63 protein-coding genes, 2 tRNA genes and 1 pseudogene (1 of these 66 only partly in view) are annotated in these 56,070 nt (G+C 56.7%); 25 read left to right on the plus strand and 41 right to left on the minus strand.

What is annotated here, in order from left to right:
- Positions 1-190, plus strand: a pseudogene (locus APR53_05010).
- A 703-nt stretch (positions 191-893) separates the two neighbouring features.
- Here the strand turns inward: APR53_05010 and APR53_05015 are convergent.
- The 15 genes from APR53_05015 to APR53_05085 all read right to left on the minus strand — a co-directional run bounded on the left by APR53_05015 (position 894) and on the right by APR53_05085 (position 11,700).
- A tRNA-Leu gene (locus tag APR53_05015) sits at positions 894-980 on the minus strand.
- 164 nt (positions 981-1,144) lie between these two features.
- A tRNA-Met gene (locus APR53_05020) sits at positions 1,145-1,260 on the minus strand.
- A 105-nt stretch (positions 1,261-1,365) separates the two neighbouring features.
- On the minus strand, positions 1,366-2,850 hold the full coding sequence (locus APR53_05025; protein KQC03460.1) for a pyruvate carboxylase subunit A: 1,485 nt from the start codon (positions 2,848-2,850) through the stop codon (positions 1,366-1,368).
- Entirely contained in the window at positions 2,847-4,580 is a 1,734-nt protein-coding gene (locus tag APR53_05030) for a pyruvate carboxylase subunit B (GenBank protein KQC03461.1), read from the minus strand. Before APR53_05030 ends, APR53_05025 begins: the two co-directional genes overlap by 4 nt.
- 64 nt (positions 4,581-4,644) lie before the next feature.
- Entirely contained in the window at positions 4,645-5,286 is a 642-nt protein-coding gene (locus APR53_05035) for a hypothetical protein (GenBank protein KQC03462.1), read from the minus strand.
- Positions 5,268-5,966 carry an ABC transporter gene (locus APR53_05040; GenBank protein KQC03463.1) on the minus strand — a complete coding sequence of 233 codons (699 nt, stop codon included), beginning with the start codon at positions 5,964-5,966 and terminating at the stop codon, positions 5,268-5,270. Before APR53_05040 ends, APR53_05035 begins: the two co-directional genes overlap by 19 nt.
- On the minus strand, positions 5,957-6,634 hold the full coding sequence (locus APR53_05045; protein KQC03464.1) for an ABC transporter: 678 nt from the start codon (positions 6,632-6,634) through the stop codon (positions 5,957-5,959). Before APR53_05045 ends, APR53_05040 begins: the two co-directional genes overlap by 10 nt.
- Positions 6,631-7,140 carry a biotin transporter BioY gene (locus APR53_05050; GenBank protein KQC03465.1) on the minus strand — a complete coding sequence of 170 codons (510 nt, stop codon included), beginning with the start codon at positions 7,138-7,140 and terminating at the stop codon, positions 6,631-6,633. The genes APR53_05045 and APR53_05050 overlap by 4 nt, the downstream gene beginning before the upstream one ends.
- Before the next feature lie 44 nt (positions 7,141-7,184).
- On the minus strand, positions 7,185-8,165 hold the full coding sequence (locus APR53_05055; GenBank protein ID KQC03466.1) for a biotin--acetyl-CoA-carboxylase ligase: 981 nt from the start codon (positions 8,163-8,165) through the stop codon (positions 7,185-7,187).
- A gap of 5 nt (positions 8,166-8,170) precedes the next feature.
- On the minus strand, positions 8,171-8,593 hold the full coding sequence (locus APR53_05060) for a hypothetical protein (GenBank protein KQC03467.1): 423 nt from the start codon (positions 8,591-8,593) through the stop codon (positions 8,171-8,173).
- Positions 8,594-8,625: 32 nt separating this feature from the next.
- Entirely contained in the window at positions 8,626-9,201 is a 576-nt protein-coding gene (locus tag APR53_05065; GenBank protein KQC03468.1) for a hypothetical protein, read from the minus strand.
- A complete protein-coding gene (locus tag APR53_05070; protein ID KQC03469.1) occupies positions 9,198-10,631 on the minus strand; it encodes a tRNA-splicing ligase in 1,434 nt (477 codons plus the stop codon). The genes APR53_05065 and APR53_05070 overlap by 4 nt, the downstream gene beginning before the upstream one ends.
- Positions 10,632-10,640: 9 nt before the next feature.
- On the minus strand, positions 10,641-11,048 hold the full coding sequence (locus APR53_05075; GenBank protein ID KQC03470.1) for a hypothetical protein: 408 nt from the start codon (positions 11,046-11,048) through the stop codon (positions 10,641-10,643).
- A 10-nt stretch (positions 11,049-11,058) separates the two neighbouring features.
- The gene (locus APR53_05080) at positions 11,059-11,328 is read right to left on the minus strand and encodes a hypothetical protein (GenBank protein KQC03471.1); all 270 of its coding nucleotides are present in this window, start codon (positions 11,326-11,328) and stop codon (positions 11,059-11,061) included.
- A gap of 57 nt (positions 11,329-11,385) precedes the next feature.
- Positions 11,386-11,700, minus strand: a complete 315-nt coding sequence (locus APR53_05085) for a hypothetical protein (GenBank protein ID KQC03472.1) — start codon at positions 11,698-11,700, stop codon at positions 11,386-11,388.
- Positions 11,701-11,883: 183 nt separating this feature from the next.
- On the opposite strand from APR53_05085, the gene APR53_05090 reads away from it, so the two are divergent.
- The 6 genes from APR53_05090 (at position 11,884) to APR53_05115 (ending at position 16,339) form a co-directional block, all read left to right on the plus strand.
- Entirely contained in the window at positions 11,884-12,738 is an 855-nt protein-coding gene (locus APR53_05090) for a preprotein translocase subunit SecF (protein ID KQC03473.1), read from the plus strand.
- Positions 12,735-14,195 carry a preprotein translocase subunit SecD gene (locus APR53_05095; GenBank protein KQC03474.1) on the plus strand — a complete coding sequence of 487 codons (1,461 nt, stop codon included), beginning with the start codon at positions 12,735-12,737 and terminating at the stop codon, positions 14,193-14,195. Before APR53_05090 ends, APR53_05095 begins: the two co-directional genes overlap by 4 nt.
- Before the next feature lie 92 nt (positions 14,196-14,287).
- Positions 14,288-14,566, plus strand: coding sequence for a thioredoxin (locus APR53_05100; protein ID KQC03475.1), 279 nt, complete (start codon positions 14,288-14,290; stop codon positions 14,564-14,566).
- Positions 14,567-15,217, plus strand: coding sequence for an NADPH-dependent F420 reductase (locus APR53_05105; protein ID KQC03476.1), 651 nt, complete (start codon positions 14,567-14,569; stop codon positions 15,215-15,217).
- Complete coding sequence (locus tag APR53_05110) at positions 15,195-15,830, plus strand: Fe-S cluster assembly protein HesB (protein KQC03477.1); 636 nt, start codon at positions 15,195-15,197, stop codon at positions 15,828-15,830. Before APR53_05105 ends, APR53_05110 begins: the two co-directional genes overlap by 23 nt.
- Positions 15,803-16,339, plus strand: coding sequence for a fuculose phosphate aldolase (locus APR53_05115; GenBank protein KQC03519.1), 537 nt, complete (start codon positions 15,803-15,805; stop codon positions 16,337-16,339). Before APR53_05110 ends, APR53_05115 begins: the two co-directional genes overlap by 28 nt.
- A gap of 27 nt (positions 16,340-16,366) precedes the next feature.
- On the opposite strand, the gene APR53_05120 is transcribed toward APR53_05115, so the two are convergent.
- Positions 16,367-17,272: a glycosyl transferase gene (locus APR53_05120; protein KQC03478.1), complete on the minus strand. Its 906-nt coding sequence runs from the start codon at positions 17,270-17,272 to the stop codon at positions 16,367-16,369.
- Positions 17,273-17,310: 38 nt separating this feature from the next.
- Here APR53_05120 and APR53_05125 point away from each other — a divergent pair, with 38 nt between their 5' ends.
- Positions 17,311-17,892: a hypothetical protein gene (locus tag APR53_05125; protein KQC03479.1), complete on the plus strand. Its 582-nt coding sequence runs from the start codon at positions 17,311-17,313 to the stop codon at positions 17,890-17,892.
- Here the strand turns inward: APR53_05125 and APR53_05130 are convergent.
- The 12 genes from APR53_05130 to APR53_05185 all read right to left on the minus strand — a co-directional run bounded on the left by APR53_05130 (position 17,882) and on the right by APR53_05185 (position 28,599).
- Positions 17,882-18,250: a hypothetical protein gene (locus tag APR53_05130; protein KQC03480.1), complete on the minus strand. Its 369-nt coding sequence runs from the start codon at positions 18,248-18,250 to the stop codon at positions 17,882-17,884. The genes APR53_05125 and APR53_05130 overlap by 11 nt on opposite strands.
- Before the next feature lie 98 nt (positions 18,251-18,348).
- Positions 18,349-19,281 (minus strand): hypothetical protein, encoded by a 933-nt coding sequence (locus APR53_05135; GenBank protein ID KQC03481.1) that lies wholly within the window; start codon positions 19,279-19,281, stop codon positions 18,349-18,351.
- A 37-nt stretch (positions 19,282-19,318) separates the two neighbouring features.
- Positions 19,319-20,395 carry a hypothetical protein gene (locus APR53_05140; GenBank protein KQC03482.1) on the minus strand — a complete coding sequence of 359 codons (1,077 nt, stop codon included), beginning with the start codon at positions 20,393-20,395 and terminating at the stop codon, positions 19,319-19,321.
- A 191-nt stretch (positions 20,396-20,586) separates the two neighbouring features.
- Positions 20,587-21,111: a hypothetical protein gene (locus tag APR53_05145; protein ID KQC03483.1), complete on the minus strand. Its 525-nt coding sequence runs from the start codon at positions 21,109-21,111 to the stop codon at positions 20,587-20,589.
- A 54-nt stretch (positions 21,112-21,165) separates the two neighbouring features.
- On the minus strand, positions 21,166-21,507 hold the full coding sequence (locus APR53_05150) for an AsnC family transcriptional regulator (GenBank protein KQC03484.1): 342 nt from the start codon (positions 21,505-21,507) through the stop codon (positions 21,166-21,168).
- Between the two features lie 6 nt (positions 21,508-21,513).
- Complete coding sequence (locus APR53_05155; GenBank protein KQC03485.1) at positions 21,514-21,750, minus strand: ribonucleoprotein; 237 nt, start codon at positions 21,748-21,750, stop codon at positions 21,514-21,516.
- 219 nt (positions 21,751-21,969) lie between these two features.
- Positions 21,970-22,866, minus strand: coding sequence for a fructose 1,6-bisphosphatase (locus tag APR53_05160; GenBank protein KQC03486.1), 897 nt, complete (start codon positions 22,864-22,866; stop codon positions 21,970-21,972).
- A 128-nt stretch (positions 22,867-22,994) separates the two neighbouring features.
- Positions 22,995-23,393, minus strand: coding sequence for a hypothetical protein (locus APR53_05165; GenBank protein ID KQC03487.1), 399 nt, complete (start codon positions 23,391-23,393; stop codon positions 22,995-22,997).
- A gap of 22 nt (positions 23,394-23,415) precedes the next feature.
- A complete protein-coding gene (locus APR53_05170) occupies positions 23,416-25,854 on the minus strand; it encodes an AAA family ATPase (protein KQC03488.1) in 2,439 nt (812 codons plus the stop codon).
- Between the two features lie 173 nt (positions 25,855-26,027).
- Complete coding sequence (locus tag APR53_05175) at positions 26,028-26,651, minus strand: 5-formyltetrahydrofolate cyclo-ligase (GenBank protein ID KQC03489.1); 624 nt, start codon at positions 26,649-26,651, stop codon at positions 26,028-26,030.
- Positions 26,648-27,265 (minus strand): hypothetical protein, encoded by a 618-nt coding sequence (locus APR53_05180; protein KQC03520.1) that lies wholly within the window; start codon positions 27,263-27,265, stop codon positions 26,648-26,650. The genes APR53_05175 and APR53_05180 overlap by 4 nt, the downstream gene beginning before the upstream one ends.
- Positions 27,266-27,324: 59 nt before the next feature.
- Positions 27,325-28,599: a thiamine biosynthesis protein ThiC gene (locus APR53_05185; GenBank protein KQC03490.1), complete on the minus strand. Its 1,275-nt coding sequence runs from the start codon at positions 28,597-28,599 to the stop codon at positions 27,325-27,327.
- A 312-nt stretch (positions 28,600-28,911) separates the two neighbouring features.
- Here APR53_05185 and APR53_05190 point away from each other — a divergent pair, with 312 nt between their 5' ends.
- From APR53_05190 to APR53_05230, 9 genes are all read left to right on the plus strand, one after another.
- On the plus strand, positions 28,912-29,673 hold the full coding sequence (locus tag APR53_05190) for an anaerobic ribonucleoside-triphosphate reductase activating protein (protein ID KQC03491.1): 762 nt from the start codon (positions 28,912-28,914) through the stop codon (positions 29,671-29,673).
- Positions 29,670-30,218, plus strand: coding sequence for a hypothetical protein (locus tag APR53_05195; GenBank protein ID KQC03492.1), 549 nt, complete (start codon positions 29,670-29,672; stop codon positions 30,216-30,218). Before APR53_05190 ends, APR53_05195 begins: the two co-directional genes overlap by 4 nt.
- Positions 30,215-30,988: a xylose isomerase gene (locus tag APR53_05200; protein ID KQC03493.1), complete on the plus strand. Its 774-nt coding sequence runs from the start codon at positions 30,215-30,217 to the stop codon at positions 30,986-30,988. Before APR53_05195 ends, APR53_05200 begins: the two co-directional genes overlap by 4 nt.
- A complete protein-coding gene (locus APR53_05205; protein KQC03521.1) occupies positions 30,985-31,911 on the plus strand; it encodes a ribonuclease Z in 927 nt (308 codons plus the stop codon). The genes APR53_05200 and APR53_05205 overlap by 4 nt, the downstream gene beginning before the upstream one ends.
- Positions 31,912-31,928: 17 nt before the next feature.
- Positions 31,929-33,137: a magnesium transporter MgtE gene (locus APR53_05210; protein KQC03494.1), complete on the plus strand. Its 1,209-nt coding sequence runs from the start codon at positions 31,929-31,931 to the stop codon at positions 33,135-33,137.
- 211 nt (positions 33,138-33,348) lie between these two features.
- Positions 33,349-34,527 (plus strand): potassium channel protein, encoded by a 1,179-nt coding sequence (locus tag APR53_05215; protein KQC03495.1) that lies wholly within the window; start codon positions 33,349-33,351, stop codon positions 34,525-34,527.
- A gap of 32 nt (positions 34,528-34,559) precedes the next feature.
- Entirely contained in the window at positions 34,560-36,401 is a 1,842-nt protein-coding gene (locus tag APR53_05220; GenBank protein KQC03496.1) for a phosphoesterase, read from the plus strand.
- Positions 36,402-36,582: 181 nt separating this feature from the next.
- On the plus strand, positions 36,583-36,834 hold the full coding sequence (locus APR53_05225) for a hypothetical protein (GenBank protein ID KQC03497.1): 252 nt from the start codon (positions 36,583-36,585) through the stop codon (positions 36,832-36,834).
- Positions 36,835-36,999: 165 nt separating this feature from the next.
- Complete coding sequence (locus APR53_05230; protein KQC03498.1) at positions 37,000-37,200, plus strand: hypothetical protein; 201 nt, start codon at positions 37,000-37,002, stop codon at positions 37,198-37,200.
- 9 nt (positions 37,201-37,209) lie between these two features.
- Here APR53_05230 and APR53_05235 read toward each other — a convergent pair whose 3' ends face one another.
- Entirely contained in the window at positions 37,210-37,794 is a 585-nt protein-coding gene (locus APR53_05235) for a hypothetical protein (protein ID KQC03499.1), read from the minus strand.
- A 113-nt stretch (positions 37,795-37,907) separates the two neighbouring features.
- On the opposite strand from APR53_05235, the gene APR53_05240 reads away from it, so the two are divergent.
- Positions 37,908-38,144 (plus strand): hypothetical protein, encoded by a 237-nt coding sequence (locus tag APR53_05240; protein KQC03500.1) that lies wholly within the window; start codon positions 37,908-37,910, stop codon positions 38,142-38,144.
- Between the two features lie 31 nt (positions 38,145-38,175).
- Here the strand turns inward: APR53_05240 and APR53_05245 are convergent, their stop codons facing one another.
- From APR53_05245 to APR53_05255, 3 genes are read right to left on the minus strand one after another with little or no spacing between them, the layout of a single operon-like run.
- Complete coding sequence (locus APR53_05245) at positions 38,176-38,970, minus strand: chemotaxis protein CheR (GenBank protein KQC03501.1); 795 nt, start codon at positions 38,968-38,970, stop codon at positions 38,176-38,178.
- Between the two features lie 15 nt (positions 38,971-38,985).
- Positions 38,986-39,459, minus strand: coding sequence for a chemotaxis protein CheW (locus APR53_05250; GenBank protein ID KQC03502.1), 474 nt, complete (start codon positions 39,457-39,459; stop codon positions 38,986-38,988).
- A 9-nt stretch (positions 39,460-39,468) separates the two neighbouring features.
- Positions 39,469-41,931: a hypothetical protein gene (locus tag APR53_05255; GenBank protein ID KQC03503.1), complete on the minus strand. Its 2,463-nt coding sequence runs from the start codon at positions 41,929-41,931 to the stop codon at positions 39,469-39,471.
- A gap of 721 nt (positions 41,932-42,652) precedes the next feature.
- Here APR53_05255 and APR53_05260 point away from each other — a divergent pair.
- The 3 genes from APR53_05260 to APR53_05270 are packed head-to-tail and all read left to right on the plus strand — an operon-like array spanning position 42,653 to position 45,224.
- Positions 42,653-43,162, plus strand: a complete 510-nt coding sequence (locus APR53_05260; GenBank protein KQC03504.1) for a GTP-binding protein — start codon at positions 42,653-42,655, stop codon at positions 43,160-43,162.
- Positions 43,163-43,194: 32 nt separating this feature from the next.
- Positions 43,195-43,551: a hypothetical protein gene (locus tag APR53_05265; GenBank protein KQC03505.1), complete on the plus strand. Its 357-nt coding sequence runs from the start codon at positions 43,195-43,197 to the stop codon at positions 43,549-43,551.
- A complete protein-coding gene (locus APR53_05270) occupies positions 43,548-45,224 on the plus strand; it encodes an adenosine deaminase (GenBank protein KQC03506.1) in 1,677 nt (558 codons plus the stop codon). Before APR53_05265 ends, APR53_05270 begins: the two co-directional genes overlap by 4 nt.
- An 8-nt stretch (positions 45,225-45,232) precedes the next feature.
- On the opposite strand, the gene APR53_05275 is transcribed toward APR53_05270, so the two are convergent.
- Complete coding sequence (locus tag APR53_05275) at positions 45,233-45,514, minus strand: hypothetical protein (protein KQC03507.1); 282 nt, start codon at positions 45,512-45,514, stop codon at positions 45,233-45,235.
- A gap of 53 nt (positions 45,515-45,567) precedes the next feature.
- Complete coding sequence (locus APR53_05280) at positions 45,568-46,356, minus strand: hypothetical protein (GenBank protein ID KQC03508.1); 789 nt, start codon at positions 46,354-46,356, stop codon at positions 45,568-45,570.
- 70 nt (positions 46,357-46,426) lie between these two features.
- Between APR53_05280 and APR53_05285 the strand changes: the two genes are divergently transcribed.
- The gene (locus APR53_05285; GenBank protein ID KQC03509.1) at positions 46,427-47,281 is read left to right on the plus strand and encodes a hypothetical protein; all 855 of its coding nucleotides are present in this window, start codon (positions 46,427-46,429) and stop codon (positions 47,279-47,281) included.
- A gap of 7 nt (positions 47,282-47,288) precedes the next feature.
- Here the strand turns inward: APR53_05285 and APR53_05290 are convergent, their stop codons facing one another.
- From APR53_05290 to APR53_05300, 3 genes are all read right to left on the minus strand, one after another.
- Entirely contained in the window at positions 47,289-47,966 is a 678-nt protein-coding gene (locus tag APR53_05290; GenBank protein ID KQC03510.1) for a hypothetical protein, read from the minus strand.
- 354 nt (positions 47,967-48,320) lie between these two features.
- Positions 48,321-48,698, minus strand: coding sequence for a hypothetical protein (locus tag APR53_05295; GenBank protein ID KQC03511.1), 378 nt, complete (start codon positions 48,696-48,698; stop codon positions 48,321-48,323).
- Between the two features lie 98 nt (positions 48,699-48,796).
- Positions 48,797-49,294: a hypothetical protein gene (locus tag APR53_05300; GenBank protein KQC03512.1), complete on the minus strand. Its 498-nt coding sequence runs from the start codon at positions 49,292-49,294 to the stop codon at positions 48,797-48,799.
- A 171-nt stretch (positions 49,295-49,465) separates the two neighbouring features.
- On the opposite strand from APR53_05300, the gene APR53_05305 reads away from it, so the two are divergent.
- Complete coding sequence (locus tag APR53_05305; protein ID KQC03513.1) at positions 49,466-50,404, plus strand: radical SAM protein; 939 nt, start codon at positions 49,466-49,468, stop codon at positions 50,402-50,404.
- 46 nt (positions 50,405-50,450) lie between these two features.
- Here APR53_05305 and APR53_05310 read toward each other — a convergent pair whose 3' ends face one another.
- Both APR53_05310 and APR53_05315 read right to left on the minus strand, forming a co-directional pair.
- On the minus strand, positions 50,451-51,260 hold the full coding sequence (locus APR53_05310; protein KQC03522.1) for a dihydroorotate dehydrogenase: 810 nt from the start codon (positions 51,258-51,260) through the stop codon (positions 50,451-50,453).
- Positions 51,261-51,411: 151 nt separating this feature from the next.
- A complete protein-coding gene (locus tag APR53_05315) occupies positions 51,412-51,963 on the minus strand; it encodes a DNA protection protein DPS (protein KQC03514.1) in 552 nt (183 codons plus the stop codon).
- Positions 51,964-52,184: 221 nt separating this feature from the next.
- On the opposite strand from APR53_05315, the gene APR53_05320 reads away from it, so the two are divergent.
- A complete protein-coding gene (locus APR53_05320; protein KQC03515.1) occupies positions 52,185-53,060 on the plus strand; it encodes a hypothetical protein in 876 nt (291 codons plus the stop codon).
- A gap of 14 nt (positions 53,061-53,074) precedes the next feature.
- A complete protein-coding gene (locus APR53_05325; GenBank protein KQC03523.1) occupies positions 53,075-53,401 on the plus strand; it encodes a cupin in 327 nt (108 codons plus the stop codon).
- A gap of 28 nt (positions 53,402-53,429) precedes the next feature.
- Here the strand turns inward: APR53_05325 and APR53_05330 are convergent, their stop codons facing one another.
- Positions 53,430-54,296: a peptidase gene (locus tag APR53_05330; protein ID KQC03524.1), complete on the minus strand. Its 867-nt coding sequence runs from the start codon at positions 54,294-54,296 to the stop codon at positions 53,430-53,432.
- 187 nt (positions 54,297-54,483) lie between these two features.
- Positions 54,484-56,070: the 3' portion of an NAD synthetase gene (locus APR53_05335; GenBank protein ID KQC03516.1), read on the minus strand. Its footprint extends 60 nt past the window's final position; only the last 1,587 of its 1,647 coding nucleotides appear in the window; its start codon lies off the right edge, out of view — the gene reads right to left on this strand; its stop codon occupies positions 54,484-54,486.

A 56,070-nucleotide genomic window follows, 5' to 3' on the forward strand; every position in this document is an offset into this window, starting at 1 on the left:
GCGGATCAATAAGGAACTGAAACGACGATCCCGGCCAATAGGAGCGTTTCCAAATGACAATTCACTCCTCCGTCTCGCCGGAGCCATATTGATGGATATCAATGAGGAGTGGATCACAGGGCGGAAGTATTTATCTGGATCAGAGGTGATGGTATGTCAGGATACGAGGGCAGAATTTACAGCAGAATGAGTACACTTCCCTGAATTCAACAATATTAGTGTTAATTATAGCAATAATTGGATTTATTATATATGAAGAGTTTACTCGAGGCCAATATAACGGTATACCTCCTACGTACAATACCAGTATTGAAGTGATATTTCATTAAATCTCAAATGCAATTTTCACAGTAGTTATATTCATTTCTATTTTCTTCATACCTCTTTTTTTTCTAGCTAATTATTTATTGAAAATATCTATTCGTCTTGGTGTTGTTGAATCAAATATGTGGGATTCATTTCTTAAATATTATTCTTTTTTTGTAATGATATCACTATTGATATCGATATCTTATTTCTTGGTTCAATATGCCGGATTTCTTTGTCGGGCTGCCAATAAGTTTGGGATAAAAGTAAAGATTGGAAATGAAAATGAAAATGATTTTTCTAATATAATTTGTGAAACAAAAGATTTCATATTTTTGGAACAAAAAACGATTATACGCGTTGGAAAGCAATTAAAAAAGAAAATATTGAATATTTTGAATATTATTATGATGAGCCGAGATTTGTGGCCTCCTTTTTTGACTTTTTTAAGAAGAAATATGATTTCATTATTGTCTTCACTAGAAAAGATATAATATCGGGATTTGGGTTGGTTGCAATGTGTTTATTGTTTTTAATTATATTGATTTATAATTATTTATTATTTAAGTCTTAATGATGATCATATATGAGAGGTTGTAAAGATTCGAACCGGCGAACTTCTACGAGACTGGGCCCTGAACCCAGCGCCTTTGACCTGGCTTGGCAACCCTCGCCGGTGCTATCTCATGGAAGCATACCGCGCAGACGATCCGAGAAAGAAATCATGGCCGGCGCACGCGGAAAAGGAAATTTACAAAAATTTACCGTGATTGTAAAATTAGCAATCTCAAAGGAAACGGCTCCGTTTCAAAATTGGAATACAAACATCCCGTAAGAGTGCTGCGGGTGGGATCCGAACCCACGATCTCCAGATGTCTCAGATCAGAGACGCCCCGTTCCTTTTGCTCAAAAACCCTATGAGTCTGGCGCCCTAACCTACTAGGCCACCGCAGCGCGGAAAGTGCACACGAATGTGCATTACAAAAAGGGTGGGGGCGGACATAAATGTTCTGATACGCAGGCTGTTGGCTTTCCCTTGGGTACCCGGCCCCGCCGCCTCTATTCGTCTCGTTCCGTGCTTTTCTGCACGTATACGTTGACTGCGGCGGAGATGGCCGCGACGGCCTTGCCGTGGCGGAGGGACGCGGCGAGCGTCTTCATCCGGGTCTCCTCCTCCCTGAGGAAGCGGTTCAGGCTTCTCTGGATGTGCTCTTCCTGCAGGAAATGCGTGTGGGTGTTCCCCGCGATGAAGTGGGAGTTGCTCATGATCGCATGGTGGAGGGGCAGGGTCGTCTTTACGCCGATGATGACGTACTCGTAGATGGCGCGGCGCATCTTCTCGATCGTCTCCATCCTGTCCGCACCGTGGCCGCAGAGCTTCGAGATCATGGAATCGTAATGGGGGGGAATCGAGTAGCCCATGTGAATGCCCGAATCGACGCGGATCCCCGGGCCGCCCGGTGACCGGTACCGGACGATCTTTCCCGGGTCGGCGGTGAAGTTGTTGAGCGGGTCCTCGGCATTGATACGGCACTCGATCGCATGGCCCCGGATGTTCACGTCGTCCTGCGAAAGCGTCAGCTCCTCGCCCGCCGCAATCGCGATCTGCCGCCGCACGATATCGACGCCGGTAATCGCCTCGGTGACCGTGTGCTCCACCTGCAGGCGGGTGTTCATCTCCATGAAGTAGTAGTTGCCGTCCGCGTACAGGAATTCAACCGTGCCCGCGTTCGTATAATCCGAGACCCGGGCGACGGTGAGGGCGGACGCCGCCATCCGCTCCCGGAGATCAGGGGTCATGATCGGACAGGGCGCCTCTTCGACGAGTTTCTGGTGGCGCCGCTGGATCGAGCACTCGCGGTCGAAGAGGTGAATGCGGTTCCCGTATGCATCGGCGAGGACCTGAAACTCGATATGGCGGGGTTTGACGAGGTACTTCTCGATAAAAATGGTGGCATCCCCGAAGGCGGACTCCGCGATGCGCATTCCCTTCGAGATCGCCTCCTCGAGCCCCTCCTCGGACTCGACGATCTGCATTCCGATGCCGCCTCCACCCGAGCTCGCCTTCACGATGACCGGGTATCCGATCTCAGCCGCAATCTTCTTCGCGTCGTCGGCGGACGTGACCCCGTCCGGGGTATAGGGGAGCACCGGCACCCCCGCCTCCTCCATCATGTGCTTGCTTCCGAGCTTGCTCCCCATCGCTTCGATCGTCTTTCCGGAGGGGCCGATGAAGGTGATGCCCTCGCCTTCGCAGAGGTGGGCGAAATGGTGGTTTTCGGCGAGGAAGCCGTACCCCGGGTGGATCGCCTCGGCACCGGATTTTTCCGCGATATCGATGATTCGCTCCATATTGAGGTAGCTCTTCCGGGGGTGCGCTTCCCCCACGTTGAACGCCTCATCCGCATATTTCACGTGGAGCGAGTTCCTGTCGGGGTCTGAATATATCGCCACCGTCTCGATGTCGAGTTCGCGGCATGCCCGCATGACCCTGATGGCGATCTCGCCGCGGTTTGCGATCAAAATCTTTTCGAAATACCTCATTTGATCACCAGCAGGACGTCTCCGTTTTGCACGACATCTCCTGCATCCACAAAGATCTCCTCGACCGTGCCGTCACGCGGGCTCACGACGGGATTCTCCATCTTCATGGCCTCGAGCACAAGGAGCTGCTCGCCCTTCTTCACCTCGGCACCGCGCCTGACCAGCACTTTCAGCACCATGCCCTGCATGTTGCTCTTGACGCCGCCCTCGATGTCCTCGTGAGGAATCGTTGAACCGGCTTTCCCCCCGGTTTGCACGGCGCTCCCTTCAACGGACACGATACGCACCGCAAAGAGCTCCCCGTCCACCTCCACCTCCATGAAGCTGGGAATCTCCGCGGATGAAGTGGTGCGGCTCTCCTTTCTGGGGAGGACCTCGGGGATCCGCTCTCCTTTCAAAAACGACGGGGCGATTGCCGGGTAGAGGATGAGGGTAAGGATATCCTCGTCTTTCCTGACGAGCCCTGCCTTCCGCGCCTCTTCCGCGCTCTTTTCATAGATGGGTTCGAGGAGGTCGGCCGGCCTGCCGGTAAAGGGCTCCTCGTCGCCGATGATCAGCCGACGGATATCCGTGGAAATGGGCCGGGGAGGCCTGCCGTACAGCCCCCGCACGTAGTCCTTGACCTCCTTGGTCACGTTCTTATAACGTTCTCCACCGATAAGCACGTTCAGGACGGCCTGCGTACCGACGATCTGGCTCGTTGGGGTGACGAGCGGGGGATACCCGAGATCCTCGCGCACGTGCGGGATTTCGGTCAGCACGGCCTCCATTTTATCCAGTGCATCCTGTTCTTTAAGCTGTGAGACAAGGTTCGAGATCATCCCGCCCGGAAGCTGGTAGATGAGAACGTCGCTGTCGACCCGTTCTGAGATGGGGTCGATGAGCCCTTCGTACTTCCGGCGCATCTCCAGCACCAGGTTCCGCACCTCCCGCAGAGCCATGAGGTCGATTCCGGTGTCATGCGGTGTCCCGATCAGGCTGGCAACCACGCTCTCCGTCGGGGGCTGGGACGTCCCGAGGGCGAAGGGCGACATGGCGGTATCCAGGATATCCACTCCCGCTTCGATCGCCGCCTGGTAACTCATCGGGGAGATGCCGCTCGTCGAATGGCTGTGGAGGTCGACAAGGATGTCCATCTCCGCCTTGATTCCGGTAATGAGATCGCGGGCCGCGCCGGGCATGATCAGGCCGGCCATATCCTTGATGCAGATCGACTCGCAGTCCATCGCATAGAGATCGCGGGCCATGTCGATGAATGTCTCCACGGAATGGACGGGGCTTGTCGTGTAGCAGATCGTTCCCTGGAGGTGCGACCCGATATCCTTGACGACATCCATCGCCTTTTTCATGTTCCGCGTGTCGTTGAGCGCATCGAACACCCGGAAGATCGATACGCCGTTTCTTGCTGCCGCTTCGACGAATTTTTCGACGACATCGTCGGGGTAATGCCGGTACCCGACGAGGTTCTGCCCCCTGAGAAGCATCTGGATGGGCGTCTTGACAAGCTCACCGTGCAGGGACCTGAGCCGTTCCCAGGGATCGTCGTTTAAGTACCTGATGCAGCTGTCAAAGGTCGCGCCGCCCCATGCCTCTACTGAATAGAATCCGATATTATCGATTGCCCGTGCAATCGGTATCATATCCTCCGTCTTCAGCCGTGTTGCAATAAGCGACTGATGCGCATCCCTCAGCGTTGTATCGGTTATACGGACGGAATGTATTGCATGCATTGAAAACACCTGTGGGGGCTGAAGGAAATTATGCGATAAAGCCTCTAGAAAACTCACTGTATAACTATAAAAATATCACGAACTGTCCAAGTGCGACCAGCAGAACGGAGAATGCACAAAACGCAGCGATTTTATCCTTTAAAGGGGAGGCGAATACGGGGCAGAGCGTTCCTCCGTGCCGGTAGCCGCGCCGGGCGAGAATGAGCGCCTGATCATCGGACCTGTGCAGCTGGGTGATGAGAAGTGTCTGAGCCATCGACAGGGCGGAAGACACGCTCCAGTTCATCCCCTTCAGGCGGAGGGCGGTTTTCATGTGCGCGATATCCTGCTCCATCAGCCTGAGCGCCTGCACGGCAAGCTCGGCGAGAAGCCCCGCCTCGAATCCCGTATGCCTGCCCCCCGCCCAGACTGCGACATCCAGCACGTCCCCCCCGTGCTGCCCGCGGTACGCCCAGCCGGCAATGATGAGAATGGCGGTCATCCGGAGCAGGTACGAAAGGCCGTTTCCTCCGGTCACCTGAATGCCGGCGGCGACAGCGAGAACCATGATCCAGATCGCGCCTCCCGCCCGCCCGGGAACAGAAGTGCGGTGCCGGAGCGCAACGGCGGCCCACCAGAGTATCGCCAGAAGTGCGCCCGCATCAGACGCGAAGGCGGCCAGCGAGAGAGCGAAAACCGAGAACAGTCTCAGCCGCGGATCCTGCATCGTGCCTCCCTGATGTCCGCGGGTCTGATGTTTGCGGGCAGGTGCCCCCTCTCGATCACCGATCGGATCGGTGCCGGGGCATCCTCCCATGACAGGAGCGCCTCCGGTATGGGGCCGAGGCAGCGGAGTGTTCCGCCGTCCATCTCCCAGAGCATATCGGTTTTCGGCAGCCAGAGCGGCTCGTGGGTCAGGATGATGGTAATCCCGTTTTCCGCTGTTTCGAGGCGGCGACAGAGACGCGCCTTCATACGACAGTCGAGTGCACTGAACGGTTCGTCAAGTATCAGCAGATCGTACGGTTTCGACAGCACGCAGGCGAGATGAAGCCGTTTTAGCTCGCCCCGGCTCAGGCGGAGCGGATGGTCGCGTTCACGGCCCGAAAGGGCCGTCTCGGGGAGGATGACGTCCGGGGAGAGGCCCCACGACCGGATTTCGCCTGCAACCGTCGGGGCGGTGACATGGTACTCGGGAAACTGCATCGAGAGCATTGTCCGGCAGATCCCTTCCGCCCTGACAGCCCCCGCATCGGGGTGTTCGAGGCCGGCAAGCACCCGTGAAAGCGACGATTTGCCGCTGCCGACGCGACCGGTAATGAGGTGGATGCCGGGAATAAATACGGCGTCGGCGCTCAGAAGGAACGTTCCCGTCCTCCGCCTCACACCCGAGCAGATCAGGCGCACGGCCCGTTCCTCCAGCACTCCGGGTAGAAGCACGACGATGCAAGGCGGGAAAAGACCTCCTGCGGGGTGCCGGCGTGGACAACCCGTCCCTTCTCCATGTACAGCACGGTGTCTGCACCGATGGCGGTGTCCATGTCCTGCGTGCACTGAAGGATGTGCGGGATCGGGAGGCGTCCGAGCACCTGCTGCACATGCCGTGCCGTGCGCGCGTCACAGTGCGTATCCGGGTCGTCAAGCACCAAGAGGGGCGGCGATGCGATCACGGCGGTTGCGAGGGCGACGAGCGTCTTCTCCCCCCCGGAGATCTCCTGCGTCGATGCCGCGAGGAGATGACCGATACCGATCAACGCCGCCGTTTCCCTGACCCGGGTGTCGATCTCGCCGCAGGGCCGGTGCGCAAACCGCAGGGGCGAGGCGATCTCGTCGAAGACCCGGTCGAACACCACGGTCCGGTCCGTGAATTCCGAGACCCATCCGACGGTGCACCGGCGCGGGTCTGTCCCTGACACGCTGACCGTCCCGCCCGCAGGTACCTGCATGCCGGCGCAGAGCTCCAGCAGAGTGGATTTCCCGGCACCGTTCGGGCCGATGACCATACAGTGCCCTTCCGGTATCGATAGAGCGGGGATGTCGAGAATTTTATGCCTGAGCGCCTGCAGTTCGATCATTCGAGTCGTTCCGCAATCAGGTAGCCTGCTGCCGATTTCACCGCATCGCCGGGCAGAAAAGGGACGGCACCGACCATGAATGCCGTACCGGCGGAAAGCGGCGTCGAACCTGCGAGCCAGAGAACACCGCACCCGAGAATTGCGGCGCTTCCGAGCGCGATGCCCGCTGCACGTATCGCACGCCTGTCAGTTTCGTAGGCAAGGCCGACAATGACGGCGGCAGGGATAAAACCGAGAAGATAGCCACCCGTCGGCCCGAGCAGCACGCCGATCCCGGCAAGCCCGTTGTGAAATACCGGAATGCCGAGTGAGCCGAGCACAAGATAGCAGACGGCAGGCACGGCGGCGTACCGCTTCATCACCACCCCGGCGAGAAGAACAAAGAATGTCTGCAGGGTGAGGGGAACAGGTACGAAAGGAATCGAAATCCACGCCCCGGCGGTGATCAATGCGATGAAGGTGGCGCTCCGTGTCAGGAGAAAGGTCCGCGTCTCGTTGCCGAACATCTCTGTCAACCCGATTATATTTCGCGGTTGACACGAAAAAGATATCAGGTGTGGTTGCAGTCGCCTGCGATGACCCGCTCCACCCTGCCGTTGTCCTTCCTGATGAGGAGCGCCCCGTGGTTATCGATGTCGATTGCCTCTCCCTCCACGCTTTTTCTGAGCGTGCGCACGTGGACGCGGTGGTCGAGGGTGAGTGAGAGGCTCTTCCATTCCCTGAGAAGTGATTCGTACTCCTCGCTTTCGAGAAGAAGGTAGCGTTGTTCGAATTCGCGCAGCACCCGGGCCAGCAGGGCGCGTCGGTCAATCTCGAACCCCGTTTCCGCGGAGATCGAGGTGATGGTGTTTGCGAATTCGTTCGGAAGGTGTGTAGGATCGATGTTTGCGTCGATACCGATTCCGAGCAGGCAGTAATGCACCGTATCCGCCTCTGCGGAAAGTTCAAGCAGCAGGCCCGAGACCTTCTTGTCCCCGATATAGATGTCGTTCGGCCACTTGATGAGCGCCCCGATATCGTATTCCTTCCTGATCGCCCGTGCCACTGCGATGGATCCCGCCATCGTGATCATAAACAGGTGGTCTATCGGGATGTCGGGGGTGAGAATGATGGTGAACCAGATCCCTCCCGAAGGAGAGACCCACGCACGCCCGAGACGGCCGATTCCTCCCGTCTGTTCTTCGGCGACGATGACCGTGCCGTTTAAGGCTGCCGGATCGCCACGGGAGCAGAGATCCTTTGCCACCCATGTCGTGGATGCCGTGCTCCTGTGATACCGGATGTCCCGTCCGATGAAGCGTGTTTTCAGGAGTTTACTGATCTCATGGGGCAGCAGGCGGCTGGTTGCCGCTTCCAGCCGGTACCCTTTCTGACGCGAGGCGTTGATCTCGTATCCCCACTCCCTGAGTTCCCTGATATGTTTCCAGACAGCAGACCTGCTCACACCCAGACGGGTGCTGATCGTCTCACCCGATATCGATCCATCTGCCTCTTCGAGAATGGAGAGGACTTTAAGGGATGTTTCATTCATGGCAACTACCTTTTGGCATCGATTGCTTCGGAAGGGAGCGGGCAGGGATCCGTGCCGCAGACCTGTCTGATGATATCGGACTGGTGCTCCATGAGTGTAGCCAGATCAAAGATACCGGTCATATCGACGACGCCAATCGCCCCGATTGCCTCCCCCGTGCCGTTTCGAAGGGGGGCGACAACGACCGGCACATTCCTGTATGCACCGGCCGACGGTGTGGCTCTGACTATCGAATTATTCCTGATGGCTTCTTCGAGTGCCGGGCCGGAATATGCCTCATCGATCACCCTGCCGTTCTCAATCCGCACACCCGGGTACATGAGAGAACGGGCGGTAACCGGAAGGCGGTTTAAAAGCTCGTGAAGCGCCATGACAACAGGCAGGAAATCATGAGGTCCGGAGCCGGCAGAGATTACAAACTGGTCCATCGGAATATCCTCACATGTCTGTCATTTCTCACCTAAAATAAGGTTTCCGTATCGCCCGTGCAGAAAGACCGGATAAACCCGCGGGACGGGTATTCGTGGATGGCCGTCACGTATACGGTGCCCTTGCCGAGACCGTGCCTGAGCATAAGCGTACGTCCGTTTTCCGCCTCAACCACCCGGCTGCCATGGCATTCGGAAAAATGCCCGTCGCATTCGACGGCACTGCAATCGAAATCCTCGAGTATATGTCCCTCTTTCCCGTTTTCGGGAGTGACAGACGCCCGGAAATACTCATGGTGGTACCGGACGGGGAAGGGGAGCCAGTCGTATGCGTTCTCGTTCGGGCTCATGGCGCCGAAGACGAGCAGATTGCCGCCCCGCTCGACGAACCTTTTTATGCGGCCCTGTGATGCACGCAGGGCGGGAAGAAGGCCTGAAAAGGCGGGATTGCCGAACCCGGTCGGAATTACCAGCGTGACGAAGGATCCGCGGTAAAAAGGCGCCGCAAGCATATGCGGCGTGACCAGTTCGCAGGGTACGCCGCAGTCCTCGATGAAGCGCGTGAAGACAAGATCCGAATCCCATGCAAGGGCAGCCCTGCACTTCATCCTTTAATCACCCCCAGCGGTTCAAGCCGGGCCACCGTAAGCGAGAGGCCGGCTTCGTGCACGACACGCACGACCTCACTGCTCGGTTTGTAGGCCTCGGGCGCTTCCTCGGCGATCACGGCCTGGCTCGTCGCCCTGACAATGATGCCCTGTTTTGCGAGTATTTTCTGGACCTCAGCACCGCGCGTGCTCTTTTTTGCCTGCGTCCTGCTCATGAGGCGCCCGGCCCCGTGGCAGGTGCTTCCGAATGTCTTTTCCATGGCGGTTGCCGTTCCTTTCAGGAGGTACGAGGACGACCCCATGCTGCCGGGGATAATGACCGGCTGTCCTTCTTCCGAATAGGCGCGGGGAATATCCCGCGATCCCGGGCCGAACGCGCGGGTGGCACCCTTCCGGTGGACACAAAGCCGCATGGATCGACCGTCAACCCGGTGATCCTCGATTTTCGCCACATTATGGGCCACATCGTACACGAGCGGCATATCCTCGTGTTCCAGCCCGAAGAATGAGGCGAATACGCCGCGTGCGTTATGGGTGATCATCTGGCGGTTTGCCCACGCGTAGTTTGCCGCCGCCGCCATCGCGCCGAGATATGCCTTCCCCTCCGGACTCGAGACCGGTGCGCATGCGAGCTGGCGGTCGGGGACCTGTATGTTGTAGTTACCGGTGGCCTTTTCGAGCACTTTCAGGTGATCCGTGCAGACCTGATGGCCGAGCCCGCGGGAGCCACAGTGTATCATGCAGCAAATCTGCCCCTTTTCGATCCCGAATGCACGAGCGGCCCGTTCATCGGTTACCTCGGCAACGACCTGCAGCTCGAGGAAATGATTGCCCGACCCGAGCGTACCGCATTGCGGCATGCCGCGCTGGCGTGCCTTCTGGCTCACGTCTGCGCTGGATGCATCCTTCATAGAACCGTTCTCTTCGCAGTGTTCGAGATCGTTTTCATGTCCGTAGCCGTTCCTGACCGCCCACGACGCCCCCTCGTCCATCATATCCAGAAGATCCCGGGCGGAGAGTTTCAGCGTGCTCTTTGCTCCGACACCCGTCGGTATGGTCCTGAACAGCGCTTCGATCAGTTCGCGTTTCCGTGTGATGTCCTTTTCCGTGGGCGGGGTGGCGATAAGCCGTACACCGCAGTTGATGTCAAAGCCCACGCCGCCCGGTGAGATGACGCCGTGCTCCATATCAAACGCCGCCACTCCCCCGATAGGAAAACCGTATCCCCAGTGGATGTCGGGCATTGCGAGCGAGTATTTCACAATTCCGGGAAGGGTGGCCACATTTGCAAGCTGCCTGACGGCCCCCTCCTCAACAGAGCCTGCGAGATCGTCGGAGAGGTAGAACCGACCCGGCACCCGCATGCCCGGCACGTACCCCACGGGAACCTCCCACTCCATGTTTCCCACCTTCCGTATTCCTGTGTGCATACCCTCACCTCACACGTCAAAGATTATGTCTACCTGATATCCTTCATCGGTGTTAATGATTCGCAGCCCCGAATAGGAGATGCCCTTAATCTCCGTTCCCCCACGGTGGCGCTCGGGAGAAAAGGTCTCTCCCCGCGCGGTGCAGTACACAACGGCTCCCTCCACGCGTGCCTTGATGTCGGAAAACACGATTCCTTCCACTTCGGAGAGAAACAGGAGTTCCGAGAGGAGGTCGTGAAGCAGCGCTTCCGGATCGTCGGCAGTAAGGGAAAATGTTCTCTCGATCCCCCCGTCCCGTCGGTCCTCGAACATCACCGCGGCCATGGCGGCGGCGGCATCGGAGAAGAGCTCGTCGAGGGTTCGTCCCCACACCCGGATCAGGATATCTGCCGTGTGGTCCAGTTCTGTATGTGGCATGGCGGCATCATCATTCGTACCCAAAGAACCGGGGGATCATCCCCATGTGAATGTGATCGATGTACCGCGCCTGAAAGACCGAGACGTAGATGATCTGATCGTCCACATAGATCTCCATATCCGACGATTTCGGCGGTTTCACGGTCGTGGGGAGCAGAATCGGACCGCCGCATGAGGTACAGATACGAAAATCGCACTTTCGCTCCCTGACGAAAGAACGAACCTCGTCAGTCAGTGTAATTTCATGAACAGGATGAGAATCCCCGATATCGGTATGCATTCTTCTGTAAATGTATGAAGAAAGAGGAGAAAACAGTTGTGCCCCGGAATATCCGGGTCAGCACGACACGATCAGCCGGACGACCAGATCGCGGTACTGGTCCCGGAGTTCGTACGTCGTATTTGTATTGTCTTTCGTCCTGATGACGCGAAGGATGCCGATTTTGGATGCAATAATCCCGACCATCGATGCGACGGACTGGTAGGTGATCTCGAACCGCTGCTGAAGGATGTCATGAACGTCTGCAATGGTCAGGGATTTGATTTTTAAGAAAATATTGAGGATTTCATGGCGTATGCCGGTTTTATCCCGTGACAGGTAGCTCCGCAGACGGCTCTCGATCTCCTTTCTAAGATCAGCCGGGGATCTCATATTCTGGTGTATTTCCGAATTTTATTTATAAGTTTTTATTTCAATTCCGTCACAGGCATCATTTTTTATCTCTCCGGAAAGGGACGGGGCGCGGGAATGCCGGCGCCCGTGCAGGCGGCTGCCTGTCGCTTTGGATAGCGCAGAATACCAACAATTTAAGCATCCGGGCACAAATCATTAGACATGGGATTTATCACCTATGATATAGGTTCATATGCACCAAAGACAATGGTTGCCCTTCCCATCGCCATTCTTATTCTATCGTGTGCCTTTCTCGCCTTTAATACCGTTTCGACGGGAATGCCGGTCAATCCCGGCATCGATTTTGCGGGCGGCGTGGCGCTGACGGTGTTTACGGATGACAGCAGAGAAGAGATCGCCCTTTATTTCGCCGATTATCCCTTAGTCTCCATCGGTGAGAGCGTAAACAACGGGCGCTACATCACCTTCGAATATATGGATGACGACACCTTCAGGGCTCTTACCGGGGTGGTCCAGTCGCGGTATCCTGATGCGAAGATCGACCAGATAGGGGAAACGTTCGGAAAAACCCTGCAGGGACAGGCGCTTGTTGCCCTGCTCTTCTCTTTCGTCGGGATGTCGGTTGTGGTCTTTATCGCGTTCCGGACATTCATCCCGTCATTTGCGGTCGTCCTCTCCGCATTTTCCGACATCGTGATTTCGGCGGCATTCATGGACGCATTCGGCATCAGCCTGTCGCTTGGTACTACTGCCGCCCTCCTGATGCTGATCGGGTACTCGGTGGACAGCGACATCCTCCTCACCACACGCCTCCTGAAACGAAAGGGAAAGATAAAGGAGAAACTGGAGGGAGCGTTCCGCACCGGGTTTATCATGACCACCACGACGCTGACGGCCGTGGCGGCGATGTTTGTCGTCTCCGCCTTTGCGCAGATCATCATTATCCGTGAAATTTCCACGGTGCTCCTCTTCGGCCTCGTCGTTGATCTGATGAACACCTGGCTCTTGAATGCGGGTCTCCTGAAGTGGTACGTGACACGCGGGGGTGCGAAATGAATACGGACGCTTTCCGCCAGATCCTCTCCGACTGGCGTGTTATCGTCATGGTGGTGCTCGTATTCGCATCGGTTGCGGGCATCTACCTCCTTCCCTTCAACCCGGATGCCGGACTGACCGGCAACCTGCAGCTCGGGCTTGATCTTGAAGGAGGGGCATGGCTGCAGCTTGCCTTCAGGGCTGAAGTCGTCGGATTCTCGAGCGATGTGCCTGTCGAAGAATTCATTCCCGATCTCAGGAACCGCCTCGATGCCGAAGTGTACCTGGTGGATGACGATCGAATCGAAATCCGGAAATTCTTTACCCGGGAGGAACTCGAACCGGTCTTTGCCGAAGCGGGAGGGACGATCACCTCCTACGCGCAGGGTGTTTCCGGGGCAACCGCCGATGATGTGAAACTGATCCTCGAGGAAAAGGTCAATACGCTCGGGACCCGCGATGCCCGCATCAATACCCTCACCGCCCTCGAAGGGGTGACACGCTACATCCGTATAGAGCTCGCGGGAGAGGACATCACAACGGCTCAGGACATTGTTGGAAAACAGGGTAAATTCGAGATTCGGATACAGACCACAGGAAACGCAACCGAGCACGTGCTGTTCGGGGAGATGATAACGAGCGTATCGACGCCGAGCCAGTCCCCGCCCGGGAGCGGCCAGTGGGGGGTCGGGTTTACCCTGAGCGAATCGGGAGCGGATGCCTTCCGTGAGGCGGCGATCACCTACGGAGCGGTGCGGGATCCCGACAGCCACGAACTGATTATGCTGCTGGACGACGTCATCGTTTACAGCGCGCCTCTCTCCCCGGATCTGGCGTCTAACCTACAGAATTATCCCGTCCGGCAGCTGAGCGCCTCCACGGGAGGCGGTGCGGCAGCCCTTGAACAGGCGAAGGCGCTCGAGATCCACCTTCGCGCCGGCGCACTGCCGGTGGATGTCGAAGTGGCGGGTTCGGGCTCGGTTCCCGCCAATCTCGGGGAGTACTTCAAGATAATGTCGGTCGTCGCCGGACTCCTTGCCCTGCTTGCCGTCGGGGTAACGGTGTACTTCCGGTACCGTGAGCCGTCGATCGTGCTGCCGATGATCGGGACGAATGTTGTCGAGATCATCATCCTGCTCGGTATTGCGCGGTATATCCAGCAGCTGGATCTTGCCAGTATCGCGGGGCTGATCGCGGTTCTCGGTACAGGCATCGATCAGCTTGTGGTGATTACCGACGAGGTTCTTTTCGAAGGGCGTGTCCCGTCGCCGAACCTCTATCTCAAGCGCCTCGCCCGGGCTCTCGGCATTATCATCGTAGCCGCTTCAACGACCTTTATCGCGATGCTTCCGCTCGCGCTGATGGATCTGAGTACGTTGAAGGGATTTGCAATTATCACCATTCTCGGTGTGCTCATCGGCGTCCTTATCACGCGGCCCGCGTACGGCAAGATCATCATGGGAATCCTTTCCCGGTAATCCTTTTTTTAGAGCGCCGCCTTTTTGATCGGCGATTGTGAAAACAGTATATTTATCAGGTTTTTCCACGATATCAGGTGAGAGGAACAGCGATGTCGAAACCGGTACTGTTGGACTTTTCCGCAACTTGGTGCGGACCATGCAAAAGGCAGGGGCCGATTCTTGAAGAAGTCAGAGCCCGTATGGGTGACCTTGTCGAGATTCGCGAGCTTGATGTCGATGAGGCGAAGAACCGGGAAATAACGATCCGGTGCCAGATCCGTGTGGTGCCGACACTCATCATTCTCAAAAATGGCGAAGTAAAGCAGCGGCTCGAGGGAGTAACCGGGGCCGACGAACTCGAGGCATATCTGCGCCCGCTGGTGAATTAAGTGAAGATAGGCATTGTTGGCGGCACCGGAGAGATCGGTGAGGGCATGGCGATGCGTCTCTCCGTGCACCATGATGTGGCAATCGGTTCGCGTGACGAGGAAAAAGCCTGCATATCCAGCGAGTGCACGGTTTCAATGCTTCAAAAACGCGGCCTGTGCGCAAGGTGCTGCGGCGTGTGCAACCAGGAAGCCGTGGATCATGCGGAGGTGGTTATTCTCGCAATCCCGTTCAGGCACGTGATTCCTACGCTCACGTCGCTCACGGGGTTTGAAGGGAAGATCGTCGTAAGCCCGGTCAATCCGATCGCAAAAGCGGCACATTTTTACTATGACCCTCCTGCCGAGGGATCCGCAGCGCTCCTGATTAAAAGCCTCCTCCCTGAGAGCGCACGTGTCGTGACGGCGTTCAATAACATTGCCGCAAACCGGTGGCAGGCGTTTGATGAAGAGCTTGACTATTCCGTGGCTGTCTGTGGTGATGACGAGGAGGCAAAGGAAGAGGTGATGGCACTGGTGAACGGGGTGTCTCAGCTCCGTGCTTTTGATGCGGGACCGCTGGCGGTCTCTTCAATCGTCGAAAGCATTACTCCGCTGCTTCTGAATATCGCCCGGTACAACAAGATGAAGGATGTCGGCATCCGGTTCCTGTAAATGCGAGGCTCTCATCGGGGCATTATCCGCTCTCTTCGGTGACCTGGCCTGGTGGCCGGGAACACCCGAAGAGGTCATGATCGGTGCGGTGCTCACGCAGCAGACACGCTGGGAAAATGTCACTGCAGCGCTTGATGCGCTCAGGCGGAAGGGAATCTGCAGTATCGCGGGCATCCACGCTGCCCCTTCCTCCGTTATCGAGGAGGCGGTGCGGTGCACGGGTTTTTTCCGGGTCAAGACCCGGCGCCTCACAGCACTTGCGGAATGGATCACGCATCGGTACGGCAGTGTGGACGCAATGAGGAAGCGGCCGACGGAGGAACTCCGGGCGGGTCTTCTCTCCGTCAACGGGATCGGCGCCGAGACGGCCGACAGCATCCTGTGTTATGCACTGGACAGGCCGGTCTTTGTCATCGATGCCTATACGGAGCGCATCTGCGGGTGCGTGGGGATCCCGGAACGAGGGGCCGCACTCAAGCGCATGTTCGAGGCGGTCCTTCCCCCCGACACTGCGGTCCACCGGCGGTGCCATGCATACTTTGTGGAATATGCCAAGCAATTCTGTGGAAAAAAACGGTGTGAAACATGTATACTGAAGAATGCATTCGAATAGGGCGGCGGCTCACGACCGAAGGACTGGTCTCCGGCAACTTCGGGAACATGAGCGTGCGGGCGGAGGGCGGTTTTTACGTCACCGGCAACGGGGCGTTTCTCGATGAACCCGGACGGCTCGTCTTCGTTCCGGACGAAGGAGAAGTTCCGGCGGCTGCATCGAGCGAGTATCGTGTCCACCGGGAAATCTATGGACGAACCCGGCACGGCGCAGTCGTGCACGGGCATCCTCCCCACGCGATCGCGCTCTCCTATGCCGCGTCCTCTCTCCTACCGGAGGACAGCGAGGGAATCCTCTTCTGCCCGGAAATCCCCGTTGTCGAGGGAGATCCCGGGACAGAGGAGCTTGCATGGCGTGTCGCGGATGGGGTGGCACACGCGTCTGCGGTCATTGCACGCGGCCATGGCACGTTTGCCGCCGCAGAGACACTCGTGCAGGCATACCTGCTCACGTCCGTAATCGAGCATGCATGCCGGATAATCTGGCTCCGACGTGAGTACAGGGCCTGAAAAAAGGATTCGAGCGGTTTATCAGAACTACCGGTTCCGGTGCAGCTCCCGCATGACCTCCCGGTGGAAGGTGAGCAGCATATCGGCGATCACGCCGAACATAAAGATATTGAATCCCACCGTGATGAGGAGAAGAGTGAGGATCGTCATCGGGATGCGCTCTATTCCGTTGATCCATTCGAAGACCACGTAGACACCGGTCAGCCCGCCGCCGATGAGGATAAGGATCCCGATCAGCCCGAAATAGAAGAGAGGATTGTTGATCTTTGCGAGCCGGTACATGGTCCGTGCGATCTTGAACCCGTCCTTGATGGGATGGAGTTTTGTCTCCGTGCCCGGCCGTTTGCCGTATCGCACCGGAACAATGTCGATCTTCTGCTGGTTTCTGACGGCTTCGACGGCAATCTCGGTCTCTATCTCAAAGCCACGCTCCGAGAGCTGCATTTCCGAGATGGCTTTCTTTGAAAAAGCCCGGTACCCGGAAAGAATATCATAAAGGTACTGGCCGTGGGAGACCTTGAAGAGGTAGTTGATCAGTTCATTGCCGAAATGGTTCAGTGCGGTGAGCGCGCCTTTTTCGGGATGAGCGAGGCGGTTGCCGATAACATGGTCGGCGCCGTTTTGCAGGGGCCTCAGCATCTCATCCGCATCCTCGGGATCGTATGTTCCGTCCCCGTCGAGCATCAGGATGTAGGGCAAATCGATCAGATCGAAGGCCTCGATGATGGCCGCGCCCTTTCCTTTTCCCTGCTGGATCGCGACGCGGGCACCTTCGGCCTCTGCAATCCGGACTGTCTCATCGGAACTGCCTCCGTCCATGACAAAAATATGTGAATATCCCTTTTTCTTAAAAGAACGGATGAGGGAGCCGATTGTCGGCGCTTCATTCAGCGTCGGGATGAAGATGCAGACTTCATCTCTGGTGATGTCCATCGGTACAATATATAAAATCCATCGTCATAAGTGCTTGCATGCACATCGCTAAAAAGGGATTGCGCGTCCTCGGCGTCGCGGAAAGTTACTCCGGGCGTCGTTCGTCGATCCTTGCCGGCGTGGTGATGCGCAAGGATCTCGTGATCGACGGCGTCGCCTGCACCGGTGTGACGGTGGGCGGCATGGACGCGACCGATGCCGTTATCCGGCTTGTCCGTATCCTGGGACGCAGCGACATCAACTGCCTGATGATCAGCGGCTGTGTGATTGCATGGTACAATATTCTGTCACCCGATCGGATCGCGGAAGAGACTGGCCTTCCCGTGATTGCGGTTACGTATGAGGCGTCGCAGGGACTCGAAGATGATATTGGATTTCATTTTCCCGGTGATGATGAGCGGATGGATGCGTACCGACGCCTCGGGGAGCGTTTGGAGTATCAGCTCAGAACAGGGTATGCCGTCTACTTGAGGACCGCGTGCTGCGAACCTGCCGAGGCGGAAAAAATAACCGATGCCTTCACGAGGGAGGGGAAAGTGCCCGAACCGCTGCGTGTTGCCCGGCTGGTTGCCCGGGCGGTCATGCGAACCGCCGGGGATCCCGGTGCCCCTAATGGTTGATGCCGCGCTTTTTCAGATCTTCGGATTTCCGGATCGAACATTTTTCACACCTGAACTGCGGTGCGTGGTCGCCGGATCGGTCGTAATTTTCCGTCCGCACGAGGCGATAGCCACGGGCGAGAGCTCCGCAGTCGACACAGCGGATCTTATCCCTCACTTCCCACTGTGCGGCAAGCGACTGCGACGTGAAGATGAACCGATCGACCCAGAAGAAGATCAGTCCGCCGATAAGGTTCGCTATGACGGTGGCGGTGAGCGCATCCATTGCGGCGAGAATATAGAGCACCCCGGCGAGAATGGGTGTGGAAAGCTGCCAGCGGATGAGATACAGCCCGTATCGTTTTATGTTGACCTGCATGGTTCCCGGGTACTGAATGAGGATGGTGATTCAAATATTTTGGCAACGCGGCAGAAATGAATCCATCGTTTCGCAAGTCACGTGTCCTTCGGGGGTGTTCAGGCGGATTTTTCTGGAGATGTAATGATTTTAATTGCTATCCCTGAATTCCGGTAATGTTTGATAATAGGATCATCCCATGATGTGACAAGAGCCGTGAGCGCCCCGTCGATAAGCACGATCAGGTGTTCTTTCTCCAGGTTTGATAGCAGGAACCAGCGGCGTGTCTGATTTTCGAGCTTCATGGTGGCTCGCCATTTTCGCTTATGAAGGGCGACACCATCCGACAAGAACGGCCTGCTCAGCCCTAAATCAATGGAACGCGCCCCGGTTTCTTTTGCTCGCAAAATCCCGAAATAATATGCTGCAGAGAGTGCTCCTTTTTTCCGGTATTGTTCGTCGGTGATCGCGGTAGACAGCCACCGGTATATATCGCCTTCCTGCACCCCAATCGCTCCCCCGATGCGTTGTCCTGACTCTGTGACGAACAGCACTTCCGCTTCGGGCAAGAGAAACCTGATTCTCTCAATTTCGAGGATAACTGCCTGTTCCGCGAACCTTTCACGGATGAATGGAATATACATGGTCTCATAATAAAAACGTAAATCTTGAGGATCTTGAGATATTTCACAACCATACTGCGAAATTTTTTTTCTTTCCCTGATGTGCTTCATAATAGTATTTATGGGAATGTTGAGATCCAGCACCTGCTGAATCCAGGGAAATGTAAACACAGCATCCGGAAAAAGAAATGAAAAAAACATGTCCATATCCACGATGATATTCCGGCGGTTCCTCACAAAAGCCGGTACATTCCATATATAGATCCTGCCTGTGTTTTCAAGGTGGGCTCCGGGGAAAAAAACACTCATAATATACGGATCGATAGCGTTGGATGTGCAGTACCACTTCTCATGATTACCTGCGATACGGTAGACATCAAAGCAGCACTCCCGTTTTATACGGTATAAGGCAAAGACGGGAAAGAGCAAGCGCTGTATCAACAACCGTTGACGGAGGGGTATTGCCTTATACCTTCTTACAATACTCTGGATCATCCCATATCTCCCGCAAGCAATGTTTATTACCAAGCCGCATCCCCCAGCATCCGTTGCGGCAGGGGCGCACGTACGGGCATTCTCTGCAGGAGGCATCAAAGGATGGATTTCTGAATCGGGAAAAGCCTTCCTCCCAAATTTCACGGAATGGTGTTGTACGGATATTCCCTTCGGAAAACGAAGAGTCATAAGCAATCTGGCACCCAAGCACTTCGCCGTCCGGCATGATTGCGCAGCTTTTTAAACCGGCACCACAGAAAAACGGCATCGGCCGCACCCGATCAGCAAGACAGCCGAGATAGCCAGCATCCTCAGTGATTTCAACATTCATTTCCCTGCGGGCGGCAGCAATAAAGGATAAAAGAATCCGTATCTGGTTGTTGTTTAAGGACATGGCATCGTTCTCCTTAGCTCTTCCCACTGGAATCGGGAGTGCGATGCTCCAGAGCGTTGCAGCGGATTGCTGCAGGACGTTTTTCATTTCAGGCAGTGTTTCTATCGTCGCGGGGAGCGCAACGGTATTGACAATGCGGAGCGGCACATCGATGGAACGAAAAAATTCAAGAGCTGCCATGCAGTTGCGGAAAGCTCCGGGCATTCCGCGTATCCGGTCATTTGCCTCGGAAAGGCCGTCTATGCTTGTGAAATAGAGTTCCGGCGGATATTTCCTGAAATCGTCATGATAGCGGGAGACAAGATAGCCGTTGGTCGCGATGCCGTACTGCATCCCGGTTTCCCTTATATGGCGAATGATATCGAAGATGTCATGCCGGAGCAGTGGTTCTCCACCGCTAATTAACAGGTGTTTCACTCGCATCGCAGCGAGTTCATCGACCAATTTAATAACCTCTTCAGTCGTCAGTTCGCGGACTTTTGTTGTTCCGGCACTCGCTTCGCAGTGAATACAGGAAAAATTACAGTTAAATGTTGCAAGCCACTGTACGTTGACGGGGTAGAGCATATGCAGGCGATTTTTTAGCATATAGTGGTGGAATTTGTATGATGCATAATGCTTGAAATATAACTTTTTAAGCTGCGGACAGGTCATTATTAGATGATGTGCGGCTATAAGGGGTGCTCGTGTTATAGTTCTGAACACCAATCCGGAATTTTTTCCCTGGGGAGTTTCTGTCCGCATTGATACCATTCCTCTATGTGAAGGATTGATAACCGGGGATAAAAAAATACCGCGAAAATCACGGTCATAATCCTGCGTACAGGGGCGATCACCTCCCCTGATCACGCAGTGCAGGTATCCCGCGATACAACGAGCCCGGTCGTCGTATCGAGAATATCCACTCTGAGAATATCGCCGGGACGGAAGGAACCGTCCGCCAGATCGACACCCGTCTTCTCCCCGGGACGCCACCACAGGTCGCTGCATCCCGATCCCCACATCCGCTGCACGCCGTAATGATGTGTACTGATGAAGTCGTACCCGTTCATCGTTTCGATCCGGCACGGGAGAAGAACATCGTTCGCGTAAATCTCTGCGGAAAGTAGCCCGTTTTCGATGTCCGTCGTTCCGCGGTGTTCTAGTACAATCCGGCTGTCATAATTCAGGATGGTGGGGTGGGTTTCGTCGTAATGCCCGATAAAACAGACCGCGAATACCGCGGGGGGTGCTGGCGATCCCCATGAAAGAGCGGGAAGCTCGAAAAAAAGCAGTACGAGCAGGGCAAGGATGATCGTCAGGCCGACGAGAAGGATCGTGGCAGTAACCTGCGACGATGCTCTCTCGCCGGCGGCAGTGTCGGGCGGCAATCGTGCATAGGTACGAGCCTCCCTGTCTTAACTATTGTGAAAAAAGAATTCGCCCTATTCCTTTATCTCTTCGATTGCGAGCTGGTACAACCAGTCGGTGAGCTGGGGGCACTCTTCCATCACGCAATCGTGGTCACAGGCAATACAGGGAATGAGATCCCCCCCTGCAAGGAGGAGGGACGGATTGACCGCCCGCTTCCGTGCACGGAGGAGGTAGGTATTAATCCCGTCCTTCTTATACTCGATACGCTCTATCAGCTCTTCATCAAGCAGCTTTTTCACGACGCGGGAGCATTTTCTGCTGTCGATATCCAGTATTTTCCAGAGTTCGCTCTGGAGCACTCCCCCGGAACGGGAATGAATAACCCGAAACGCCTGGTCCTCGATATCAGCCATATGCAATCAGATTACCGGAGCGATGGTCAGTATATTGCTTCCCCGGATTACGACGGTGCCGAGAGTCCGTCCCCGCTGTTCATGGATATACTCGATCGTCTGATCCATGTGAATGTTAAGGTGTTCGTCGACGGCAACGAGCCTTCCCTGCAGTGTGCGTTCTTCATCCTTTATTTCGACGACTATTTTTGAATCAACAAGTGCAAAAACCTTCTTTATGGGCAATACAATGCTATTAACCATCTTCCGTTATGTGGTGGCGGAATCTAATTAAAGTTTGCCCCCCCTCATGCCTCCGAATCATTGGTCAACGTTGTGAAAATCACGCTTCAAGGCGTTTATTTACTATTTTACCGCTCGAAAATGTATCGTGTGGCCGGGTGGTTCGCGTATCCCGTCGCCGGACCACGCGGAGCGGGAGCGGAAAGGCGCGGTACCGCCGCCGGATACACGGGTCCTGCTTCACCCTGCAAGGAATTCCTCCATTCTCCGGATAAGCCCTTTGCTGCCGACATACAGGGGCGTCCGCTGGTGGACGGAGGAGGGCTGTATGGCGAGGAGATTTGTGTTCCCGGTACTGATGGCCCCTCCTGCCTGTGCGGCAATGAATCCGATGGGAATGGCTTCGAAGAGCAGGCGCAGTTTTCCGTTCTCCTTCTCTTTCAGGGCGGGGTAACAGTAAACACCCCCATATTTCAGGATCTGGTGAAAATCGGCAACAAAAGACCCGGAATACCGCAGTTTGGCGCCTTCCTGTTCGATCCTGTCGATACAGAACGCATGGGCGTCGGTCCACTCCGTCTTCAGGCCCCCGCTCCCGTACAGGTTGCCTTCCGGCATCTCTACGAGCCCCGAGAGCAGGATATACTCGTTCTCCCCGTTCAGGGCGAAGATATAGACGCCTTCTCCGACGGTGAGGGTCAGCACGGTCATCGGCCCGTAGAGCATGTACATGGCCGCTCTGAGATTCTCTCCCTTCTGCAGCACACCGCCGCCCTCGAAAATGCCGACAATCGTCCCCACCGCGAGATTCACCTGTATAAGGGACGAACCGTCGAGCGGGTCCATGACAACCGCATACTCCGCCCGGGCCCCGGGAAACCGTATGATATCGGGCTGTTCCTCCGAGGCGAGCTCCGCCACGAGGCCCGAGGCTTCGAGCACCTTCGTGATATGGCGGTCCGACCAGGCATCAAGGGCGGCCTGCTGTTCCCCTGAAGCATTGATCGACGTTGCATACGACTGGTTTTGCAGAAATGCATCTCGAATCGGCACCGCCTGGCGGGCGATGAGGACGATCAGGTCCTTTAACTGCTCCCCGGCTCCGGTTTTGTCAAGATACTCCCGAAGTGTGATCATTTTTCATCCACCTCCCGATGGCGAAATATCTCAGGCATGCCTAATAACACTGTCTGTACCATGCAGGCGACGGCGGGAGTCCGGGTCTCCTGAAGGGAGTTGTCCGATCAGGAAAGAGCGGTCACATCTTATAAATCGGCCTTTTTTAAGACGATTTCAAGCACACCGTGCCGGAAGGTGTGCGTCACGCTGCCGCCCCGGACGGGGGGCAGGTCGACGACCGACCGGTAGAGCCGGTCACCCGCCGGTGCGGCTATGACGAGCCTCTGTCCCCTGACGGCGAAGCGGATGTCCCCGGCATCGGCACCGGGGATGTCGGCAGTGATCCTGACGTCATCGCCGTCGCACTGGACCTCACGATGCGGTTCTATGATGTCGGGAGGTGATCCGTCCCCTCTTCTTCCCTCGCCGGGGTCATCTCCGCCATGCACAGTCATTGTGAACCGGTATCCGGCAGGCGATTGTTCGAGCAGCCGGCTGATAAGATCGCTCAAAATACGATACGGGTCATCGGTATCGTGTGTCATGGTCCCTCCGGGGTGTGGTTTATTAGTGCGCAAGTTTTGGAAGAAGCTCCTCCGTGAGCTTCTTAATTCCCGGAAAATCCTTGTGCCGGGCATAGGTCAGTTTCCGGAGTTCGTCTGCCTGTGCCTTGTGTTCTTCTCCTTCATCACCGAATTCTGCCCGCCTGAGCGTTTCCACGGCTTTTTCGAGGATGGCACGCTGGTCCTGCCCGTAGATGATCTCCCACGCCTTCTGCTCGTGCTCCTCGAGGGCGTCCCGGTCGAGGGTTCCTTTCACGCGGAGGAGGGCGTCCTCGATGTGCTTCCGGGTGACCCGGATGTTCGGCAACGCGTTCCTTCGCTCGTCTTCGCTTTTCCCTCCCATTGTGGAGACGAAATCGCGCATCGCTCCGAGTTTCGCCTCGCGCACAAGCGCCTCGATATCGGCCCCGACATAGCCTTCGGTCCGTTCCACGAGCTCGTCGATACTGATGTCCCCGGTGAGGATTGCTGCCGCGTTCCTGAGGTAGACGTCGAAGATCTTCTTCCTGCTCTCTGCATCGGGGGGCGGGACATAGATAATGCGGTCAAGCCGCCCCGGGCGCATCAGTGCGTCGTCAAGCATGTCGGGCCGGTTTGTCGCCCCGAGCACGATGACGTTCGCGAGCTCTTCGAGGCCGTCCATCTCGGTGAGGATCTGGGACACCACGCTTTCGGTGACATGCGACGAGCCCATGAAGGTGCCGCGTTTCGGAAGGAGCGCGTCGATTTCGTCGAAGAAGATGATCGATGGCGCCGCCTGCCGTGCTTTCCTGAAGATGTCCCGCACGCCCTTTTCGGATTCTCCCACCCACTTGGAGAGCAGTTCGGGCCCTTTCACGGAGATGAAGTTGCATTCGCTCTTATTCGCGACGGCCTTCGCAAGGAGCGTCTTGCCGGTGCCGGGCGGCCCGAAGAGGAGGATCCCGCTCGGCGGCCGTGTTTCGAGCGTTTCAAAAATTTCGGGGTAGAGAAGCGGCCATTCCACTGCCTCCACGAGCTCCGTCTTGACCTCTTCGAGGCCGCCCACGTCGTCCCAGGTGACGTCGGGAATTTCCACGAGCACTTCCCGCATCGCGCTCGGTTCGACGTGCCTGAGCGCCTCCTCGAAATCGTCACGGGTGACCCGGATCTTTTCAAGAACTTCGATCGGGATCTCCTCGTCCATATTGATTCCCTCGAGGTGTTTCCTGAGAGCGTGCATGGCCGCTTCCTTGACGAGGAGTGCGATGTCGGCACCGACAAACCCGTGCGTGCGTTCGGCGAAGGGTTCGAGGAATCCCTTTCGCCGGACTTCCTCATCCTGTCCGGCGCCTGCCTCTTCACCTTCCCGTTCAAGGTCAAGCGGGACGCCGCGGGTGTGAACCTGAAAGATCTCGAGCCTCCCTTTTTTATCGGGGATACCGATCTCGATCTCCCTGTCGAAGCGCCCGCCCCGGCGCAGCGCCGGGTCGAGTGCGTCGGGGATGTTCGTTGCCGCGATGACGATCACTTCGCCGCGCCCTTTCAACCCGTCCATGAGGGAGAGCAGCTGCGCAACGACCCTTCGCTCCACCTCGCCCTTGGTGTCTTCACGTTTCGGCGCGATCGAGTCGATTTCGTCGATGAAGATGATCGTCGGTGCATGCTCCTGCGCCTCGTCGAACACTTCCCGGAGTTTTCCCTCGCTCTCCCCGTAGTACTTGCTCATGATCTCGGGGCCCGAGAGCGTGATGAAGTGGGCGTCGACTTCGTTTGCAACGGCCTTGGCAATCAGGGTTTTGCCCGTTCCCGGCGGCCCGTAGAGCAGCACGCCCTTGGGCGGTTCGATGCCGAGGCGCTCGAAGAGCTCGGGATGCCGGAGCGGTAGTTCGATCATTTCGCGAACCATGTCAAGTTCGCGCCCGAGCCCGCCGATATCCTCGTAGTGCACATCGGAGACGGGTTTTTCCCCTTCTTCGGGCTCGTACGGCGTTTCCTTGAACTCCACCCAGGTATTCTGGCTGACGATCGCGATGCCTTTCGGCTTGACCTTTGCAATGACGAACGTAATGGGATTTCCGAGGAGGTTGACCCTGATGCTCTGCCCTTCGGCAATGAGCCTGCCCTGAAGCAGCCTGCTGAGATACTCCTCGCCGCCCATCAGCCGGATTGGCTGGGTCGGCTGAACCACAACCTTTTCGGCATAGCCGACCTCTACCCTGCTGATCCTGACCTTCTCGTCGATACCGGTCTGGGCATTGCTTCGCACCGTGCCGTCAATCCGGAGGATGTTTCTCCCCGTATCCTGTGCAAAACCTGGCCTTACCAGCGCTGCGGCCTTCTTCCGGCCCTGTATCCCGATAACGTCTCCGCTCACGAGGCCCATCGCCTTCATCAGGTCGATGGAAAGGCGGGCGATGCCGCGCCCCGCATCCTCATGGGCTGCTTCCTTGACGGTAACTTCAAAATCCTGTGAATGTGTCATATAGTACGCCTCAGTGTAATATTTACCAATAGTAAGGGTACTATAATATATAAATATTTCTGTGATGCTTAAATACTTTGTGTTCAGGGCCGGTGAACCGGACATCCGCCCGGATACGGCAGTGCCGCGTTTCGATGCGCATCCTGCCTTCTGTCCGGACCGGCAATCCGGGATTATGATTCCCGGGAAGCCGTGCCCGAACAGCGGATGATCCCTTCCTCGGTGATGATATAATCCATCCTGATATCGAAGATCTCGCAGGGGATGCGGTCCGCCTTCTGGCAGGCAAATCCGATACCGATCCTGAGAACGTCCGGGTGGGAAGATAAAAAACGGTCGTAGTATCCCGCACCGTACCCGAGACGGTTGCCCCGGCTGTCAAATCCGACGAGCGGGATGACAGCGGCATCGATGTCCCCGGGCCGGGCCGCAATTTCGTTTCCAATGGGTTCGGGGACATTGAAGGTGCTCACCCTCAGATGTGCCCGGTTTTTCAGGTACGAGAGGCGGAGACTGGTCGTTTCACGCTCGATAACAGGGACGACAACGGCGATTCGCCGTTCGAGGAGCCGGTCGATGAGCACATGAGTGTCCGCTTCGCCCTCCTTTGATACATAGACCATTACCGTCCGGTGGCCGTTTAAGAGCGCCAGAAGGTGCTCCGTGATACGCATGCTGCACCGCATGGCATCGGCGGCAGGCAGCTGCGCCCGCTTCTCTTTCAGCCGGATTCTGAGTCTTTCTTTCTCGGGAATGCCCCCGAAAGGCGAGGGCGATGAAGTCCGGTCATCAGTCATTCAAGGGCACCCAGCAGTTCCTTCATACGACGGACGGGGTACTGGCCGGGGGCGGCCGGCACTCCCGTGTGGCAGTACACCAGTTCCGATCCGTAGAGGGGAAGAAATACTCTCGCATGGCGGTACGTCTCCCCCAGCACCCCGGTGCAGATCGGCTTCTCCTCCTCAAGGGTGAAGCGGAGCAGGGCGAGCACGTCTTTTCGTGATGACGGCGTGACGACGATCTTCGGGATATCCCCGTACTCGCGGAGCCGTCGGGTTCGGGCGGCCAGCTCTTCATTATCGGGCATTCGGGGCAGATGGACCGAGGCGATGACGGCAGAGCCCCGCTCACGGATTGCCGGGGCATACCGGGAAAAACGCTCCTCGATATCGATAAACGCCGCAACGCCTGCCCAGGGTTCGGTGATTGCGTACCAGTCCGCACTATCGCCGGTAAATGCCCCTCCCTCCTCACGGCTCCGGAGCGTCGCCACTACCGGTACGGGCAGCCGTGCGGCTTTCCCGGGAATGGCCCCGGCTGCCGCGTCGAGGCGGATCTCGATGAGATCGGGACCTGATGCCACGGCGTCGTCAAGCGTGTCTAAGGACATGACCGATGCAACAATCTTCACGATGATCATGTTCTGGTGTGCGGGGATGATAAAAAAGAGTGATGATTGAGACCCCGGTGCTAAAAGGTGAAGTGGCGGTTGACCATTTTAAGGGCGCAGTAGTCGCCGCACATGGTGCATGCATCCGTGTCGGCGGGGGACCGCTCGTCGCGGATCTGCCGCGCCCGTGCAGGATTTATTGCGACCGCGAACTGCCGCTCCCAGTCGAGATCCCTGCGTGCATGTCCCATTTCAAGATCATCATCCCGCTTGCCGAGTTTTATCATGTCACCGACATGTGCGGCTATCCGGGAGCTGATGACACCCTCGAAGACCTCCTCGGGCGTGGGAAGAGCGAGGTGCTCGGCGGGAGTCACGTAGCAGATGAAGTCGGCCCCGTACCCCGAGGAGAGTGCCGCACCGATTGCTGCCACCCGGTCATCGTAGCCGGGGGCGATGTCCGTCACAAGGGGCCCCAGCATATAGAACGGCTTGTTGTTCGTGACGCGTTTCTGGACCTTCACATTTGCCTCAATCTCATCGACCGGGATATGTCCGGGCCCCTCGATGATCGTGGTGACCCCGTTTTCGAGCGCACGGTCGGCGAGTTCCGCATTGATGATCAGTTCCTGCAGCCCGGCACGGTCGGTCGCGTCATGGCAGGCTCCTGCCCGCATGCCGTTTCCGAAGGAGAGGGTTACATCGTTTTCCTTCATGATCTCGAGGAGGTATTCATACTCTGAATAAAGGGGATTTTCCTGTTCGTTGTGGAGCATCCATGCGGTCATGAACGCTCCGCCCCGTGAAACGAGGCCTCCGTGCCGTCCCTGATTTTTGAGCCGCTTCATGGTTTCCAGGTTGATACCCGTGTGAATTGCCATGAAATTCGTGCCGAGTTTTGCCTGCTCGTCCGTGATCCGGAAGAGGTCGTCCGGCTCCATGAAGACAACACCGCCTTTTTTCTGGGCGGCTTCGATAAATGCCTGGTAGAGGGGGACGCTGCCGACGGAGAGCGTCGTATTCGCAATAACCCTCCGGCGGATATCCTGAAAATCTCCGCCTGTCGAGAGTTCCATGAGCGTGTCGGCGCCCGCGAGTTCCGCCATTCTCGCCTTTTCGATCTCCTGATCGATATCGATGATATCGGTCGACGTACCGATCGAGGCATTTACCTTGGTGCGAAGCCCTGATCCTATACCGCAGATCCGCACATCACGGTAGGGTGAGACGGGGATGGCGATATGCCCGTTCATTACACCCCGGCGAACAAAGTCTTCGGTCACGCCCTCCGCCTGCGCCACTAGTTTCATCTCTTCGGTGATGATACCCTTTCTGGCATCCTCGATGAGTGTCATGGAAACAAGGTACGTGAGAAATAGGTAATAAATCCTTTTTTTCACATTTATTGACTAAATTTCGCTTGTTTAGATAACAAGTAAATTTGCTTTCGTCAACCCAACTTTACTTGAATAGATTGAATGCTCGTCGGATACGGAAATAATTCCCAATTCACCACTTTTTGTGATCGTCGTCCGGAAGGTCGTTGTACCGGATGGCACGGTCCCCCCGACGCGACGGCGGATTCCGCCCCGCGTGAATTTCATCCGTTCCGCAATTGAAACCTTCATGTGGTGCTCCACCCACCTAATATATTGACTGGTGGTTTTTTGAAGGTGAATTTCGGGGGCTTTGTTCCGCTCAGTACGGTTGACTGGCGGGGGCGGGCGGTTTGTACGGTCTTTCTCCGCGGATGTTCGGTACGGTGCCATTACTGCCATAATGCGGCAATCCAGACCGGCGAAGACCGGAGGGAGATCGAGGATGTCATCGCGCTGATACGCTCAACCCGTATGGTCGTGAGCGGTGTCGTCTTCTCCGGCGGCGAACCCACCATGCAGAAAGAGGCACTTGTCGCACTTGCGGAAGAGTCCCGTGCCATGGGACTTCTCGTGGGGCTGCACACAAACGGCGTGTATCCCGGAACCCTTCAGGCGCTGCTCTCCCGGAGACTTGTGGATCGTATCTCCCTCGACATCAAAGCGCGGTGGGAGCATTATCCGAATCTCCTGAAAGTGAAGCCTGAAATCACCGATCGGGTCAGGGAATCGCTTGCTCTCTGCAGAGATGCGCACCGGGACGGGCTCCTCCCCGAATTTGAGGTGGTTACCACCCTGTTCCGGGGAAAAGAGGACGATCTTCCCTTTATTGCGAGAGCGGCGGAGGGCGTTGATTTCGTGATCCAGCAGGGTGTCGAGGGGAGCATCCCGCCGCTCACGTTTGACGAAATCCGGCAGGCTGCAGATCGTCTGAACCGGCGTGTGAAGATACGGACGCGGGAGGACGGCGAGGTTGTGTATGACAAGAACAGGATCATCATCGCCGAATCCATCATTCTGTCGGATATCACGCAGGCACGGAGAAAAGCATGAAAGTGATCGCAGTCGTCGGCCTCCCGGCCGGTGGAAAAGGTGAATTTTCCCAAATTGCCGGTGAAATGGGCATTCCTGTAGTCGTGATGGGTGATGTGGTCCGGCAGGCGGTGCTGGATGCGGGGCTTGTGCCGGACGATCATTCGATGGGCGAGATGTCCCGGCGGCTTCGGGAACGCCATGGCCGGGATGCGATTGCCCGCCTTACCATCGACGCGATCGAGGCGCTGAATAAACCGCTTGTGATCGTCGACGGCATCAGGAGCGATGCCGAAGTGGCACTGTACCGGGATCATTTCGAGCGTTTCGTACTTGTCGGCATCACATCGCCGTTTGCGGTTCGTCTTGCACGCCTGCAGCTGCGCGGGCGCGCCGATGATGCCGTCGGCGAAGAGGGACTGCTGGCACGCGATGCCCGTGAACTCGGGTGGGGACTTGGCGAGGCTCTTCGTATGGCGGATTACACCCTGGAAAACGACGGCACGATCGAGTCGTTCCGGGCGGATGTACGCGCACTGCTTGACACGCTGGAGGCGGATCCATGACACTGGAAGCATATTTCTCGTCCTCGTCCTCGGTCTGGGATTCGATTGACTGGGTGTTCGGTATCGAGGACTGCGGGTATGCGGGGTGGGAGATATCGGCCGACGGAAATTACCGTCTCGACCGGCCCGACAATATGGCACGGATACGCGATGTGCTTGAATCGACAGGACTTGGCGTGACCGTTCACGCACCCTATGCCGACCTGAACCTGGCCTCTCTGAATTACCCGATCTACCGGGAGTCGATTCGCCAGATATGCCAGTGCGTCACTCATGCCGCCGACCTGACAGACCGCGTGACCATCCATCCCGGGTACCTGTCGCCCGCCGGAAAACTGGTTCCCGAAACGGTATGGCGCTACCAGAAGGAAGCACTTGCAGAAATAGGAGCATGTGCAGCGGATACGGGTGTTCTGGTCTGCCTCGAAAACATGATAGCAGTCAGGGAGTTTCTCTGCCGCGAACCCGGGGAGCTCTTCGGCATGACAGAAGGCCTCGAAGGAATCGGGGTGACCCTCGACATCGGGCATGCGAATACCGTCGGGGCCGTGGACGCGTTTCTGCAGTCTCTCTCCCGTGTCGATCACATGCACCTTCACGACAATCACGGCATACATGACGAACACCTCCCCCTCGGAGACGGCACCATCGACTGGCCGGATGTCGGCAGGCGCGTGAAAGATGAGTACAGCGGGATTTGTGTTGTCGAAGGACGAAACCTGGCGGAAGGCGAACGCAGCCTTGCAGCGTTTCGGAGGTGGTTTGTATAGCCGGAGAAACGCTTCAGGTGTATTTTCTGGGCACTGCGGGAGCCCTCCCCACGACCCAGAAGAACCCGCCATGCTACATGATCCGGCGCGGGTCGGACACGATACTCTTTGACTGCGGTGAGGGAGCCCAGCAGCAGATGATGCGGGCGCGGACAGGGTTTACCGTCGATGCAATCTTTATCACGCACTGGCATGCCGACCATTTTCTCGGTGTTCCCGGGCTTGTCCAGACACTGTCGTTCATGGAGCGCACCGAACCGCTTGTAATCTACGGCCCGCCGGGGGTCTACGATTTCGTCGATGCCATCAAGATGCTCTCCAAAAATCCGTTACGGTTCTCCCTCGTCCCGATCGAGCTCAGGCACGGTTCGGTCGTGCCGTTTACCGGGTACCGTGTCACCGCAGTGGCCGTCCAGCACGGGATGGCATGTCTCGGCTATGTTCTCCGGGAGGATGAACGCCCGGGGCGCTTCGACCGGGACAGGGCGATTGCACTGGGAGTGCCTCCCGGCCCCCTTTTCGGGCGCCTCCAGCGCGGTGAGACCGTCCGCGTTGGCGAGGGGGAGGTGACTCCCCGGGACGTGATGGGGCCTCCCCGTGGTGGCAGGTGCGTGGTGTACACCGGGGATACGCGGCCGAATGCAGAGGACTGGTATGAGTTCGGGATGGATCCGGATCTCCTGATTCACGATGCCACGTTTGACGATGCCGCTTCCGGAAGAGCCCGGGAGGTCTTTCATTCGACAGCAGGCGAAGCCGCCATGGTCGCAGGTGAGATCCGCGCCCGGATTCTTGCGCTTGTGCACATCAGCTCACGGTACAAGAGTACAGCAAACCATATACGCGATGCCACGCAATTCTTTGAGGGTGACGTGATCGCGCCTGACGATCTCTTCATGGCAGAAATTCCGTTTCGGGAGTGAGGGCAGACGTATGGGAGATGGTGACGCTGACTCTGGTGGCAGTTGCGAGCCGATCCCGGCTCGTAATGACGGGCCTTGTCGCCCTCCTGCTCAGCGCGCTCGCAGCCAGCGTTGCCGGGATGTACCTCGGGTCTGTCCGTGACGTACTTGATCTCATACCCGGACTGATGGTGCTGCTCCCGCCGTCCATAAACATGCGCGGCAGCATCTCGGGTGTTCTCGCGTCCCGCCTCTCCTCTTCGATGCATCTCGGGGAATTTGAAGTCGATTTTGGAAAGCTGAGCGTTCTCGGCGGAAATATCCGTGCATCGTTCGTCACCACGATCCTGATCGCATTCGTGCTGGGATTCTTTGCCTGGGCGGTCACGAGCCTCATCGGGGAGACCGGCATCGATCTCATCGATTTTGTGCTCATATCGGTCGTAAGCGGTATCCTCTCCGGTATCATCGTCATCGTTATCACCATTCTCGTTGCGGTTGCCAGCCACCGCTACGGTGTGGATCTCGATATGATCGGTGCGCCGACGGTGACCACCTCCGGCGATGTCGTCACGCTTCCAATCCTGGTCCTGACAAGCGTGGTGCTCATAACGCTCGATCCGGTCGTACGTACGGTGCTCTTTCTCGCTGTGCTGGGTGTGGTTGCCGCAAGCATCGTTTCGACACGGTACCTCCCGGAGCAGGTGCGGGGCATCGTCAGGGAAATTGTCCCGCTGTTAATCCCGCTCTCGCTTCTCGGGACGTTCGCCGGCATGACCTATGCACTCGATCTCGACCGGCTGGTCAGCTTTGCCGCCCTTCTCATTCTCATCCCCCCCTTCATGGGGGGGTGCGGCTCCATCGGCGGGATTCTCTGTTCCCGTCTGGCAACCGGCATGCATACGGGCGTGTTCGCCCCGCATATCATGCCTGAGCGGGACGTATACCCGCATTTCGCGACGACGTACCTGTACGCCGTCGTGCTGCTTCCCCTCATGGCGGCGGTCGCTCATGGCGCTTCGCTCGTGATGGGACTCTCCTCGCCGGGATTGCTCGAGATGGGCATCATCGCGACGGGCGCCGGGATGATCGTCCTCTCGTTCGTCAATGTCGTCTCGTACGCCACCGCGAGCATGTCGTTTCGGTACGGACTGGATCCCGATAATTTCGGCATTCCCGTCATTACGAGCGTGATCGACCTGATGGGTGCCGCCGTGCTGATCGGCGTGATTAATCTGGTTCTTTAAGCCCCGTGCAGTATCGGGGTATCCGGACAATTGTCACCGCTATCTGGTCGGTACCAGTGGAGGGTTTATCTTTTTGCGAATCCAAGAATACACGAGGTTCGTAAAAATATGGCTCCCCTCTACACATGTCCGCTCAGGTGTCTCCTGTGCGGCGGGACTGCGGGGGAATCGAGAACCATATAAACGATAAATTGAAATGGGTTTTCTATCTATGACGGAACTTGAATATCAGCCGACCAGTTTCAAGGATGTTCTCATCGAAATGAAGGACATTTCCGAACTGATGGTTGATCTCTCTTACTCCGCGATATTATTCGAAAGCCGGGACATCGCCCAGGAAGTCACCAACCTCGAGGAGCGCATGAACCTGCTTGTCTACCAGGCACGCATCCAGAGCATTCTCGGTGCACGGCGGATCGAGGAGGCAGAATCCATGAGCGGTCTCCTGCAGGTGGCGGAAGCCGCCGAGACAATCTCGAACTCCGCCTCCGAGATGGCGACGATAATCCTGAAAGGAGTAAAATTTCCCGCACGTGTCATGCAGGCGCTGCCCGATGCGGAAGAAGTGACGGTGCGCCTCGTCATCAGGGAGAACAGTCCGCTCGACGGTGTGACGCTCGGGGATGTGAAGCTGCAGAGCACGACGGGAATGCGCGTCATCGCCATCCGCCGCGGCGTAAGCTGGCTGTATGACCCCGACCGCGATACGCTTCTCAACGACGGCGACATCCTGATTGCCAAAGGATTTGAAGGAGGAGCGGATCCGCTCTTTACGATGGCGGGAGGGGAGCGCCTTCCGCCGGCGGAAACGAAGGAGGAGGCGGTCGTGGATGACCTCGACAGGGCGGTCCGGCTCATCGTCAGGATGAAGGACATGAGCGAACTCGCGGTGGGCCTTGCCTACACCGCACTCCTGTTCCAGCACAAGGAAGTGGCCGACGAAGTCGCGTCCCTCGACCTGAAAATGGACGATATGCGGTACGAACTCGACCTATGGGTTCTGGAAGCAGCGAAACGCATCAATAACGTCGAATATCTCCGGGGGCTTCTCTACATGTCCACATTTGCCGAAGCAATCAGCAACGCGGCCTATTCGATTGTCGATGTCATTCTCCGTGATATCGAGATACCCCCGGTCTTTCGTAAGATTGTCCGGGAATCCGACGAAATCATTACCCGCGTCCAGGTCGGCCCGTCCTCCGCCCTCGGTGGAAAAACACTGAAGGAAGCGTCGCTCGGGACGGTTACGGGCATGGTTGTGCTTGCAATCAAGCACGAGAAGAAGTGGCGATACCGGCCACGGAAAAACGACCGGCTTTATACCGGTGATATTATTATAGCAAAGGGGCGGAGGGACGGCGAAGAACGGCTATCCGATCTCTGTGCATGACGGCAGAAACATGAAAATAACGGGTGAAATCAATGGATAACACAACAGATGCTATCGTATACCGCCTCGGTGCAATGTGCGGAATAGAGGATGTCGAGGAAGGAAAGGACTATGAGGCGCGGGTACAGGGATTTGCAAATTTCGGCACCTTTGTACTGTTAAACGACCGCGTGAAGGGACTTGTTCATAAAAGCAACGTGAAGCTGGATCACCGGGAACGCGATCCGATTGTCGTGAGGGTACTCTCCATCCGGCGAAACGGCAATATCGATCTTGAGGAAGTGACTCCCGGCATTTACAGGACGCAGACGGTCACGACAAAGACTCCGCCGGTTCGGCTGACCGATCTCGGGCAGAAGATCGGGAGGAGCGTGATGGTGGAAGGGGAGATCGCACAGATCAAGCAGACGTCCGGCCCGACGATCTTTACCATCGTTGATGAAACCGGAACGGAAAATGCCGCCGCCTTTGTGGAGGCGGGTGTCCGGGCCTATCCCGACGTTCTTGTCGGGGACATCGTGAGCATTCTGGGGGAGGTGATGAAGCGCAACAACCAGCTCCAGATTGAGGTTGCTTCGCTTACCGTCCTCGGAGAGGATGACGCGGCACGCGTTCGCGTACGAATCGACGATGCCCTTGACAAACGGGCGGAGCCGGACGACATCCCGTTCCTCGTCGAGAGTGCCGTGCTCGAGCGACTCCGTCCCGAAATGCGAAAAATCGCGAAAATCATCAGGAAAGCAGTCTTTACCGCCCAGCCCATCGTCCTGCGCCATCATGCAGACGCGGACGGCATTTCGGCTGCGGTCGCGGTGGAGGCTGCGGTTTCCGGACTGATGCGGGAGAGCGGGGCCGACTTTGATGCCGAGAATTATCTCTTCAAACGGGCTCCCTCGAAGGCGCCGTTCTACGAGATTGAGGATGTGACCCGCGATCTTGACTATGCCACGAAGGACAGCGTCAGGTTCGGGCAGAAAATGCCGCTGATCCTGATGATGGACAATGGTTCGACGGAGGAGGACGAACCCTCGTACCGCATGGCACGGGTGTACGACCTGCCGATCGTGGTCGTCGATCACCACCATCCCGACGAATCCGTTGACCGGTTCTTAAAAGCGCATGTCAATCCCTATCATGCGGGCGGCGATTTCGGGATAACCGCAGGAATGCTTGGTACTGAGATCGCCCGTTTCATCCATCCGCCCGTCGAAGACCGTATCCGGCATATCCCTGCGGTGGCGGGTGTCGGGGACCGGAGCGAGGCGCCGGAGCGGGAGAAATACCTCGCACTGGTTAAAGACATGTATCCCGAGGAGCACTGCAAAGAGATAGCCCTTGCCCTCGATTATGAACAGTTCTGGCTCAGGTTCAACGACGGCCGGGAGATTGTGAAGGATATCCTCAATCTCAATAATAACTATGAACGCCACCGGAACCTTGTCGCCCTGCTCGTGCAGGAGGCGAATACCGCCATCGACGAGCAGTTAAGGGCGTCCATGCCCCATGTGATCGAACAGCATCTCGTAAGCGGCGCACGGCTCTTTGCCCTTGACGTTGAGATATATGCCCACCGGTTCACATTTCCGCCGCCTGGAAAAACATCAGGGGAGGTGCATGACCGTCTCTGCCGGAAGCACGCCGGCGATGCGGTTGTGACACTCGGGATCGGCCCCGATTTTGCGGTCATCAGGTCACGGGGCGTCCTCATGAATATACCACGGATGGTCCGGGAGCTCCGCGAGGAGATTGACGGGGGCGGTGTGAACGGGGGCGGTCACCTCGTCGTCGGCAGCATCAAGTTCGTTGAGGGGATGCGGGATGTCGTCATTGCCCGCCTGATTGAAAAGATCGGGGAGTATCCGCTGGAGCTCTGACGGCATTAGCGATTATCATTATGGTTTATCGGTCTGGGCGGGACCCGCCCTCCCGATTTCCGTATTAAGTGGGTTTGGGTGATAATGAGGCTCTCCAATCTGCTGGATTCGATAGAACTCAAACCGCATTCTTTAAATAATGGATAGTATATAACACATACTTACCCTATGGAGGATCACGATGTCCCATACTAACCGCATCAGGGATACGTACTCGGAATCTCAGCGGAAAATACTATATTATCTTAAAAGAGGGCTTGATAAAGGTAAACACTATTTCAAGTCAAAATATATCGCCAAGGAACTGGGGCTTTCGCCCAAGGAAGTAGGCACAAATCTTGCCATTCTCGCGGAAATCTGCGAGGAACTGGATATCAGCCGGTGGAGCTATTCAAACAGCACCACATGGCGTGTCCTTCCCCGTGGTGTTTGAAAACCTCTTTTTAATGTTCCCTGATGTTCAGTCGTCCGATAGTGCGAGGCCTGCCTCTTCCCGGCTGTCGGGTCGGTGCCGGAACCGTGTGGCGACCCGGTCCGGTGGGATGCCTCCTTTTTTTCCATCCAAATGATTATGAAACGTGGCGAGAGACCAGTATATATGGAAAAAACAGTCGTCGAATTCACATCGCACATAGAGTTCATTGCATCCATCGATTCCACAAAGGACTGCCTGATGAATCAGGGTCCCGAGGATCGGGCGGAGGGGGCGGAGACGGAACTCTGGTTTAACATCGATGTCCCCAAAGGTCACGGCCTGAAAAAGGGTGACAGGATTCGGATTATCGTCGAACGCGCCTGATTGCCTTTTTTAAAATACTTTTACCGGCCGTTCGAAGGAGAGTGTATACCTGTCCGCGTCACGGACCCGTACGATGAGGTACATCCGGGTAGTGGATACCTGAATATTTTTCCGGACGACTTCACGATGGCGGACTTCTCCTCCGTCGATGATTCCTCCGGTTTCCGCGTTTACCAGCACCCATTCGAGCAGTCCTGATTGCGGATGGTTCTGTGCCTCAAGTGTTGAATTGATCCGCCATAACGGGTAGGGTACACTGAAATACTGGGTGATGCCGCCCTGCGACTCCCGGAGAAAGCCGAACGTTTCAATCTTGGTGCTATGCCATTCCGGATCCGAGGCTCCGAACGTGGACATATTGTCGGGCAGGAATATCAGGGGATATTGGCCGGGATTCGGGGTATAAAAGATGCGGTACGGTCCTGTTTCAGTCGGTTCCGGTGTCGGCGTTGCAGGAACCTGCGGAGGTGCGGGTGTCGGTTCGGGGTCGCTTCCGAAAACACCCTCTCCGTTGAGAGCGGGCTGCACCACAAGGGCGAGTAAAGCGACGATTGCACAGGCGGCAACAACCGTGATCAGATCCCGGATATCCACATATAGCGTTACATGGCGAATGACATAAATCCGGCGGATTGCAGGGGAGATAGAAAAGCGATTTAATCCGGGTATATATTTATCAGGTACCACAAGCAATTTTCAACGGGATTATGGACCTTGCCGCCCTTCGTACCTGGACAATATTCTATCTTATTTCTTTCGTCGTCCTCCTATGGGCGCTGTTTCTTACCACACAGGGCGTACTTCTCGGTTTCGGGCTGACCCTCGTCCTCGTCGTCGTCGGTCTCAATTTCTTTTTCGTATCGCTGGAAGTGAAAAGAATTGCCGAAAGAAGGGAGCTTATGGCAGCGCTTTCCGAATCGGATGCCGGGGATCGAGGCCGGTAAAAAAAGTGTCCCTCCCTGTCCCGGCGGGCGCTCAATCCTGCTTCAGATAAATCTTCTGCAGTGAATTAAACGGACGATACAGGTGCTCCACTTCGCGGCCGAGGAACTCGGTCTTTCCGAGTACGTAATATCCCCTGCTCAGGAGGGCGGGATGGAAGATCTCAGCGAGTGCGTTTTTCTGTTTCTCGGTAAAGTAGATGGTGACATTACGGCACAGGATGATATCAAGAGATTTCACAGCTGGCTGACCGCTCATCAGATCGTGCTGCTGGAACCGGATCATTTCCCTGATATGCGGTTTGATCTCGAACCTGCCGTCACTCAGTATCCTGAAATGCCTGCGAATCTGACTCTCAGAAAGGTTTTCGAGCGACCTTTTGTCATAGATTCCGTTTCGGGCGGTTTTCAGTGCCTCGGGATCGATATCTGTGGCGGTAATCATCACCCTGACGTTCGGGCGGAGGCGTGTCATATCATATGCCATCAGTGCGAGCGTGTAGGGTTCCTCGCCCGTTGCACACCCGGCACTCCAGATCCGAATCCGCTCCTTCCGTTTCATCAGTTCGGGGAGGACTTCCTTCTGAAGTACATCGAATACCTCCTTGTCCCGCCAGAATTTTGTTACATTGATAGTCAGGGCATTTCGAAGAGATTCCTGTTCTTTTTCATCGGATGCAAAGAACGTATGGTATGCTTCAAAGTTCTGCATGCCGCAAAGACGCATGCGTGACTGAATTCGCCGTTTAATATATTCTTCCTTGTAATTGGAGCATTTTATGGAGAGGATTTCCTCGATGCTCCCCTGAAGCAGCCGAAAATGGTCCATGGGGGGGTGGCCTTCCTATTGTGTCCGGTTTTCCAGATCCTTCAGAAGGCGGAGCATATCTACCCAGATGACCAGTCCCTGTTTCTTCTCCGCATCATCACCGCCTACCTTGATGATGCCTTTTACAAAACTGCTGATGTCCGATGATATTCCTTCACCTACGTGTTCGACATTCTCCTCGGATACCTGGATGACACTATGCACATCATCGACAATAATGCCGACATTTGATCCGCCGGCCGTTTCAGTTGTCAGCACAATGATTTTGCGGTTTTCCAGCTCCTCGTTCGGAGGGAGACTGAGGAGATGGTTGAGACTGATGATACTCGTGATCTCACCCCTGAGGTTGATAATCCCCGAAATATACGGGGGAGCCCGGGGGATGGGAGTGATGGGCATCATCTCTACGATCTCCCTGGCCAGATAGATGTCGAGGGCATACCGCTCGCCGCTCAACTCAAATTCGACCAGATCGAAATGTGTACTCATGGTCCACCCTTAGTTGAGTTTGAACTTTTTCATCATCGTCATGAGGTGTCCGGCCATGTCGGTCATTTCATGGGCGGCACTGCCGACTTCCTCGACAGATGCACTCACTTCCTGTGCGAGGGCTGCCATATCCTCGATGCGCTCCATGTTCTCCTTCGTGAGGGCCGTGGAGTCTTCCATGCTCTGCATCACGCGGTTTGTGGCATGCGCCTGGTCTTCGGCCGCTTTCGTAATCTCGGTAATACCGTGGGCGGCTTTCTCGACGTCGGTGACGATCTGGTTCAGTGCTTCGATTGTGGAATTCACGGCATTGACACCCTGCTGGATCTCGGTGTGCGAGGTCTTCATCGAGGCAGCAGTCTTCGCGCTCTTTGTCTGGATCGACATGATCAGATCCTCGATATGCTGGCTTGCATCTTTCGACTCGCCTGCAAGGTTTCGGATTTCTCCGGCCACGACGGCGAAACCGCGCCCGTGCTCTCCCGCCCGTGCCGCCTCGATGGCTGCGTTGAGGGCAAGCAGGTTCGTCTGTGCGGCGATTCCGGCGATGAGTTTTACGATATTGGAGATTTCACGCATCTCGTCATTTAACTGGGTAATTTCAGCGACGCTCTCCTCGGAGATGGTTCCCACGAGCTGCATCTTGGCATGCGTGTCCCTGCCGATCTCGGCCGCTTTGCTTCCTTCCGCGGCTGCTTTCTGTGCCCGGGACATGACTTCCTGTGTTGTGGAGGCGATCTCCTCGATCGATGCCGAGAGATCCGAGATTTCCCGGTTGATGTCCTCGATCTGGGCGAGGAGGTTCCTGGTAAACTCGGACGACTCCTGGGTTGCCACGGCGACCTGCTCGGTCGCACGGCCAATTTCATCCGAGCTTTTACTCACTTCCTGCGACGTTCCCTCAACCTGATGTGCGTCCTGGCCTACCTCTTCGATCAGCTGCTTCATGGCGGTGATCGATTTGTTATAGTCCTGTTTGAGGGTCTGGAGCGGATCATCGTCCTCGAGGGCGACAAACGCGGTGAGATCCCCGTCCGCCATCTTTGTCATGGCCTCTGCAAGGACACCGGCGCTTTCATTGAGCTTCGCTGCCTCGGCCTGAGCGGTCTCCATGAGCTTTTGCACTTCCTGGCCCTTACGGTGGTCCTCGGTCACATCCTGGTAGATGTAATAATTAACGTCGATCTCGCCCTTGTCGTTGAGAATCGGGACCTGATAGAGGATCAGGTAGGATTTTTCGCCGTTCGGCCATGCGACCTCCATGTTCGTGATCGCCTTCTTCTTCGTCTCGTAGGAAGCGTAGAAGTCGTCTCCGCCGGTGATGGTAATGTCGAAATCGTAGAGCTTCTTTGCCATCAGTTCGTCGTAGGATCCGCGCCATACGCGCTGGTATTCCACGTTGAGGTCGAGCCGGTGCTTATCGTCCGCAAGGATGGTGATCGCCTGCGGGTTCTCCTTGATGAATGCCTCGGCACGCCTCTTGAGAATATTGACCTCCTCCATTTCGCGGCGTTCCACGGTAACGTCGTTGTAGACGATGAGGATGTTTGTGAGATCCCCGTTTGCGTTCGTAATCGGGATGCCGTGCTGTTCGAGAATGTGGGTACCGCTCGGAAGGTCGACGGTGACTTCTCCGAAACTGCGCTTGCTCTCCTTGATGACCTTTCCAAGGCCTTCGCCCTTCTGGTCGAGGATCGTGAAGTCCCGTGCATTCATTGCGAGGATTTCTTCCCGGGTGTACCCGCTCATCCTGACATATGCCTCGTTCGTGACAACGATTTTGAAGTCCTTTGTGACGAGCAGAATCGGCATCGGGTTTTCCTGAACAATCGTCTCGGCGCGACGCTGGAGTGCCTCGTTTATCTTCAGCTGCTTTTCGATCTGTTCGGCTTCCCGGCGCTCCGTGGTAATGTCGTTGTACACGAAGTACGCATGTGCGGTCAATCCGGCTCCGTCATCGACGGGAATGCCGTACTGTTCGATGATCTTGGATCGTCCGTCCTTGAAGGTGATCTGGAGTTCGCACTTCGTGTGGACGCCCTTGAATGTTTTATCCGTGGTGTCGCCCTTGAGGTGTTTAATCTTGTAATCGGTCTTTTCCATGGAGAGGAGTTTGTCCCGCGGCTGTTCCATGAGGTCTTCGTACGATTCGTTGAGATCAACGACGTCGAATGAGCGGTTTAAGAGGACCATCGGAAGGGGATTCTCACGAAAAAGTGTTTCAGTCTGCCTTTTAATTACTTCTTCCGCCGCGATTTTCTTAAAAATCTCGTTCACGGCATCGGCGAGCGGCCGGAGAGGTTTGGCAAGCGTTGCCGGGTCGATCTGCACGTCGGTTTCGCCTGCCTTTGCATCCTCAATGGCGGATATAAATAATTCAATGAATTCATAATCCATATTCTGCTGCGATTCAGGTGCCGGCATTCCCGTCCGGGTTCCGGTTACCGTGCTTTTCTTCTTTGCTACTGCCATAAGTCATTTCTCCCTTATCATGTCGCATTGAATTTCGATCGACAGCCCCTGATCCGGGGCTCCGTTCCATACCGTGCCCCGGGGCGCTTCTGTGCAGTGCGCATCGTTCCCGTCCCATGCCCGGACGATCCGCTGCGCCTGCATGCCCCTCTGGGATACGGCACTTCGCTTGATAGCATACGCATCCCACCTGGTACAACCGGTGGGAAATTTTTCAGTTCTGACGCCGGGCCGTATGAATTACAGAAGGATGGCCTCGCACCGCCGTGATCCGGTGATGACGGGACAGGGCCGGTTCCTGCTGGTGCCAGATTGATGGTAGCCTTCATTACGACCTCGTTTAGCCTCTAAAAATGCTCATTAACGCCATACCTGTTCTTCGGCTGATCGGCCGGATCGATGTCCCGTCATTCTGATGGCGGGAGGGTCGCTTTCTGTGTTCCACCCTCTTTTTCCTGACTGGTGCAGGAATCCGGCGATATCGGGGCGTGAGGTTGCCGTGCGGGAACCTCTCCCGTGGTGTGCGTATGCTGTGATCGAAATTGTGTGACACCTCGCCTGATGGTTCGGTATACAGTGAGTATAATACTCAGCACTTATAATTATTTCTAATACTACTTATAAATCTTTCTTTTTATATCCAATCCATATTAGTGGTTAAAAAAACAAAATATACAATATATGTGGGGTAATACTAATGGTTAATTGGTGGGGATAATCAATGCCGATATTGAATGGAGATAAACTGAAAATCGTTGTATTCGGTGCATTCAATGCCGGGAAGTCATCTTTTATCCGGGCGGTGGATCCGGCGTCCCGGCATGTCGAGGCACGGACAGACGGTGGAACGACCACCGTTGCACTTGACTTCGGAAGAGTGACTTTCGGAAGCACGAAAGTCTTTATTTTTGGAACACCCGGTCAGGAACGCTTTGAATTTGTCCGCCGGATCCTTTCGCGCGGAATGGACGGCGCCATCGTGATGGTGGATGCAACGCGCAGTATCGATGCGATGACCTGTGATTTCTGCGAATGGCTTCATGAAACAGGGATTCCTTTTGTCGTTATGCTCAACAAATGCGACCTCCCCGGCGCGTCGCCCGGAATGTTTGCCGATCTCGTGGGCGACGGGTACGTCCACTGCATTTCCGCCCTCACCGGCGATCAGGTGCATGACGCCCTCGGGCTCTTTGTTGAGCGCCTCATCCGTCTGCGCCGGAAAAACACATAGTATTAAGTCCAATCGATTTTTACATTGAGATAATGTCCATCGGAAGAATCATCTGCCTTCTTGTACTGGTGTGCGTATCGGCGGCACTCACGGCCGGGTGCACCTCCTACACGTTCGGGGACGTGGCATATGCGGACGACACGCTCCATGTGATGGTGAATAGTGGTGACGAACCGCGGCAGGTCACCGTCCAGGTCACCATCTTCGACACGACCGGATTTGCTCAGGCGGAAGTGTACCGGAAGGCTGAGTATCTGGATCTCGTCACGGGTGGGAACGAGTATCTCGTCCCCATCAGCCTCCGGCCCGGAACGTACAAAATATACCTCTATATTATGGTGGACGGCGCGAGGACCACGAGCGTGATCCGGGATATTACAGTCCCATGACGGCGGATGCCCTGATTTCCGTGGCTCTCGGGGAACGACCGGCAGATCTGGTCTGTCATGACGTATCCCTCTTCAATCCGTTTTCCTGTGAGTGGGAAGAGACGTCCTTTGCCGTTGCCGGTGGACGGGTGGCGGGCATCGGTGCATACGAGGGAATCCGCGAGATCCGCTTCGGGGGAGCGCAGTGCGTCCCCGGACTGATCGACGCCCATGTTCACATCGAGAGCTCGCTCCTGACCCCCGTGGAGTACGGGAGGCTTGTACTCGGGCATGGCACGACCACGGTCGTTGCCGACCCCCACGAGATCGCAAATGTGGCAGGGACCGACGGGCTCGACTATATGCTTGCAGAGCGGAAAAAAACGCCGCTCGACATCCTCCTCATGCTCCCGAGCTGCGTACCGGCGACTCCGATGGATCGCGGAGGCGCCACCCTCACGGCGGAGGATCTCTCGGCATACACGGACCGCGAGGGTATCCTCGGCCTCGGGGAGATGATGAACGTGCCGGGGGTGCTCTCCGGGGACCCCGGCGTCGCGGCGAAGATGTCGCTCTGCCGGATTATCGACGGTCATGCACCGCTCCTCTCCGGGCATGCACTGAACGCATATATCGGGGCGGGGGCGCAGAGCGACCACGAATGCACGAATCTTACCGAGGCGCGGGAAAAACTGCGCCGCGGCATGTACATCATGATCCGCGAGGGATCAACAGAGCGAAACCTCCGGGACCTCATCCCTCTGATAACCCCCGCTACCCTGTCACGCCTCTGCTTCGCGACCGACGACCGGCACGCGGACATGCTTGTTGCCGAGGGCCATATCGATGACTGCATCCGGAAAGCCGTCGGATACGGATGCGAACCCGAACATGCCCTTCGCATGGCCACGCTCTCCGCCGCCGAGCGTTTCGGTCTCGCTGATCGCGGTGCGGTTGCACCGGGCAGGATTGCCGATTTCTGCATACTGGAAGACGGAAAGGAATTCCGGGTTGCCCGGACATTCCGTGCGGGCGTCGAATTCCGCGATCCCGGCTATACCCGCCCTGCCTCCATTTCTCGTCCGTTTTCCTGTACGCTTCCCGTTCCCGCCGATCTCACGATCACGAAAGGAGGAAACGCCCGCGTCATCCGCCTCCTCGAACACCAGATCCTGACCGGAGCGGAGGAGATCGGAATTGCGCCGGGGTCGATCCCCGATACGGAGCGGGATATCCTTCCTGCGGTCGTATGCGACCGGTACCGTGCCTCCGGGTTCGGTATCGGTCTCGTACAGGGACTGCACCTTAAATCGGGCGCTATTGCCTCCAGTGTATCCCATGATTCGCACAATATTGTCGCGGCGGGTGCCGATACCGCGGACATCCTGAAGGCGGTCGGAGAGGTTATCGATCACAAAGGGGGCATGGCGGCGGTCAACGGTGATTCGATCGCAGTCCTTCCGCTCCCCTGTGCAGGGCTCATGTCGGATCTTCCCTATGAGGAGGTCGCCCGCCGGATCGGTGCACTGGAGCAGGCGGTGGCGGGGATGGGCGGCATCGCCCATCCGTTCATGTACCTCTCCTTCCTCGCCCTCACCGTCATACCGCACCGCAGGCTGACAGAACGCGGAGTCTTCGATGCCGACCGTTTCGAAGACATTTCCCTTTTTTCCGGAGAGGATCCCCCTCCCTGATCAGCGGATCAGGGAAGGTTGTGGTCGACCTGCCACGGCTCGCGCCGCCTGTCGATGACAGAGCCTGCGGCGGCATGCCAGCCGTAGAGATCATTTTCAGACTGGAGCGCCCATTTCATGTCCTGCGGCGGATATATCACTTCTGCGCGGATCTCTTCCAGCAGTACGCGCCCGAGCGGGCCGGCCGACTGTGTCTCGACCCGCATCGGATACGTGGGATCGGGGCCGTATCCGGTAATGGTAACGGAATTTTTCCTGTCAAGTACGATTCTGATATGCCACTGGTCCATTGTTTTCGCCTTCTGTATCGGTCTGTGATCCTATCAATCTTCGCGGGCGGATGTCAGACCGCAACCTGCATGCCGGTGAGATATCCTGCGATGAGCAGACCCGCGATGAGCAGGGGCTGATGGACAAGATAAATCGCAAGCGAGTGGCGCCCGAGAAAGGCAAACGGTGAAGCCGCCGCCGGCATGTCGCCCGCAAAGGGCATCCGGCGCAGGCCGCCGGGGTACAGCGTGGCGCCGGCGTACATGCCGATGAGGACGACCCCGAACCAGGGAATCAGGGGCTCGTAATCAAGAGATACGAACGATGCGGGGTGGATGCCGATCCATGCAAGCCAGAGCGGCCCTTCGATTCCCCGGATAGCGTACGAAGCGGCAAAGAGGGCCGCGCCGGCAAGAAGATTGAGTCTCCGGAACCCGAAAAAAAGGGGTGCGATGGCTATGGAAACGCCGATGAGGTGGAGAATCCCGAACAGCACGTATCCCTCTCCGGGGTAGACGAGCGTCACGGCGGTGATCCCCATGCCCAGCAGGAAGATACCGCCGCCGCGGAGGGCATATTTCCGGTACGGTGCGGGATTCCGGTTCGTATCGCGGCGGGCATTGCTGATGGTAAGCGAGAGGCCCACGAGAAACACGAACGAACCTGCCGTTGCATAGGCGAAATACCGCCAGAATCCGGTATGGACGGTGATATCCGCAATATGAAAGAACGAGAGATCAAAGAGGAAGTGGTAGGTAATCATCATGAGAATCGCACATCCCCGGAGGGCATCGATCTCCCAGTACCTCCGGTGGGAATGCCGCTCTCCTGTTCCCGCCTCATCACCCGTAGCATGCTCCATTGCTATTTCCTGCTCTCCCGACAGTTTCTCTGCATAGTGATTTCTGCTCATCACACCAAATACTTTCCAGATGGCGGCCCACGAACATATTATCGAGGCAATCGGGCGGACCCGCGTCGTCGTGAGGGACGGCCGCGTTGTGGAAGTCGGTGATCCGATCATCAGTGATTGTCCGCTGGCACAACGGTTTGGCCACCCTGTCCGTGAGATGACGAAGGAGGAGATTCAGGCAAATATCGAGGAGCGGATACGGTCGTTCGGCATGTGCACGGCTGATCGTGACATTGGAACAACCCGGGACTTTGTCGTATTCGGGGCATCCGAACTGCTCGGTTCCGCCATGGCGGGGGGGCTGATCGATGCCGCTGTCATCGCCTGCGAGGGTGCGGGGACGGTCATCGCCCTCCGGCCCGATCTGGTGCAGGGCATCGGGGGCCGGATGTCCGGGCTTCAGAGCACGACACCGATTCCATCTCTCATCAGGCGTATCGAAGATGCCGGCGGCATCGTCCCGTTTCCCGGCACGGCCGCACTCGACCAGTACGGCGGTGTCGCCCGGGCCCGGGAGGCGGGGTATGCCCGCGTGGCGGTCACCGTGGCGGAGGCGTCCGATGCGGTTCGGATACGGGAGGATTTCCCGTCTTCGGTCATTGTCGGAGTACATACGACGGGCATCTCCCGCGGGGATGCGGAGCAGATGGCGGCGGCCTGTGATATCCTTTCCGCATGTGCGTCCGCCTCGGTGCGTGAGGCGGTGACAGGGCGCGTACGGATCCAGGGAGGCATGTCCGTTCCCGTATACGCTCTTACGCCGGCGGGAAAGGCGATCATCCTTGAAAAAATCAGGGTGACCGAACGGCCCATGCTCATACACGGAGCCTCACTGCCGCTCTCCGGGGAGAAAGGACCCGCTCCGCTTCTCTGATGATTTTTCAGAGTCCCATCAGGCCAAAGAGATCCGGGAATCTTTTCAGCACGAAATCAGGAACGATAGAAGGATAAGGGGTTTTCATCCAGTCGCCGTATTCGGCATACACCGTGGTCATTCCCAGGCGGTTTCCCGGTTCAATCTCACGCCGGAGGCTGTCGCCAACCACCCATACCTCATCGGGTCTGCAGTCCAGAGTGCGGAGTGCGTACAGGAATGAATCATGCCCGGGTTTTCGCGTGCCTGAAACCTCCGGGGTCACAACACAGTCAAAGTAGCAGGCAATTCCGGTGTGTTCCAGCCTTTCCGCCGCATGTCCGCTTTCCGCATCCGTCACAACAGCCATTCCGATCCCCTTCTCCCGGAGGAGGGTGAGTGTGTCGGCAACCCCGTCGAAGAGCCGGATAGACTGCAGCTTCACCTCATCGTAGCGGCGGCACGCCGCCGTGAAAGTCTCACCCGTCCAGGCATCACGGTCGCGCATGAAATCCTCAATGTTTGCATGGTCTTCGAAGCCGTGGACATTCCGAAGAAAATAGCGGAAGAGCTCTATTCCTTCGCCGCACCCGATGCACTCCACGGCACTCGTGCAGGCGGCAATTTTTGCGTCAACGAAATTGTAGAGCGTGTTGTCCATATCAAAAAGACATGCACGGGGCTTTTTTTCGGGATAGACGACCATAGTGCATCAGAAGTGTATGCGGACCATGCAAATTAAACTTGGGGACGGGTACCCTGCTACCTGCGAAGGACGAGCCAGAGGAAAAAAATCATCAGGAACCCGAAAATAAGGAGACAAAACGCGTAAAATGAGAAGACATATCCCGTAAGAACATAACCGCCGTCAGAAGCAAGTAATGCTGTGGCTGGCATGACGAAGGGTACCTCATTTTCCACACTGATATACGTGTGCACGGCTGTATCTCTCCGGTGTTATCGCCCCGCGGATACCGGCCATATGCTTTCCCCGATGGATATCCGCCGCGTGTCCGGATCTGTCATCGCCGGAGCAGCCGAAACGACTCCGTACCGGCTGTCACGTACATTTTTGCGTTTGCAGTGCTAAAAGCCCCTCCGCGGCATGAGCGCGAACGACCGGGTCGGGATCAGCCTGCAGTTTTTCCAGGGCATGCCGCGCACCCGCTTCAACCACAACGCCGGGTTCCCCTTTCCGCACAAGGATGCCGATCAGCTGCGCTGCGGCGCTCCGCACCGGAGCGGCAGCATCGGAAAGACATGCGATCAGCGGCACCACGCCACCCGCATCGATGAGGTGGCGGGGTGTCCAGGCCGGATCCCAGGTACTCATCAGGAGCGCTTCTATCGCGGTAAGCCTCAGGTCGTCGTCCGGCCCCGAAAGATATCCGACGAGAGATTCGATCAGCCGTTTCCTGATTTCTTCATTGTCTGCCATTTCCCCTTCTCCCCCCTGTCTCTGTCGCGCATATGATCCCACCGCTCCTCAGGAGCATCTTCGTGAACCGTTTCGGTGCGCCCGGATTTACCCGATCATCAGATGGGATTCTGGAGCATTATCGATGCGTTGAGCACCGCGGCGAAGCAGACCCAGAGGATGTAGGGGACAAGAAGCCATGCGGCATCCCGCCGGACGGCTGAGAACCTGACGGTGGTGGCGATCAGGACGAGAAGAAGGAGCAGGATTTCGGCAAGAGCGAGGGCGGGGTTCTGCAGGCCGAAGAAGATGAGCGACCAGAGCATGTTCAGGATGAGCTGTGCTGCGAAGAGGGCGAGGGCGCCGCGGACTGCGGGTTTGTCCGTCCCCTCCATCCAGACCCGGTACAGAGCGATGCCCATGAGGATGTACAGCACGGTCCACACCGGTGCAAAGACAAACGGCGGAGGAAAAAAATCGGGTTTTACCAGCGTTTCGTACCATGTTCCGGGCCCGGTATTCGTGACGAGTGAACCCGGGATGCCTGCTGCGATACTGACCGCAATCGCAAGTGCCAGTCGGACGGGATTCCTGACAAGCCCCGGCATGTGTTCCATACACCGCGGTATCTTCCCCTGCGATAATAAACGTAACGGAAATCCGGTTCGTCCGGAGAGGGGCTGAGCAGCACACATGCCGGACCCGGCCCCCTCCTTCGGCATCGCCCTGTGCGGTATGGTCAGGTGCGCACTTTTTTGCCTCCCGACACACAAGGATGATGCGAGACCATGGGATTTCAGTACCTCTTCGGTCCGGTCCCGTCGCGCAGGCTCGGTGTTTCGCTCGGCATTGATCTGGTACCCTTCAAAACCTGCAGTTTCAACTGTATCTTCTGCGAATGCGGACCGACGACGGACCTTACGACGGAACGGAAGGAATATGTCCCGACGGATGATGTCATACGGGAACTCGACACGTTTCTCGCCTCGCACCCGCATCTTGATTTCATTACCTTTTCCGGTTCGGGAGAACCGACGCTCCATACGGGAATCGGGGCAATTGCTCGACATGTAAAGGAACGTTTCCCCGGGTACCGGCTGGCACTCCTTACAAATTCGAGCCTGCTTTCCGATGCGAAGGTCAGGAACGACATACTCGATATCGATGTCGTCATCCCCTCCCTCAATGCGGTTTCGGAACGAGTCTTCCGAAAGATAAACCGGTCGCACCCGTCTCTCTCACCGGACCAGATTACCGATGGCCTGATCGCATTCAGAAGCGAATATTCCGGTGCAATCTGGCTTGAAATCTTCATCATCCCGGGCCTCAACGACACTCCCGGAGAACTGGATCTGCTGAAGGCCGCCCTACGGAAGATACGGCCCGATAAGGTTCAGCTCAATACCCTTGACCGTCCCGGCGTCGTCGACTGGGTCAACCCGTCACCGGCGTCCGACATGGAGCGGATTGCACGGCATCTCGATTACCCCGGTGTCGAGATCATCACGGGTGCGGAGTCACGCTCGGAGATTCCCTGTTTTTCAGCCGACGTCCTTGAGACGATTCTCCGGACGATCAGGAGACGGCCCTGTACGATGCAGGATCTGGCCCGGATCACCGGCCTTCATCCCGATGAAATCACGAAATACACCGGTATCCTGCGGGAAAGAAATCTTATTCTGGAAAAAAGGGAAGAAAGAGGTATATTTTATACCTGTGCCCCATGAGACGGGAAATCCGGATTCCACGGTGGAATCCGCCCGATTCTCCCTCCTATCCGAGTGCAACATCCAGTATCATCATCACGACGAATCCGATCATCGCTCCCATCGTGGCAAGATCGGAATTCCCGTGCAGCTGCGACTCGGGGACCACCTCCTCAACCACCACGAAGATCATCGCACCCGCGGCGAATGCGAGGGCGTAGGGAAGCACCGGCATGACGAAATACACGAGTGCCGCTCCGATGAGGGCGGCAACCGGCTCCACCTGTGCGGAGAGCTGCCCGTACCAGAAACTTTTCCGGATAGAAAAACCCTCCCTCCTGAGCGGGACGGATACGGCAACGCCCTCGGGAATATTCTGGATGCCGATCCCGATGGCCAGTGCAACCGCACCTCCCAGCGTTGCCGAGGGCAGACCGGATGCGAGGGCACCGAACGCCACACCGACGGCAAGCCCTTCGGGAATGTTATGCAGCGTAATGGCCAGAACCAGCAGGGTTGCTTTCTGAAGCGATGATGCGGGCCCTTCGGCCTCGCTCACCGGAAAGCCAAGGTGGAGATGGGGGAGAATTTTGTCGATGATGCCGAGAAATATCCCGCCCAGGACAAATCCGACGGCAGCAGGAAGCCATTCAGGCAGCCCCGTCTCGGCTGCCAGCTCGATTGCGGGAACAAGCAGAGACCAGAAACTCGCCGCTATCATCACCCCGGCGGCAAACCCGAGCATAAGGTCCAGAATACGCCGGTCGACTTCCTTCATGAGTACAACCGTTGCCGCACCCAGTGCTGTAAGAGCCCACGTAAAGAGGCCCGCGAGAAATGCCTGCGTGATGGGATTCTGCTGTGCAAAGAGTTCAATCATAGGGTAGTCTGCCGTACATCCACCGCATCATCGATTCCCGTGCCGATATGCGCGGTCTCGCGCGATGGCCTGCCGGGATAACAGAGGTTCATCTAATAATCGGCGCCGGTGATGGCCCCCGCCACCACCGTTACGAAAGGGTTTGCGATCACCGCAGGAACTTGGATACAAAGGGCGACGTCTCTCCCCGTCTGAGGAAATGGCCCGATGGTCCTTCTCCGAGGAATTCTGAAAACCACGATTCGTGCTCGATCTCCTCGTTCAGGATGGAGAGAGCGAGGTCATAGGTCCGGTGGTCCTTTCCTGCCGTCATCGTGCAGATATGCGTATATGCTCTGACGGCACACCGCTCGGCCTCAACGAGAACGGTGAGTATCGCCAGGACATCGGTCGGATCGGCGGGAAGGGAAGCCGGCGGGCACCCCGAGATGTTATGGAAGTCCACCATGCTGTCCGGAAGCTTTCCTCCCAACTCATAGATGCGCGGAACAAGCGCTTCAAAGTGATTTCTGTCCTCGATACGGGCGGTTTCGGCGATCTCTTTGATGCCTTCGCCCTCGAGGCCGATCAGGTTGAACCGAAGAATCGTGTAGTAGTAGTACGTCGTCAGTTCTGCCGCTGCGTTCTTTACCAGGAGTTCAAGGAGGCGATCGACATCGACACCCGCATCCTCCACCATTTTTCGTGCTACTTTGGCCATGATTCCACCTCTGGAATGCGGGAGGATACTTTTTCTTCAGCGATAAATGTTATCCCCGACCCCTCCCGAACAGCGGAGTTCCCCGTCCCGGGAAACCCTCCGGTTCCTGATGCCCGCAGCTGATGTTTATGAAAATTCCCGGATATCCGAATCCCGCGGCAGATCTGGCCGTCTGCCGGTATCAGGATACCAAGTGAAAACGATATTACTCATGGTGTTTTATGATGCTGGTACCGGAGTACCGCATGCCTATCGACACAGATATTCTCGCCCTCCTTGACAACGGGGCGGCAATCCGGAAGAGAGCTCTTATCCGGCAGCTCGTGGATTCGCACCAGGGGAGCATGGAGTACACTAAAAAGGCGATTGATGGGAGAATTTCAGCCCTTGTCGAAGATGGACGGATTGTCCCCGTCCTTAACGAGGATCTCGCCGGATTCGGACTGTCAGATGCCGGAAAAAATGCTTCCTATCTCATCTCCCGGCAGGCATTCGAGCGCAAGTGGCGGTTCGACAGGATGATCGAAGGGATTTCGTGCGGTAGCAGGGACGATTGTGCTGCCGCCCTTCACGAAGCCCTTCTCTACAAGTCGCTTTACCGGCTGACTCCCGCACAGCTGGATATGATCGTTCCCGCACTGGATCATGAGTACAGCGTTGCATACACGGCTCTCCAGTGCCTGTACTCGGCGGCTGTCCGGAGGGGCGATCTTCCGGCTGACACGGCAGTTCTCACACAAAAATTACAGCATCTCCTCGAACGGTTCCGTGACGACGATACGTGCCGCCCTGCCATCCGTCATGCTGTTCATCTTCTTGCATACATGGGTGATGAAGCCGTTATCGGGCAGCTTGAGCATGACGCGCCCCGGTTTGACAGCGACCGCCTGAAGCGGGAGGAATATATGTATCCTGTCATGGTGAACGTGATTGATGCATACCGGTCGGAACTCCATGCACTGGCAAGTGCGCTCATGGCCGGGGGGAAGAAGAGGGCTGCACGGGATATACGTGCAATTTGCGAGTATGCACTCGATCCGCAGGAATATAAGAGAAAAATGCAAAAAATCCAGGAAGAAGAAGTCGAGATATTTTAGGAGAGGTGATTGCGATGTTTGCCACACATGATGAGGCCGGGTACAGGGAATCCCTTGCCGGAATACGGCAGAAAACTCTTGTATGGGGAGAAAAGATGCTGATGACCGAATTTTTGCTTGCCCGGGGCACGACACTGCCTCCCCATTCTCACTCGCACGAGCAGACCGGCTATCTCGTCGCAGGACACATGACGCTATCTGTCGGGGACGAGCGGTTCGATGCGAAACCCGGAGACAGCTGGGACATCCCGGCGAATACCGAACACATGGCGGAAATTCATGAAGATTCCATCGCAGTCGAGGTCTTCTGTCCGGTCAGGGAGGATTACCTTCCCGATTGATGGCAGATGAGCATGTGCCGGGCATTCGTCACCCTGAATGCTCCGCTGCCTCCTTACCTCCCTTTTTTCCCGCTTCCGGTTCCGCTTTTCCGCCCGGTTCGGTGAGAATTTTCGCGAGCGAAACCGTCCCGCTCATGTCTCCGAGCGTCATCGTATCAAGTACCGTGGCGGGGACGATAACGAGCGTCGCCTTCTCCTTCAGCCCTTCATAGAGCATGTTCATGGCCCGCAGGTGGAGTGCGGTGGGATTGTTCCGGTAGGTCTCCGCAGCCTCTTCAAATTTCTGTGCCACCTGCCGTTCCGAATCCCCGAGGATGACCCGGGCCTGCCGTTCGCGCTCAGCCTGTGCCTGCATCGACATTGCGTCCTGGAGCTCTGCGGGAATCAGGACATCCCGGATCTCGACCGAACTGACATGGACGCCCCATTCGATTGTCCGCAGATCGATGATCTTCTGGAGCTCGATATCGATCTTCTCGCGTCCCTCCAGCATATCGGAGAGAAGAGACTTGCCAATGACCTCCCGGAGTGCGGTCTGCGACGCCCAGCTGATCGCCGACCGGTAATCCTCGACTTCCAGTGCCGCTTTCCGGGCGTCGAGCACCTTCCAGAAAAGCACCGCCTCGACGTCAACCGGCACCGTGTCCTTTGTGAGGGTTTTTTCAGCCTTGAACGAGGTCGTGATCACCCGGTTGTCGATCCAGTATGCGACTGTTTCGAGAACGGGAATGATCCAGAAAAGCCCCGGACCCCTGAGTCCGGTGAATTTACCCAGCCGGAGCACCACGGCCCGCTCCCACTGGTCGGCAATCTTAACCGAAACGGCGAGCACGGTCCCGAGCAGGATGCAGGCAATCCCGGCAGCGGTGGAGAGATGCAGGGCCGTTCCGGTCAGACCGGAGTAGACAAGCCAGAGACCGGGAAGGAAGAGGACGAGAAACACGAAATAGGGCAGGGGATGCTGGCGTGACATGACATTCCCTCTCGCAATGGTGGATAATATAGGTATGGATGCGCTATGCGGAGAACATCATGCTCGTCCGGTTGTTCCGCCCGGTATCGGCATCCGTCCTGTTTTACCGTCAATGATATCGTGCCGCGATGGGCATCCGTCTCCCTGATCCGAATGCCTTGGGGGTGACCTTCAGTCCGGGGGCCGCCTGCCTGCGCTTGTATTCGTTGCTGTCGACTCTCCCGACCACCCATTCCACCGTTGCGGGTTCAATCCCCTGCCCGGTGATCTCCTCCGGGGACTGCCCCTCATCGACATAGGCGGCCAGAATCCGGTCAAGGATCTGATAGGGGGGCAGGCTGTCCTCGTCCCGCTGGTCCGGCCGCAATTCCGCAGACGGGGCTTTTGTCAGGATTGCGTTCGGAATGGCGCCGGTTTTTCTGGTGATATAGTCTGCAAGCCGGTAGATCATGGTCTTCGGAACATCGGAGATGACGGCAAGACCGCCCGACATATCGCCGTACAGGGTGCAATAGCCCACCGCAAGCTCGCTTTTATTCCCGGTAGAGAGCACGAGATGCCCGAATTCGTTCGAAAGCGCCATCAACACGTTTCCCCGGATTCGTGCCTGGAGATTTTCGCGGGTGATGCCCACGTCTTCTCCGGTCTCAATATGTTCAGATAGGATGCTTTCATACGAACGGTAGACGGGAGTGATCGGGATTTCAAGGAGCCTGATCCCGAGATTACGGGCAAGGGCCCGTGAATCCGCGATACTGCCGGGCGACGAGTAGGGGCCCGGCATCGTCACGCCGAGCACGTTCTCCGCACCGACTGCCGCATGGGCAAGGCAGCAGACCACCGCTGAGTCGATACCGCCGGAGAGCCCGACAATCGCACGCGAAAATCCGCACTTTCGTATATAGTCGCGCAGCCCCAGCACCAGTGCGCGGTACAGGCTCTCCGTCTCGGGGAGCTGCCGGTAGGAAACGGGTGCGGGCGGATGGTCGATGTCCACCATGACCGTCTCCTCCTCGAAGGGCTGCAGCACCGCAACCGGATCGCCGTTCCCGTTAAAACACATGCTTCTCCCGTCAAAGACAAGCTCGTCATTTCCGCCGACCTGGTTGACATAGCACAGGGGGATGGAGTGTTTTTTTGCATGATTCCGGAAAATCTCGAACCGCACGTTCTCTTTTCCAACAGAAAACGGCGAAGCCGAGATATTGATGAACAGCGTCGCCCCCCTGCCGGCAAGGACCGACTGCGGATCAAAGGGATAAAACCGGCGTGGCCAGAGGTGGGGATCGTTCCAGGCGTCTTCACAGACTGAAATTCCGAGCAGATGGCCTCGGAATCTGACCACATCCTGGGAAGGGGCGGGATCAAAATACCGCTCCTCGTCAAACACGTCATAGGCGGGAAGCAGCGACTTTGCCTGGGAAAACAGCAGGTCGCCGTTCTGGATGAGCAGTGCAGCGTTGTAGAGCCCCCGGCCGGTATCCCGGTGCGTTTCGCGGGGTGCGCCGAAAAGAATACCTGTTTCAGGATAGTGCTGTGAGAGTTCCAGCACCTCCTCGACCGCCCTGTTCACCCTCCCGATGAACCAGTGGCGTTCAAGCAGATCGCGGGGAGGATAGCCTGACAGAAAAAGTTCGGGAAAAACCACAAGGTCGGGGGATTCCCCCCGGCACTGCTGCAGAATGTTTCCGATTTT

The organism is Methanoculleus sp. SDB, assembly GCA_001412355.1.
Classification (GTDB): Archaea; Halobacteriota; Methanomicrobia; order Methanomicrobiales; family Methanomicrobiaceae; genus LKUD01.

What these genes read in the sequence shown, in the direction of transcription:
- APR53_05025 (KQC03460.1), bottom strand. Translation starts at nt 2,850, where the DNA reads ATGAGGTATTTCGAAAAGATTTTGATCGCAAACCGCGGCGAGATCGCC.
- APR53_05030 (KQC03461.1), bottom strand. Translation starts at nt 4,580, where the DNA reads ATGCATGCAATACATTCCGTCCGTATAACCGATACAACGCTGAGGGAT.
- APR53_05035 (KQC03462.1), bottom strand. Translation starts at nt 5,286, where the DNA reads ATGCAGGATCCGCGGCTGAGACTGTTCTCGGTTTTCGCTCTCTCGCTG.
- APR53_05045 (KQC03464.1), bottom strand. Translation starts at nt 6,634, where the DNA reads ATGATCGAACTGCAGGCGCTCAGGCATAAAATTCTCGACATCCCCGCT.
- APR53_05050 (KQC03465.1), bottom strand. Translation starts at nt 7,140, where the DNA reads ATGTTCGGCAACGAGACGCGGACCTTTCTCCTGACACGGAGCGCCACC.
- APR53_05055 (KQC03466.1), bottom strand. Translation starts at nt 8,165, where the DNA reads ATGAATGAAACATCCCTTAAAGTCCTCTCCATTCTCGAAGAGGCAGAT.
- APR53_05060 (KQC03467.1), bottom strand. Translation starts at nt 8,593, where the DNA reads ATGGACCAGTTTGTAATCTCTGCCGGCTCCGGACCTCATGATTTCCTG.
- APR53_05065 (KQC03468.1), bottom strand. Translation starts at nt 9,201, where the DNA reads ATGAAGTGCAGGGCTGCCCTTGCATGGGATTCGGATCTTGTCTTCACG.
- APR53_05070 (KQC03469.1), bottom strand. Translation starts at nt 10,631, where the DNA reads ATGCACACAGGAATACGGAAGGTGGGAAACATGGAGTGGGAGGTTCCC.
- APR53_05075 (KQC03470.1), bottom strand. Translation starts at nt 11,048, where the DNA reads ATGCCACATACAGAACTGGACCACACGGCAGATATCCTGATCCGGGTG.
- APR53_05080 (KQC03471.1), bottom strand. Translation starts at nt 11,328, where the DNA reads ATGCATACCGATATCGGGGATTCTCATCCTGTTCATGAAATTACACTG.
- APR53_05085 (KQC03472.1), bottom strand. Translation starts at nt 11,700, where the DNA reads ATGAGATCCCCGGCTGATCTTAGAAAGGAGATCGAGAGCCGTCTGCGG.
- APR53_05090 (KQC03473.1), top strand. Translation starts at nt 11,884, where the DNA reads ATGGGATTTATCACCTATGATATAGGTTCATATGCACCAAAGACAATG.
- APR53_05095 (KQC03474.1), top strand. Translation starts at nt 12,735, where the DNA reads ATGAATACGGACGCTTTCCGCCAGATCCTCTCCGACTGGCGTGTTATC.
- APR53_05100 (KQC03475.1), top strand. Translation starts at nt 14,288, where the DNA reads ATGTCGAAACCGGTACTGTTGGACTTTTCCGCAACTTGGTGCGGACCA.
- APR53_05110 (KQC03477.1), top strand. Translation starts at nt 15,195, where the DNA reads ATGTCGGCATCCGGTTCCTGTAAATGCGAGGCTCTCATCGGGGCATTA.
- APR53_05115 (KQC03519.1), top strand. Translation starts at nt 15,803, where the DNA reads ATGTATACTGAAGAATGCATTCGAATAGGGCGGCGGCTCACGACCGAA.
- APR53_05120 (KQC03478.1), bottom strand. Translation starts at nt 17,272, where the DNA reads ATGGACATCACCAGAGATGAAGTCTGCATCTTCATCCCGACGCTGAAT.
- APR53_05125 (KQC03479.1), top strand. Translation starts at nt 17,311, where the DNA reads ATGCACATCGCTAAAAAGGGATTGCGCGTCCTCGGCGTCGCGGAAAGT.
- APR53_05130 (KQC03480.1), bottom strand. Translation starts at nt 18,250, where the DNA reads ATGCAGGTCAACATAAAACGATACGGGCTGTATCTCATCCGCTGGCAG.
- APR53_05140 (KQC03482.1), bottom strand. Translation starts at nt 20,395, where the DNA reads ATGACCTGTCCGCAGCTTAAAAAGTTATATTTCAAGCATTATGCATCA.
- APR53_05150 (KQC03484.1), bottom strand. Translation starts at nt 21,507, where the DNA reads ATGGCTGATATCGAGGACCAGGCGTTTCGGGTTATTCATTCCCGTTCC.
- APR53_05155 (KQC03485.1), bottom strand. Translation starts at nt 21,750, where the DNA reads ATGGTTAATAGCATTGTATTGCCCATAAAGAAGGTTTTTGCACTTGTT.
- APR53_05160 (KQC03486.1), bottom strand. Translation starts at nt 22,866, where the DNA reads ATGATCACACTTCGGGAGTATCTTGACAAAACCGGAGCCGGGGAGCAG.
- APR53_05165 (KQC03487.1), bottom strand. Translation starts at nt 23,393, where the DNA reads ATGACACACGATACCGATGACCCGTATCGTATTTTGAGCGATCTTATC.
- APR53_05170 (KQC03488.1), bottom strand. Translation starts at nt 25,854, where the DNA reads ATGACACATTCACAGGATTTTGAAGTTACCGTCAAGGAAGCAGCCCAT.
- APR53_05175 (KQC03489.1), bottom strand. Translation starts at nt 26,651, where the DNA reads ATGACTGATGACCGGACTTCATCGCCCTCGCCTTTCGGGGGCATTCCC.
- APR53_05185 (KQC03490.1), bottom strand. Translation starts at nt 28,599, where the DNA reads ATGACACTCATCGAGGATGCCAGAAAGGGTATCATCACCGAAGAGATG.
- APR53_05195 (KQC03492.1), top strand. Translation starts at nt 29,670, where the DNA reads ATGAAAGTGATCGCAGTCGTCGGCCTCCCGGCCGGTGGAAAAGGTGAA.
- APR53_05200 (KQC03493.1), top strand. Translation starts at nt 30,215, where the DNA reads ATGACACTGGAAGCATATTTCTCGTCCTCGTCCTCGGTCTGGGATTCG.
- APR53_05210 (KQC03494.1), top strand. Translation starts at nt 31,929, where the DNA reads ATGGTGACGCTGACTCTGGTGGCAGTTGCGAGCCGATCCCGGCTCGTA.
- APR53_05215 (KQC03495.1), top strand. Translation starts at nt 33,349, where the DNA reads ATGACGGAACTTGAATATCAGCCGACCAGTTTCAAGGATGTTCTCATC.
- APR53_05220 (KQC03496.1), top strand. Translation starts at nt 34,560, where the DNA reads ATGGATAACACAACAGATGCTATCGTATACCGCCTCGGTGCAATGTGC.
- APR53_05225 (KQC03497.1), top strand. Translation starts at nt 36,583, where the DNA reads ATGTCCCATACTAACCGCATCAGGGATACGTACTCGGAATCTCAGCGG.
- APR53_05230 (KQC03498.1), top strand. Translation starts at nt 37,000, where the DNA reads ATGGAAAAAACAGTCGTCGAATTCACATCGCACATAGAGTTCATTGCA.
- APR53_05240 (KQC03500.1), top strand. Translation starts at nt 37,908, where the DNA reads ATGGACCTTGCCGCCCTTCGTACCTGGACAATATTCTATCTTATTTCT.
- APR53_05245 (KQC03501.1), bottom strand. Translation starts at nt 38,970, where the DNA reads ATGGACCATTTTCGGCTGCTTCAGGGGAGCATCGAGGAAATCCTCTCC.
- APR53_05250 (KQC03502.1), bottom strand. Translation starts at nt 39,459, where the DNA reads ATGAGTACACATTTCGATCTGGTCGAATTTGAGTTGAGCGGCGAGCGG.
- APR53_05255 (KQC03503.1), bottom strand. Translation starts at nt 41,931, where the DNA reads ATGGCAGTAGCAAAGAAGAAAAGCACGGTAACCGGAACCCGGACGGGA.
- APR53_05260 (KQC03504.1), top strand. Translation starts at nt 42,653, where the DNA reads ATGCCGATATTGAATGGAGATAAACTGAAAATCGTTGTATTCGGTGCA.
- APR53_05265 (KQC03505.1), top strand. Translation starts at nt 43,195, where the DNA reads ATGTCCATCGGAAGAATCATCTGCCTTCTTGTACTGGTGTGCGTATCG.
- APR53_05270 (KQC03506.1), top strand. Translation starts at nt 43,548, where the DNA reads ATGACGGCGGATGCCCTGATTTCCGTGGCTCTCGGGGAACGACCGGCA.
- APR53_05275 (KQC03507.1), bottom strand. Translation starts at nt 45,514, where the DNA reads ATGGACCAGTGGCATATCAGAATCGTACTTGACAGGAAAAATTCCGTT.
- APR53_05280 (KQC03508.1), bottom strand. Translation starts at nt 46,356, where the DNA reads ATGGAGCATGCTACGGGTGATGAGGCGGGAACAGGAGAGCGGCATTCC.
- APR53_05285 (KQC03509.1), top strand. Translation starts at nt 46,427, where the DNA reads ATGGCGGCCCACGAACATATTATCGAGGCAATCGGGCGGACCCGCGTC.
- APR53_05290 (KQC03510.1), bottom strand. Translation starts at nt 47,966, where the DNA reads ATGGTCGTCTATCCCGAAAAAAAGCCCCGTGCATGTCTTTTTGATATG.
- APR53_05295 (KQC03511.1), bottom strand. Translation starts at nt 48,698, where the DNA reads ATGGCAGACAATGAAGAAATCAGGAAACGGCTGATCGAATCTCTCGTC.
- APR53_05300 (KQC03512.1), bottom strand. Translation starts at nt 49,294, where the DNA reads ATGGAACACATGCCGGGGCTTGTCAGGAATCCCGTCCGACTGGCACTT.
- APR53_05305 (KQC03513.1), top strand. Translation starts at nt 49,466, where the DNA reads ATGGGATTTCAGTACCTCTTCGGTCCGGTCCCGTCGCGCAGGCTCGGT.
- APR53_05315 (KQC03514.1), bottom strand. Translation starts at nt 51,963, where the DNA reads ATGGCCAAAGTAGCACGAAAAATGGTGGAGGATGCGGGTGTCGATGTC.
- APR53_05320 (KQC03515.1), top strand. Translation starts at nt 52,185, where the DNA reads ATGATGCTGGTACCGGAGTACCGCATGCCTATCGACACAGATATTCTC.
- APR53_05325 (KQC03523.1), top strand. Translation starts at nt 53,075, where the DNA reads ATGTTTGCCACACATGATGAGGCCGGGTACAGGGAATCCCTTGCCGGA.